The sequence below is a fragment of the Streptomyces sp. WMMB 322 genome, from assembly GCF_900090145.1.
GTDB lineage: Bacteria > Actinomycetota > Actinomycetes > Streptomycetales > Streptomycetaceae > Streptomyces.
The window spans coordinates 1-54,706 of sequence record NZ_FMHI01000012.1 but is presented as its reverse complement, the minus strand read 5'-3'; the positions used below and the strand labels follow the sequence as shown (position 1 = coordinate 54,706).

Sequence of the window (54,706 nt, the reverse complement as noted above, 5' to 3'; positions counted from 1 at the left end):
AGCGGAAGGTGCAGGCGCTGCTGTCCCGGGCACCGGAACCGGTCCTCTACGGCCGGGTCAGGCTGACGCGCACGGCGAACCCCGCCACGCGGCGCCCGGTGACCGCCCAGGCCAGCCTGGACGTCAACGGACGCGTCGCACGCGCCCAGGTTGCCGGCAGGACGGCGACGGAGGCGGCGGACCTCCTGCACGACAGGCTCGGGGAACGGCTGGACCGGCTGGCCCGGAACTGGGAGGCCCGGCGCGGCGGGATGCCCGTGTCCGCCCCGAACGAGTGGCGGCATCTCAGCGAGCCGACCCATCATCCCGACTACTTCCCCCGGCCGCCCGAAGAGCGGCAGGTCGTCCGGCACAAGTCGTTCACCCTGGACCGGGAGACCCCGGACGAGGCGGCCTTCGAGCTGGAGATGATGGACTACGGCTTTCAGCTGTTCACCGACATCGGCACCGGGGAGGACAGCGTGCTCTACCGGGCCGGCCCCACGGGATACCGGCTCGCCCAGCTGCACCCCCGCCCCCTCGGGACGGAGACCTCTGCTGTGCCGCTGACCGTCAGCGACCTCCCCGCCCCGCGGCTGACGGTCGACGAGGCGAGGGAGAGGCTCGATCTGGCCGGGTTCCCGTTCGTGTTCTTCGCCGATGCGGCCACCGGCCGCGGAAGCGTGCTGTACCACCGCTACGACGGCCACTACGGCCTGGTCACCCCCGCCGAGTAGGCCCACCGTCCGGGCCGGCCGGGCACGTCCGTGTGCACCATCCGTGCCCACCCGGCGGGGGCATGGCATCGAAGCACTGCTCCGGCGGGCTGCCGCGGTTCCGGACGTGAAGAACCGTTCGTCTGGCCGAGGAGGCCCGTATGAAAACGGTCACTGACATCAGCGACGGCGTCCTGACGAACCTGCTGGCCGGCCACGCGCCGGTGATATCGGTGTACTACGCCCTGGACGCCCGCCCCGAGCAGGAGGAAGACGCCGAGCTGCGCTGGAAGGCCCTCGTCCAGCAGCTGGCCGAGCAGACCACCGACGGCAGGGAGGCCATGCAGGCCGTTGCCCGGCAGGCGCTTGCGGCGCTGCCCGGTTCCGGCACGCTTGCCGCCTTCGCCTCGGACGGCGAGCTGGTCCACGTCACCGAGATGCCGGGGGGCCGGCAGACCGACCTCGTCATGTACGGACCGCTGCCGCACCTGCTGCCCGTGCTGGAGTGGCGGCAGGACCACCCCGCGTACGTGCTGGCCGTGTGCGACCGCACCGGTGCAGACCTGGAGATCTGCCCGGAGGCCGGCACCAGGCCGGTCCGGGAGACCGTCGACGGCCCCGACGACGAGATCGTACGGAACGCGCCCGGCGGCTGGTCCCAGATGCGCTATCAGCACCGCGCGGAGGATTCCTGGGAACACAACGCCGCACACGTCGCCGACGCCCTCAGCCGGGCCGTGGCCCGCGTCTCGGCGCGTGTGGTGCTGCTCGCCGGAGACGTGCGCGCCGTGCAGTACGTGACCAAGCACCTGCCCAAGGCCGTGCGGCATCAGGTGCGCATTCGTGGGGTGAGCGGGAGCCGCAGCCACGACGGGGCCTTCGACGGCCGCAGGGCACAGGTCGAAGCGGAGCGGCGCGGCGAGGGCGAGCGGCAGACGCGGGAGCTGCTGCAGGAGATGGCCGAGGAGCGCGGCCCCCGGGGCCGCACCGTGGAGGGGGTGCGGGAGACCACGGAAGCCCTCGCCCGCGGGCAGGTCCGCACCCTCGTGCTCACGCACGATCCGAGTGACACCCGCACCGCGTGGTTCGGCCCCGGGCCCACCGACATCGCGGACCGCGAGATGCCCGACCGCGGCGGCCCCCGCCTGTCGCCCGGCTCTCTGGCGGACGTGGCGGCACGGGCCGCGCTTCTCACCGACGCCGACGTGCGTGTCGTCCCGCCCGGCACGGAGGGGGCGCCTGCCCACGGGGTGGGGGCGCTGCTCCGGTACACATGAGCTGCACGGCCCGCCTGCCGTCCGTGCGGGGACGCAATTCACCGCCGCGAGGCGAATGACCGCCGCGGCGCAAGGCGAGCGGCGGGCGGCGCAAGGCACCTCGCCGCGGCCTCGAGCTCTCGGGCCGCGGCCCGCGGGCCGGCGGACGCGATGCGTCCGGGGCTCGGTGCACGCTGTCCGTGGCTCCGAGCGGCGGAAACGAGCGTCTGCGACGGCGCGGCCGCCACGCACTCGCCGGTCCGGCCGGATGGCGCCCGCCGGCCGGCCGGTCACCCCTTGGTGACACCGAGCGGCGTCAGCCGCACCACCAGCCGGGCCAGCCCGGCGCCTTCGGTCGCCGCGGCCACCGCGTCCACGTCCTTGTAGGCCCCCGGCGCCTCCTCTGCGAGCCCCCGCCAGGAGGACGGCCGTACGGCGATGCCGCGGGACTCCAGCTCTTCGCGCAACTCCTCGCCGCGCACCCGGCGCAGCGCCTGGTGGCGGCTCCACACCCTCCCCGCTCCGTGGCACGCGGACCCGAACGCCTCGTTGCCGGGCATGCCCACCATCACGTACGAGGACGTCCCGAGCGTGCCCGGGACCAGCACGGGCTGGCCCACCGCGGCGAGATCCGCGGGAAGGTCCCCGGCACCGTGCGGGAGAGCCGGCGTCGCGCCCTTGCGGTGGACGCACAGCCGGCGGGGCACGCCGTCCACGTCGTGGGTCTCCGTCTTCGCCATGTTGTGCGAGACGTCGTAGACGAGGTCGAGGCCCGTCCCCGCAGCGCTCTCGAACGCGCGGCGGGCCGCCTCGGTGAGCAACTGCCGGTTCGCCCGCGCGTAGTTCGCGGCGGCCGCCATCGCGCCCAGGTAGTCCCGGCCCGGTGGTGAGACGACGGGAGCGCAGGCCAGCTGACGGTCCGGCAGTTCGATGCCGTAGGTGTGCAGGGCACCCTCCATGGCGCGCACATGGTCGGTGCACACCTGGTGGCCCAGGCCGCGGGAGCCGCAGTGGATCATCACGCACACCTGACCCGCATGCAGTCCGAAGACGGCGGCGGCGTTCTCGTCGTAGACCTGGTCGACGGCCTGCACCTCGAGGAAGTGGTTCCCGGAGCCCAGGCTGCCCACCTGCTGCAGCCCCCGGTCCACGGCCCGCTGCCCGACCTGTGCCGGATCGGCGTCCGGCAGGGCCCCCCGGTCCTCGCAGCGCGCCAGGTCGTGCGCCACGCCGTGACCGCTCTCGACGGCGTACTGCGCCCCTTCGACCAGCAGCTTCTCCAGCTCGGCACGCCCCTGAAGCCGCCAGAGGCCACCGCGTCCCATGCCGCGCGGAATCGTCTCGCCGAGCACGTCCATCACTTTGGTCAGCCGGGGATCGGACCGGTCGAACCCGCTGTCGGCAGCGAGCAGCCGGACCCCGCAGGAGATGTCGAACCCCACGCCGCCGGGCGAGACGACACCGCCGTCATCGACGGCGGTCGCGGCGACCCCGCCGATCGGGAAGCCGTACCCCCAGTGCACGTCGGGCATGGCGAACGAGGCGCGAACGATGCCCGGCAGCGTCGCCACGTTCACGACCTGCTCCAGCGCCCTGTCCCCGGCGGCCTCCGGCAGCAGGTCCCTGGTGGCGTGCACGACACCCGGGACGCGCATGGGTCCTCGCCGGTCGATGCGGAAGCGGAACGGACCGTCTTCCACCAGCGTGATGTCCATGCCGTCACCCTCCGTCGGTTCGGACGTGCGCCGACTGCGAGGTGGGCGAGCCCGGGACGGGGCCCCGGCCGGGCCCGTCGGCCCGTCAGGAGGCGGGCTGGAGGAGCAGAGCACGCACGTCGTGCGGGAGCTGCTCCAGCACCGTCTCCAGCAGCCCGGGTGAGACGTGCCGCCGCACGACGCCCGTGACGGCGGGAGCCATGTGCGGCACGTCGTCGGTGCCGACCTTGGCCTCCCGCACGAAGCGGTCCACGTAGGCCGCGCGGTCGTACTTGACCGGTACGACGCTCGGGTCCCAGCCGTCGTAGTAGACGCCGCGCAGCAGCTCGGGGAGCTGCGCCGCGAAGTGGGCGGCGCCGTCGACGGTGAGCCGGTCGCGGAGCGTGTGCAGCCAGGTACGCAGGACGCGGTGGGCGAGGTGGCGGTCCTCGGTCCCCAGGGCGTCCGAAACGTCCTTCAGCCAGATGTTGGCCGAGTGGATGGCGTGTTCGAAGTCGAGAGAGCGTGTGGCAGACAAGGATTCTCCCCTTCCGGTCTGTTCCCGGCATCCGTCCCTGCACGTCGTCGCGGACGGAGTTCGGCGCGATGCCGGAGTTGTCAGGAGATTCAGAAGGATTCACCCTGCATGGAGACAGCGAAGACTGACCGCAAAGGCAAAGGCCGTCTGCCGCTCGGAGCCGGGTGCCACGGCCCATGCCGCGGATTCGGTTTTCACGTCCCCACCTCGGCCTCCATCGTATTGCGGATGCCGCCGGTCGGCAGCCGCGGACGCCGGCGCACCCGAGCCGCGGTGCTTAGGGGGTTCTTCGGGCGTGCTTCGGGGGGTGCAGCAGCTCAGGGTGCGGTGCTCGACGGCGCGGCCCCCCGAAACCGCGGTGCTCCACCGGGGCGGGGCGGGCGCCTCGCCCCGTCCGGTCGGCCGCGCGTCACGCTCAGCCGCATGCCGGTCGGTTCGCCGTCCGTCGACGGCGAACCTCTTCGGGGGCAGATGCGCCTCGAGTGGCACGCCGAACGCGTCCTCCTAGAATTTTCAGTGTGGCCAGGCCGAACGACGAGGTCGAGACACTCCTCCAGGAGTACGCCGACCTCATCGCGATCACTGGCGGGGACGCCTTCAAGGCACGTGCCTACGAGAAGGCCGCCCGCGCGATCGGCGGACACCCCGCCGACGTCTCCCGGCTGGACGCCGAGGGCCTGCGCGAGATTCCGGGAGTCGGCAGATCCATCGCCGACAAGGTGCTCGAGTACCTGAGCACCGGCCGGGTCGCGGCAGTCGAGGAGACCCGGGCGCAGATCCCGGCCGGGGTGCGGGAACTCATCGCCATCCCCACTCTCGGCCCGAAGAAGGCCATGACCCTCTATCAGCGTCTGCACATCTCCTCCGTGGACGAGCTGGCCGAGGCCGTCAAGGAGGAGAGACTGGCCGACCTGAAGGGCTTCGGCAGGAAGACCGAGGAGAACATCCTGCACGGCATCGCCCTCATGCGGCAGGCGGGCGGCCGAATCCCGCTCGACGTCGCCACGGGTCCCGCAGAGGACATCGTCGCCGAACTCTCCAGCATGACCGGATGCCGGCGCTGCGCCTACGCGGGCTCCCTGCGCCGCATGAAGGAGACGGTGGGCGACATCGACCTCCTCGTGGCGGCGGAGGAGTCCGAGCGGTTCATGACGGCGCTGAGCGAGCTGCCTTCCACGGCCGAGGTCGTCGCCCACGGCGAGAAGAAGACCACGATCCGCACCCTGAAGGGCCTCCAGGTGGACCTGCGCGTCCTGCCGCCGGACTCCTGGGGCGCGGGCCTGCAGTACTTCACCGGTTCGAAGGCACACAACGTCCGCACCCGCACCATCGCCGTCCGGCAGGGGCTCAAGCTCTCCGAGTACGGACTGTCCGAGGTGGAGAGCGGGCGGACGGTCGCCTCGCGGACCGAGGAGGAGGTGTACGCGAGGCTGGGCCTGCCGTGGATCCCGCCCACCCTGCGCGAGGACCGCGGGGAGATCGAGGCGGGCCTGCGCGGCGAACTGCCCGAGGTGATCACGGAGGGAGACGTCAGGGGCGACCTGCACACCCACACCGACCTCACCGACGGCCTCGCGCCGCTGGAGGAGATGGTGACCGCCGCCGCCGGCCGCGGCTACGCGTACTACGCCGTCACCGACCACGCGCCCAACCTGTACATGCAGCGCATGACCGAGGAGAAGATCCTCGCCCAGCGCGAACAGGTCCGCGCGATGGACGGCAGGCACCGCAGGATGCGGCTGCTGCACGGCGTCGAACTCAACATCGGACCGGACGGCGAGCTCGACTGGCCCGACGACTTCCTCGCCGGCTTCGACATCTGCGTCGCCTCCGTGCACTCCCACACCGCGCTGGACCGCGCCGCGATGACCCGGAGGCTTCTGCGGGCCTGCGAGAACCCGCACGTCAACGTCATCGGCCATCCGACCACTCGCCTGATCGGCAAGCGGCCGGGGATCGACGTGGATCTGGACGAGGTCTTCGCCGCCTGCGCCCGCAGCGGTACCGCGCTGGAGGTCAATTCCCAGCCCGACCGCCTCGACCTGTGCGACGAGGACATCCTCCGCGCCAAGGAGTACGGCGCGAAGTTCGCGGTGAACACCGACGCCCACTCCGTGCTCCAACTCGCGAACCTGCGCTACGGGGTGGGCACTGCGCAGCGCGGGTGGCTGACGAGCGAGGACGTGATCAACACCTGGCCGCTGCGGCGGCTGCGCCGGTTCCTGCGCAAGAGCCGGACCGGATAGCAGCGGGGCCCACGGCCCGGCGCGGGGCGACCGTGCATCCCCGCCCGGCAGCCTCGCCGAGCACTGGCTCAGACGTGATACCCGTACCGGCCGCGCAGGGGCACGAAGCAGGCCCCCGCCAGCACCTCCCGGAATTCCAGCCCTGCCCCGGTCCGGCGGAAGGCCGTCACCTGCTCCCGTCCCCCCGGCCCGATGGGCTGGACGAGGGCGCCGCCCACGCGCAGTTGCCGGATGAGCGGCTCCGGCACCTCCGCGAACGCGGCGGACACCACCACCGCGTCGTACGGGGCCCGCTCCGGCACGCCGCGGCTGCCGTCGCCGACCACGACCTCGACGTTCCCGACACCACGGCGGTCCAGATTGCGCCGGGCCCTCTCGGCGATGTCCTGCCACATCTCGACGCTCACCACGTCGGCGGCCAGGCGGGCGAGCAGCGCGGTCTGGAAGCCGAGGCCGGTACCCACTTCCAGGACGTGCTCGTCCCCGTCCAGACCGAGCCCCTCGATCATCATCCCGGACAGTGAAGGCTGCGTGGTCACCTGTCCGTGCCCGATGGGCAGGGGCACGTCCTGGTACGCGGACGGGACGAGCTCCGGAGGGACGAAGTGCTCCCGGGGAGTCTCCCGTACTGCGCGCAGCAGCCGGCCGTCCGTGACACCGGCCAGCCCGAAGGCCCGGGCCAGGTCCTCCGGGGCACGGGCCGACGGCGGGGTCACGGTCCCGCCCCGTCAAGCGGACCATGACCGCCACAGCCGTTCAGGACGGTCCCGCCGGCCGCGCGCCGGGGGCGCTCTCCGCCTCGGCCGGATCGACGTGGACGCGCGCATCCTGGACGCATGCTTCCAGACTAGATCGGCGGGATGCGCGGTCGCCCGGCGTCACGGCGCGAGGACGCAGCCCCCCTGAACCCGGAGTCCTGAGCCCGCCCTGAGTCCCGAGTCCTGAGTCCTGAGTCCTGAGGAGTCTCCGGACCGCCGTGCGAGCGACGGGAGGACGCCGACGGGGTGCAGTGCCGCGAGGCAGCCGGCACCGCTTCTGTCGTGACGGGGGCCGGGCCCCACCATCGCCTGAGCCGTGCCGATGCAGCGCTGCACGGTGCTGCACTGCTCGCGCTGAGGGCCCCCGGTCCGGTGGCGGCAGTGTCCAATCCGCCTCCGCTGCACGCCAGTTGACGACACGCCCCCACCAACGAGCACGTGGTCCGCGGGAATCGCCCGAGGGCCATGGCCCTGGTCCTGGCCCTAGTCCTGCCAGGCATCGGCCAGCATCGCGCGCGTCTCGCCGAGCAGTTGCGGCAGCACCCGTGTGTGGCCGACGACCGGCATGAAGTTGGTGTCGCCTCCCCACCGCGGCACGACGTGCTGGTGCAGATGCGCGGCGATTCCGGCGCCGGCGACCGAGCCCTGGTTCATGCCGATGTTGAAGCCCTGCGCCGCGGCGGCCACCCGCAGCGTCTTCATCGCCCGCTTGGTGAACCGGGCGAGTTCGGCGGTCTCCTCGTCCGTCAGAGCGGGATAGTCCGCAACGTGCCGGTAGGGGATGGTCATGAGATGCCCGCCGTTGTACGGGTAGAGGTTGAGGACCGCGTAGACGTGCTCGCCACGGGCGAGGATCAGCCCGTCCTCGTCGCTCTTGGCCGGAATCGCGCAGAAGGGGCAGCCGTCCTCCTCCTCGGGGCCGGCGGGCTTGTTCTCACCCTGGATGTACGCCATGCGGTGCGGTGTCCACAGTCGCTGGAACGCGTCCGGTGTCCCGACCCCGATCTGCTCTTCCGGCTCGCTCGTCATGCGGGCCAGCATAGGACTTCGCCGGTACGGGGCAGGGCTCCAGGGTGCTGCCCGGAGCCCCGCCCCGGCACGGCCGCGCTCCCCCGTGCCGTAGCGAGCCGCCGCGGCTCTACGAGCTGGGGCGGGCGGACTCCAGCAACTCCGCCACGGCCTCGTTCTGCGGGACGCCGTTCTTCTGCGTGCCGTCGCGGTAGCGGAAGGAGACCGCGCCCGCGGAGACGTCCTCGTCCCCCGCGATGATCATGAAGGGGACCTTGGACTTCTGCGCATTGCGGATCTTCTTCTGCATCCTGTCCGAGGACGAGTCGACCTCGATGCGCAGGCCCTTCTTCCCGGCCTCCGCGGCGAATTCCTCCAGATACGGAACGTGTGTGTCCCCGATCGGGATGCACACGGCCTGCACCGGGGCCAGCCACGCCGGGAACGCGCCCGCGTAGTGCTCCAGCAGCACGGCGAAGAACCGCTCGATCGACCCGAAGAGCGCGCGGTGGATCATCACCGGCTGCTGCCGCGAGCCGTCCGCCGCGGTGTACTCCAGCTCGAACCGCTTGGGCTGCTGGAAGTCGACCTGGATCGTGGACATCTGCCAGGTGCGCCCGATGGCGTCCTTGGCCTGCACGGAGATCTTCGGCCCGTAGTAGGCGGCGCCGCCCGGGTCCATCACCAGCTCCAGGCCCTGCTTGCCGGCGGCCAGGCGCAGCTCCTCGGTGGCCTCCTCCCACTCCTCGGGCTCACCGATGAACTTGGGGTTGCCCTCCTCGCGGGTGGACAGCTCCAGGTAGAAGTCGCTCAGCCCGTAGTCGCGCAGCAGGTTCAGGACGAAGGTGAGCAGGCTGTCCAGCTCGTCCGCCATCTGCTCCTTGGTGCAGTAGATGTGCGAGTCGTCCTGGGTGAAGCCGCGGGCGCGGGTGAGGCCGTGCACGACGCCCGACTTCTCGTAGCGGTAGACCGTGCCGAACTCGAAGAGCCGCAGGGGCAGTTCGCGGTAGGAGCGGCCACGCGCCTTGAAGATCAGGTTGTGCATGGGGCAGTTCATCGCCTTGAGCCGGTAGTTCTGCCCCTCGAACTCCAGGGGCGGGAACATCGACTCCGCGTAGTTCGGCAGGTGCCCCGAGGTCTCGAACAGCTGCTCCTTGGAGATGTGCGGGGTGTTGACGAACTCGTAGTCCGCCTCCTCGTGCCGCCGCCGCGAGTAGTCCTCCATCACCTTGCGCACGACGCCGCCCTTGGGGTGGAAGACGGCCAGCCCCGAACCCAGCTCCTCCGGGATGGAGAACAGGTCGAGTTCGGCGCCGAGCTTCCGGTGGTCACGCTTCTCGGCCTCGGCCAGGAACTCCAGATACGCCTTCAGCTCGTCCTTGGTCGGCCACGCGGTGCCGTAGATGCGCTGCAGCTGCTTGTTCTTCTCGCTGCCCCGCCAGTACGCGGCCGCACTGCGCATCAGCTTGAACGCAGGGATCGCTTTGGTGGTGGGAAGGTGCGGCCCGCGGCAGAGGTCCTTCCAGCACAGCTCGCCGGACTTCGCGTCCACGTTGTCGTAGATGGTCAGTTCGCCGGCGCCGACCTCCGCCGAGGCACCTTCCGCCGCCTCCGCCGCCGAACCCTTCAGCCCGATCAGCTCCAGCTTGTAGGGCTCGTCCGCCAGTTCCTCGCGGGCGTCCTCGTCGGTGGTGACGCGTCGTGAGAAGCGCTGCCCCTGCTTCTGGATCTGCTGCATCTTCTTCTCGATGAGCTTCAGATCGTCGGGGGTGAACGGCTCCGGGACGTCGAAGTCGTAGTAGAAGCCGTCGCGGACGGGCGGTCCGATGCCCAGCTTGGCCTGCGGGAAGAGCTCCTGCACCGCCTGCGCCATGACGTGCGCGGTGGAGTGGCGGAGGATGTCGAGCCCGTCCTGGCTGGTCAGCTGCACGGGCTCGACCTCGTCGCCGTCGGCGACCTCGTACGCCAGATCCTTCAGCTGCCCCGCCACGCGGGCGGCCACGACGGAGCGCTCCCCCTCGAAGAGAGCGCCGGCCGTAGTGCCCGTGTTCACCACGCGCTCTTCCCGCTCGGAATCGCGTTGGATGATCACACGGACATCGGTCACCGGTCTCTCCTGACTCTCATTCCACGGAGCGCCGACGTGTGCCGGGCGCCGCTCGAATCGTACCGAGAGCGGTCCCCTTCCCGCGAAACGGTTATCTGCCCCCCGCCCTCGCTTCGCCGCTCCCCCGGGGCTGCTCCCGCCAGGGCAACCGCGATCGGTGCGGCCGCGATTGACGTGTCCCGGAATGCGGTATCAGCAGCTCGGTGCCCTTACGGACGGGAGTGCTGCCATGACCCAGTGGTACGAGGGGCCCCTCGCGGCACTCGCCCTGCGGGCCCGCCGCCCCGGGACCGCACCGGAGCCGGACACCACGGCGGACGCCGACCCCGAACTGGACCGGCTGTGCGCCGCCGCGGTGGCCGTCCAGCAGGCGCCGCAGGCACCGGCGGAACTGCACCTGCCGCCCGGCACCCCGGCCCTCGCGGCAGGGCCGGCGGCCGACTGCGTGGCGCGGTTCCTGGCGACCCATGCGACCGGCAGGCCACTCGTCGTGCTGAACGCGCCGTACGATCTGACGCTGCTCGACCGCGAGTTGAGGCGCCACACGAACGTGCCGCTCGCGAACCGCCTCGGCGGCCGCGGCATGTGCGTACTCGATCCCGTGCTTCTCGACCGGCGTCTCAACCGCACACCGGGAGCCACGAGCCCGCACCGCGGGCTGGACCGGCTCTGCGACAACTACGGCGTTGCTGTGCCCGCCGAAACCGTTCAGGACGAGGCCGTCGCGGCGTTGGCGCTGGCGAGGGCGCTCGGCCGCCGCTTCGCCTCACAGCTCGCCGGGCTCACACCCGCCACGCTGCACACCCTCCAGGCGGTCTGGTTCGCCGCCGAAGCATCAGGCACCGCGGCCTGGTTCACCAGCGGAACACGGCGGGCGGCGGACCACATCTGGCCGCTGCGGCCGATGACGACTGCCCGGTTCCGGTCCCCCGCCGCCAACGCACGCGAGGAGGCCGGTCCGTCGGGGTGACGGACCGGCCTCCTCAACACGTGGGCGATACTGGGTTCGAACCAGTGACCTCTTCGGTGTGAACGAAGCGCTCTCCCGCTGAGCTAATCGCCCGCTCGCGGCACGTGCAGAACCATACAGTGCGCTTCAGTCATCATCCAAACGCCCTTGGAGCCACCGCTCCAGGCCCCGCCGCCCCGCCCGCATCATCAGAGCATGGTTGGCACGGAAGAGGGGGCGTGCGGGCACCGCGAACCGCCTCAGCAGCCGCTTGCGCACCTCGACTTGCTGTTCGTACACGGCGACCGCACCACCGGAGTGCGGGGCTGCGCCCCCGGCCACCGTCCAGCGCGCCCAGCCCTCCACGTCCCCGGTGATCTCCATCTCCAGGACGCCGGCGGCAGGCTCGTGCCGCCTCGCCCGGCCCGTGATCAACAGATCGAAGGGGAGGACGGAACGGATGCGCGCGGTGCCCGACGTCCCGTCCAGCGCCCGCACCTCCCGCACTTGGGGCCACCACAGCGGGTACTCACCGCCGCGCTCCAGCGCCGCGTAGACCGCTTCGGGGGCCGCGCGGAGCCGCCAGACGCTGCGGAACGCGAAGCGGTGTCGTCTGGCCGTCATCGGCACGCTCCTCACCCTCTCCCCCGCGGAAGGCCGTTGCCGCCCGCGGACCGTGAACTCTCCCGGGATCCTGTCACCACGGTCACCGCCGTACACCGAAGCCCGTTCCCCGAATTCGTCTGTTCCTGCGGGAGTTCACACACCCGAACCGCGGAATGCATCCGTCCGTAATTACCGATGAAGTGAATTCCCGTTGCTTCTCCGCTTCGACGAGAATCACGGTGCGGGACCGGAGAGAAGACCGGAAGACGCCGCGTGCCCGATGCACGAGAACGGGGCCCGGCCATTCAGCCGGACCCCGCTCGAAGCGGTGGGCGATACTGGGTTCGAACCAGTGGCCTCTTCGGTGTGAACGAAGCGCTCTCCCGCTGAGCTAATCGCCCGCTGCGCGCATCAGATTACCGCATGTGAAGCCGTCCTCCGGACTCCGCGGACACCCTCGGCCCCTACCGCACGTACTGCTTCTCCGTGGCCTCCTTGCGTCGTCGGCGCGCCTGCCGCCGGGCCTTCAGCCAGTGCGTCCACTCCAGGACCTGCCGCTTCGTCCAGCGCAGCACCCGCTGTGCCCAGGGGAATTCCGTCGCCCACAGTCCAATGCCCGCGAAGATGATCAGCCAGCCGGGACCCGGCAGCGGGAGCAGCACCACTCCCCCGGCCACGACCGCCAGACCGAGAAGGAAGATCAACACCTGCCAGGTCCGGTGCAGGGGCTTCGATGACTTGATGAACCGCGGGGCCCGAGACCCCAGCGGTCGCTGGTCACTCTCTGCGTACATATCCCCAACGTAACCGAAGCCGGCGCCGTCACCGGAATAGCCCTACGCCAAAAAAACGACACAGGCCATATCAAGGGCTGCATTACTCGCAAAACGGTCAGAGGGGTTTACAACCGACGAGTACGTGGCATGTCGATTTCGCCGACGTGCGAACCCCCGAGCGCACACTGAGCGAAAGGCCCTGGCGCTTATGAACACCACGGTCAGCTGCGAGCTGCACCTGCGCCTCGTTGTTTCGAGCGAGTCATCACTGCCGGTACCCGCGGGGCTGCGGTACGACACGGCCGATCCCTATGCCGTCCACGCCACCTTCCACACCGGCGCCGAGGAGACCGTCGAATGGGTCTTCGCGCGCGACCTCCTCGCCGAGGGGCTGCACAGGCCCACCGGCACCGGTGACGTTCGTGTATGGCCCTCCCGTAGCCACGGTCAGGGCGTCGTCTGCATCGCCCTGAGCTCCCCTGAGGGCGAGGCTCTTCTCGAGGCCCCGGCGCGGGCCCTGGAGTCCTTCCTCAAGCGAACCGACGCTGCTGTGCCGCCCGGCACCGAGCACCGACACTTCGACCTCGACACAGAGCTCTCGCACATCCTCGCCGAGAGCTGAACCACCGGTCCCGCGCAGCCGTCCGACTCGGGGCGACGGCTGCGCCTCCCTCGGCCCAGCAGGGCACGCACGGCGACGCCGTCGCCCTCGGAACCGGCTTCACCGGGCTCCGTCGGTGGCGGCGTCGCCAAGCGTGTCAGGCGTTAGTCTCTGCGCACCGGACACCGCTGGGCTGACCCGAGGAGCGACCCGTGCAGATCAACCACGACACCCGGTGCGCGCTCGACGACGTCGTGGACCTGCTCAACACAGCGGCCGACGGCGCACGGCCCGACCTGCTGGTCTCGGTGAACGACCTCAGGGCGTACGTGGAGCGCAACAGCCTCAGCGACGTCGGCACGCTCACCCAGGAGGACCTGGACGCGGTGCGGTCGGTGCGGGAGCGCCTGACCGAGGTCTTCGGCGCGGACGACGTCCGTACCGCCGCGGAGCTGGTCAACGCCCTGGTGGCCGAGGCGGGGACCACTCCGCAGCTGACCGACCACGACGGCTACGACTGGCACGTGCACTACTTCGCGCCGGGCGCCTCGGTGGCCCACCACCTGGCCGCCGACGGCGGCATGGCGCTGGCCTTCATCATCGTCTCCGGGGAGCTGGACCGGCTGCGCAGATGTGCCGCCCCCGACTGCCGGCGGGCCTTCGTGGACCTCTCACGGAACCGCTCGCGGCGCTACTGCGACAGCCGTACCTGCGGAAACCGGCTCCACGTCGCGGCGTACCGGGCACGGCAGCGGGAGTCCGCGGAGACCGCGCGGGGCTGAGCGCCGGCGGGGCGTCCTGCCCGTCCGCGCCGCTCATTCCAGGAAGAGATCATGGGCGCCGGTGATGGCGAGCAGCACCGCGATGAACGCGAGGAAGAACATCAGCGGGGGCTGGGAGAGGGCGTAGAGGCAGCCCTTCTGCTCTGTCAGCGGCACCTCGGGGAGGGCCGGAACGTGGAGGGGCTGGGCGGTCGCGGCAGGCGCGGCGGGCGGCTCGGCGAGCTCGGCCGGGGGATTCGGCGTCATGTCCATCTCGCGGTGATGATGACGCAGCCCGCACTTCGGCGATGGTCAACACGCCCACGGAACGGTGGAGTTCATGGGGATGCCGGTGCCGTGGCGGAGAACCTGGTAAAGAGCGCCGAAGGTGCGGCTGCGACGGGTGTGCGCTGGGGTGCGTCAGATGCCGTGCTTCTTGAGGATGGCCTCGATGTCGGAGAAGTCGTCGGCGTCGCCGCCGGAGGCTTGCCCCTGCTTGCCGGCGGACGGTTTTCGCTCCGGGCCGGCGGGGGTCGCCGCGGCCGCGGAGCCGAGGGCGGGCGCGCTCGCCGTTCCGGAGGCGACGGCGCGGCCCGGGGGCGTCGCTGCGCCGCGGGGTGCTTCGCGGGCCTTGCGGCGCGAGTGCCGGCCCGCGACCCGGCCGACGACGTACAGCACGAACGCCACGGCGAGGACCGCGAACCCCGCCCAGACGGTGGGCTTGAGTACGAGATCCGCGGCCCAGGAGCCGACCGCTGTTCCGATCCTGCCGCCGAGGCCGATCAGGCCGGACATGGCCAGCCCGACGGGGACGAGCGAGAACGCCGCAATGCGAAGGGCGGCGGCGAAGCGCCGCCGGAAGGCCGTCAGGAAGGCGACGGCCAGGCCGGCTGCGGAGAGAGCGGCGCACACGGTCGTGGTCAGCATGTGTTCCATTTTGCAACGCCCGCACGTCACAGGCCATGGCCGTCCCTCCGATTCAGGGGAGATCTCCGGGTCATGGGCGTTCCGCGCGGCTGAGAGACTGTCCGCATGGACGTCTCCTCCCGCCCCGTGCTCGACTACTGGTGCGAGCTTCAGTGCCCCGACTGTCACCGCGCTCAGGGCGACCTGGACGCGCTGCGCGAACGGTACGGGGAGCGGCTGGAGATCCGGCTGCGGCACTTCCCCCTGGAGAAGCACAAGCACGCCTACGCCGCCGCGCAGGCGGCCGAGGAGGCCTTCGCCCAGGGCAAGGGCGATGCCTATGCGGCGGCCGTCCTTGCGCGCAGCGGCGAACTCGCCCGCCGCGGTGAGGAGTTGCTGCTGGAGGTGGCGCGCGGGCTCGGGCTGGACGACGCCGAGTTCGAGGGTGCACTGATCGACGGACGGCACCTGCTGATCGTCGACGCGGACCAGGCGGAGGGCAGGGCGATCGGGGTGAAGGGCACACCGACGTACGTCATCGGCGGGCAGCGGCTGGACGGCGGGAAGAGCCAGGAAGGGCTGAGGGCCCGCATCGAGGAGATCGCGGACGGCCTGCTCGGCGACCGCGCCTGAGGGTCGGGCCCCTGTCCGTCAGCGGAGTGACGGGGCCGTCCCGGAAGTCAGAGCAGCTGCTTGCGGAAGTGGTGTTCGGCCACGTGGTAGCCCAGTGACGAATACAGGTTCACCGCCGGGGTGTTGGCGGTGAGAACGTGCAGCCCGAGGGTGCGTGCACCGGCCGCGAGGGCCACGCGCTCCGCCACGAGCATCAGGGCGCGGCCGTGCCCGTGGCCGCGCAGGGCCTCGTCGACCTCCACCTCGTAGACGTAGGCGTCGCAGTCGGGGCGCGGGCTGCGTTCGAGTTCGACCCAGAGCCGCCCGACGTCGGCGCCGTCGTGGACGAGGACTCGCATTGCCGCGCCCGCCGTCGACGCCCCGCCGGGCAGCAGCTCCTCGAACGCCGCCGCGGCCCTTCGTCCGGCCTCGTCGGCAGAGAGGCCTCGTTCCGTCATCGTCTCCACCAGCCGGAGCAGCCCGCTCTCGCGCCATGCGGGAAACTCCGCGTCGCTCATGGGCCGCGCCGCGCTGCCGAAGGGAAGCGGCGGCTCCTCCCCCAGCTCCTTGAGCATGCTGCGGCTGCGCTCACGGTAGCCGAGGCCCGCGGCGAGTTCCCGTGCCGCATCCGCCTTCGCCGGGACGGTGATCTCGACTCCCCGGCAGCCCCAGTCGCGCAGCACCTCCTCGGCGGCGAGCGCCGCCACGGCGCCCCGCCCGCGGCGCCGTTCGCGCTCCTCGACGACGAGCTGCGTCACACGGCCGGTGAGCGGACCGTGCTTCGGGTCGACGGTCAGCCGGAGGATGCCCACGGGGCGGCTGTTGACGCAGATGTCGTACGAGCGGGAGCGGATGCCGTCGGCGTCGTACTGGTCGGGTCCGGTCGGGCGCAGCGTCGTGGTCACGCTCGTGTTCTACCCGGCCCGGCAGCTTCCCGTCACGCGTGCTGCGGACCGCGGTGGCAGGGAAGCGTGCCCGGCGGTCACGGATCGATGTCGGCCGCGGAGCGCTCGGAGAAGATCTTCATCGCCTCGCGGGTGACCGGGCCGGGGGCGCCGGGCAGTTCGCGGTCGTCGACGCGGTGCACGGCCTGGACGTCGCGCAGGGAGGAGGTGAGGAAGACCTCCTCGGCCTGTTCCAGCGCGTCGAGCGGCAGATCGGTCTCCCGCGCGCCCGACCACTCGGCGACCAGGGCCCGCGTGATCCCCGCGAGACAGCCGGACTCCAGCGGCGGCGTGTGGAGTTGACCGTCGAGGACGACGAAGACGTTCGTGCCGGTGCCCTCGCACAGACGGCCCCGCGTGTTGGCGAAGAGGGCCTCTCCGGCGCCGTGCCGGTGCGCGCGGGCGAGCGCGAGGACGTTCTCTCCGTACGACGTCGTCTTCAGTCCGGCGAGCGCGCCCCGCTCGTTGCGGGTCCACGGGACGGTGATCACGGCGGTGCTGTCGGGGCGCCGGTGGAACTCGCTGTGGACGGCGACGAGAGTCGGCCGGACCTCGCCCCGGTCGGAGCCGAGCGGTGAGGGACCCCCGGTGTAGGTGACGCGGAGCCTGCCCAGCGGCACGGGTTCTGCCTCGGTGACGGCCAGGCAGGCGCGGCGCACCTCCCCGGCGTCGGGCTCGGGCAGACCCAGGCCGCGGGCGGACCTGGCGAGGCGCTCGACGTGCCGGGTGAGGGCGAACGGCGTGCCGTCGGTCGTCTTGACCGTCTCGAAGACCCCGTCTCCCACTGTCAGTCCGTGGTCGAGAACGGAGACATGCGCGTCGTCGATGTCCCGGAGTCCGCCGTCGAGCCAGATCCTCACAGGGCTCCCCTTCCGTTCGTCGCCGTGGAGCCGGGCACCTCGGGGTGCCGCACGTCCGACGCTACCTTGAGCAGTCCGGATGCCTTGAGTTCCGTCTCCGCCCACTCCTTCTCCGGGTCGGATCCCCAGGTGATCCCCGCGCCCGTTCCGAAACGCAGCACCGCGCCGCCGCAGGTCCGGGGCCCCGTTGCGCCGCCGGCGGGGCCGGCCCGTTCGATCCAGAAGGTCCGTATGCCCACCGCGAGCTCGCCTGTCCCGCGGTCCGCGTCGACCCAGCCGATGCCTCCGCAGTACGGGCCGCGCGGAGCGGTTTCGAGCTCAGCGATGATCTTCAGGGCGCTGAGCTTCGGGGCGCCAGTGACGGAGCCCGGCGGAAAGGTGTGCCGCAGCAGATCCGGCCAGCCGGCGCCCGCAGCCAGTTCGCCGCGAACGGTGGAGACGAGGTGGACCAGCCCCGGGTGCTGCTCGACTTCGCACAGGCCCGGCACCGTGACCGAGCCGGGAGCGCAGACGCGGCCCAGGTCGTTGCGCACGAGGTCCACGATCATCACGTTCTCGGCGTGGTCCTTCTCCAGCATCTCCTCCGCCGTGCGGGCCGTGCCCTTGATGGGGCCCGAGGTGACGGTGCTGCCCCCGCGGCGCAGAAAAAGCTCGGGGGACGCCGTGGCCACCTCCACCCCGTGGGCGGGGAGTCGGACGGCGCCCGCGTACGGGGCGGGATTGCCGCTCGCCAGCAGGGCCGAGAGCCCTGCGATGTCGGAGGTCTCCGGCGAGGGATCGGGCAAAGGTGCGCTCAGCACGCGGCAGAGGTTCGCCTGGTAGACCTCACCCGCGGCTATGTGCTCTCGTATGCGGCGGACCCCGGCGGTGTAGGCGGCACGGTCCGCGGAGCTGGTCCAGGCACCGGGGGCCGGGCCGTGCCATCGCGAGGCCGCGGTGGCGGCCCCCCGCGGCGCACCGGGGGCCGGTGTCCGCCGTACGTCGCCGAAGCGTGCACACAGCAGCCGCCCTTCGAAGTCGGCCACCACAGCCCACCACCCCGCCGATTCCAGGGCAGAGGGGTCGCTCGTGACGTCACGCAGATCGGTGGCGAGGAGAGCGCCGAAGCGGGCGAAGGGGGACGGAGCATGCACATGGCCGAGTCTATGGTGCGGGTGACGGAGCCCCGTCCGGGTCCGGGCGGGCACCCAGGGCTCCCTGCGAGGGGGCACGGAGGGGACGTGGCGCTGCTCGGCGGGGCCGGACGGACGGTCACGCAGGGCAAACAGAATTTGAGCTGGCAGCGATATCCGCTAGAGTTCAACCCGTCGCCGGGACGCGCAAGCCGACCGGGACAGCAACACCTGCGGACGTGGCTCAGTTGGTAGAGCATCACCTTGCCAAGGTGAGGGTCGCGAGTTCGAATCTCGTCGTCCGCTCTGAGTGGGGGTTCGTGCAGCTCCCGCCTCGGTGGAGTGGCCGAGAGGCGAGGCAACGGCCTGCAAAGCCGTCTACACGGGTTCAAATCCCGTCTCCACCTCCAAGGACGATTAGCTCAGCGGGAGAGCGCTTCCCTGACACGGAAGAGGTCACTGGTTCAATCCCAGTATCGTCCACACAGGCCAGGGGCCGTTTCCCGAAGAGGGAAGCGGCCCCTGGTGCGTTGTGAGTGACCAACTGCGTGACTATGGGTTGGAGTTGGGTTCCACGGCGGACGTGTCGGATGGGCCGGCGACCCGGTCGTTCTCGAAGACCCGGTCCATGACGACCGCTCCCGTCTGGATCACGGGACGGATCTGCTTCCGGTAGACCTTCTCCGTCACGGCCGTGCTGGAGTGGCCGACCAGGCGGGAGATCTCCTCCAACGGGACGCCGCTGTCGGACAGTAGCGACACGAAGCTGTGTCGCAGTTCCCGAGGCGTCCACTCCGCGGGGTCGAGCCCGTCAACGGCCTTGAGCACTCGCCGGAATGCACGGCGTACGTTGGCTGCGTCCAGCTCGGTGCCGGCCTCCGAGGCGAAGACGAGACCGCGCTCGCTCCACTCCTCCCCCGCTTTCGCACGCCGTCGCTCCTGTGCCTGCCTGTGCTCGGTCAGTACCTCCACGCAGCGACCGGGAAGGGCGAGGGTGCGGCGCGACTTCCGCGTCTTGGTGTCTCCGCCCGCACGGACGGACCGCCACACGGCGAGGTACGGCGGTACCGGCGGGTTCGCGTCCGGCATCCCGACGAGGTCCACGTGCTCCCACGCGAGCGGGCGCAGCTCCTCCGTCCGGGCGCCGGTGAGCAAGGAGACCACGATGTACGCGTGCATCGAGGTGTCCGCCGCGGCGTCGAGTACGGCCTCGGCCTGGGCGAGAGTGAGCGCCTTCGAGGGCCGGCCCGCCTGTCCAGTGGGGATGGAGCAGAGTTCCACGACGTTGCGCTTCACCTTGTCGCGCACCATGGCCCGCTTGACCGCACGGTTGAGGCAGGAGCGGATGACGCGCAGGGTGTCGGTGCTGAGAGTCCTGGCCTTGTCTGCGAGCCACTTGTCCACGTCGTCGGCGCTCAAGTCCCGGAGTTTCCGTGCGCCGAGCGCCGGGATGACGTGCCTCTGGCAGAGGATCGTGTACTTCTCGACGGTCACTGGAGCGACTCGCGTGAGGCCGTAGGCGAGCCAGTCCTCCACCGCGTTCTTGACCGTGAAGGACGCGGGCGCGATGGCGAGACCGTCCTCATAGTCGCGAATCACCTGCCGCAGCTTGGCCTTCGCCTCGGTCTTCGTACGACCGCTGCCACGCTTGACGATTCGTTTGCCCCTGCCGTCATGACCCAGGCTGACGGTCGCGACCCAGCGTTCCCGCCTGTCGTCCCAGTGGAGCCCGCCGTCACCTCTGCTACGCCGCTTGGTCATTGACTCCCCCGGCTTCGCGTTCGAGGAGCGCGACGTATTCGCGGATCGCCGAGTCAGGAATCCGGCGTGAACGGCCCTGCTTCACGGTGCGAAGCCGACCGGCACGGATCTGCTCGTAGATCACGGACCGGCTGAGGTTGAGCAGCCTCATTGCGTCCTCAACGCGATGGAGGACGGGACCACCAATTTCATTTCCCACTGCCCTTACTGCCATCGTCACCACTCCCCCTCGTTAGTCAGATCCGTCAGGGCTTCGCGTGCGGCCTCGCGGTTGAGGTGGAGATCGCGGGCGATGGTGCTTGCAAGCAGTGATTCACCTGGGCTGTGGCCGTGGCCGGCGAACTGCCAGTCGGCTAGGACGAGCACGGTGTCCGGCTCCAGGTCGTCCAGCCCGAGTGCTTCGGCTTGCTGGGCTGCCCGATAGTCGGCTCTGGTCTGGCGGAGGGCGCCGAGGGTGACGGAGTAACGGCGGGACTTCGTCGAGAAGTGGCCGCGGAAACCGAGCATGTGCGCCCAGGCCCACAGCCGCCGGTCCGGGTAGAGCACTTCCAGGTCGCGGCAGGCGCGGATGAGCCGTCGTGTGTGGTCGGGTACGTCATAGCGGTCCAGTTCGGCGAGTTCGCCGATGCGGCGGTCCAACGTGCCGGTGGTCTCGGCCGCCTTGGTGGCGTACTTGGCCACGTAGGCGGCGACGGCTTGTTCGGTCAGCTCGGAACCGTCGCTGAAGGCCCGCACAGGTCGAATGTCGAGCTGGGTGCCCCACCGAAGGGCTCGGCTCGGTTGGTGACCGGCCGCCGGGACAGTGACCGTGGTGTAGGCGTGAGCGGCGGCGGCTCGGATCGCGTCGTCCAGGAGCCGGGTTCGGGCCCAGGACGGCGGCGGATCTTCCGGTCCCTCGGCGCCGTCGAGGCGTACGACAGCGTGGAAGTGGATCGCTCCGCGGCGCTGAAACTCGGCGACCTTGCCGTAGGAGATCCGGCAGACCTCGCGCAATTCGCGTTGTGTGAGTCCGGCGCGGGCGGCGATCTCGCGGCGCAGTCGCACGGTGAAGCGCTGCCAGAGCTGTCCGGCGTGGTTGTTGAAGAGGACGGCCCCGGCGTAGTCGTACGAGTCAGGGTCGAGCGGTGTGCCCAGGGCCGGGTCATCGTCGCTGTGACGGGCGCCGCAGCGGCAGCGGCCAGTGTCGGGACGGTTGTGCACGGGCCCGAAGCTCGGCGCGGTGAGGGTGGCGAAGACGCGCGGGTGTTCGCGCACCGTGGCGGGGATGTCGCGTCGGTCGTCGCCGGCGAGTCCGGCGCGGATGAGGTGGTAGGTGTCCCCGGCGTATGTGCGTGCGCAGGAGGGGCACCGGGACGCGCGGCGGTTACCGCAGGCGATGCGGAGCCCCGCCGGGCTCCTTGTCGGTGCTGTAGCGGTGCAGGGTCTCGCCGGTGGTGCGGTCCTTAGTCAGGGTCCAGCCGGTGAGGTGGACGGGATTGGAGCAGCCGCCGGTTCGGCGGATCTGGTCTTCCCAGCGGGCGAAGTCGGCGGACCCGGCCACCCTCAGCGCGTCGCCAAGGGTGATCGGGTCCAGGCCCGCAGAGGTCGCGGGCTCGGTCATGCGCGTCCCCCAACAGCAGCGGGGGCGTTTCGCCGGGGCCGGGTCTTGCCGGTACCTCGGCAGGCAGGGCAGGTGATTCGGAGCGTGACGCGGCTGCCGTCATCGTGCAGTTGACCAGTGGTGACCGCCACGACGGGGAAGCCGTAGCAGCAGCGGCAGAGCCGCCCCGGAGCGTTAGCCCGGTGGGTCATGATGGGTGTCTCCTTTTCGATCTCGGTCGGGAAGGGGCAGGGCTCTCGGGGCGGCTGATGCTTGGCGGTATCGGGGCCGCCCCGAGGGCCGGTCAGTAGCGCTTGTGCTGCGAGTTGAGGAGTGAGCGGAGGACCACCGCGAACACGGCCACTGAGACCGCGGTGACCGCGACGGCCAGGAGCAGCGAGACAAGGACCGCACCGACGACGAGTGCGACGGCTCCGCCACCACCGACGACGGCGGCAAGTGCGCCGGGCGTGAGCTGCACGGTGCCGCGAGGAGCGGCCAGCGGGGAGACCGGTACGGCCTCGTGAGCGGGGTGAACGACGGTCGGCGTCACGACAGTTGGCGAGGCCGAAGCTGTCGGCGCGGGGGTGGTCGGGTACTTGGGCCGGAGCATGGGTCCTCTCTTCGGTCAGTCGTTGGTTCCGTTGACGACCTCGGTCCCGGTGCGGGTGCCGGAGTCGATGGCGGGTGCGAGGAAGGTGTCTGCCAGCAGGAAGCCGCCCAGCAGCAGGACGACGACCAGCCATATCGGCGGCCGGAAGAGGCGGATGCCGAAGTAGCCGACAAGGGCGAGCACCAGGACGAGCGGCAATTGGACGGTCATGGCGTGGTCCCCTTTCAGCGGACGGCGCAGCGGTGGGTACGAGCGGCGAGTTGTGCGGCGGAACGAGTGCCGTAGTCGGCGGACCAGCCGCAGCGTTCGGCGGTGCATACAGCCGCGTGCAGGGTCTGGCCGGTGCGGCGGTTGCGGTGGGTGCCGATCTGTACGGGGCCGATGCGTTGGACGGAGTGGAAGAAGTCGCGTGCGGGCAAGGGTGGTTCTCCTTTCAGGTGAGGTGTGCGGCGATCGCGTCAGCCATCGGCGCAGGCACGGCAAGTTGGGCCCGTAGCGCGTCTGTGCCGATGGGCGAGCCGGTGCGGGCCTGGTGTGCGTAGGCGAGCTTTCGCGCGTGGTCGACCAGCGCCGGCGGGACGGACTGCAGCGGAGGCGAAGGCGGCGCGGTCGGCTCGCTGGGTTGAGGAGCGGGTTGCGGCAGCTCGGGAGCATCGCGTTCCACGGCCGTCACGGGGTCGGGTGCCTGCTGAGCGGCAGTCGCGGGAGCGGTATCCGCCGACGCTTCCGGTTGGGACTCCCCCACCGGCGAATGGGCCAGCAGCGTTCCGCCGAAGAAGGCGAGTGCGGGCCACCCGGCGACGAGGATGCGCAGCCAGGCGGGCACCGCCTCCAGGTCGAGGAGCCCCGCCGTGGCGATGTTCGCGCCGAGGGACGCCGCGAGCGCGATGACGAACCAGCACCAGGGCAGTCGCGCCGAGTCCCCGGTCTCTTGCAGGGCCCGGATGCGTCGCCATGCCGCCACGAGCAGCAGGTCCACGCTGATGGGGTAGGCCCAGGCTTTCCAGCCGTCCTGCCCGGCTGCACGCGCGATGTCATGCAGGTGTGCGAAGGACAGGGCGCCTGCGATCACAGCCTGGATCAGTACGGCGTCCACGCGCGGCAGCCGGGTCATGATCGATTCACCTCCTGTTTCGGGCATGGGTCGGGTAGGGACGTGGCGCGAAGCGGTCGCGCCGACCGTGTCGGGGGAAGGGGTCAGGCTGCCTTGTGGATCGGCTCGACGGCCGACAGATCAGCCTTGGCTGTTGCCAGTTCGAGGTTGGGCCGGTAGGCGGCCAGTTCGGGCAGCTCCGGAGTGCGTCCGGCTTCCGCGTTGCAGGTGTTCACGGCCTGCCGGAGCGACGTGTACGGCGTACGAGTCGTGACCCAGCCGCCGGAAGAGTCACCCGCAACGGCCGTGCCTGGACGGTCGGTTGGAATCTGCGTGGTAGCGAGCACGGCGTCCGGCGAGATGTCCGCGAAGGCCATGTTCGCCGAGGCTTCGTCGTTGACCCGGTGAGCGACGCGTCCGGTGAGCTGGGCGCGGAGCATCGTGATGCCCTTGCCGAGTTCCGAGCCGAAACGCTGCCCGCAGATCTCGACGTAGATGCCGGCGGCCCGGCCGAGCTGGACGAGCCGCACCAGCGCCGTGACGATCCGGTCGCGTCGCTTCTCCTCTTCCTTGCTGGCGAAGAGGGCGAGTTCGGCGACCTCGTCGATCAGCAAAACCACAGGCAGGGGCCGCAGGTGGTCGGGCAGTCCCCAGATGTCGGCAGTGATCTCCGCATCGGGGACGTCCGCGCTGATGCGCTGTTCGGCGCGGATCAACTCGTAGTTCGCCTCCATACGCTCGATGAGCGCTTCCAGCAGGCCGAGCACGTCATCCTGGTTGGCCGCCAGAGCGGAGAACCGGCGGGCGAGCGGCGCGAGTTCCACACCGTTCTTGCAGTCGATGCCGACCAGGGCGACCGGTTGTCCGGCGAGAGCCGTGACGAGTCGCCGCTGGTAGACGGACTTCCCCGACTGAGTCGCACCCAGGTTGAGCGCGTGCGGCACCTCCCGGTAGTCCCGGTAGTGCACGGCACCGTCTTCACGCAGGGAGACCGGAACCCGAAGAACATCGGACTGCACCCGAGCAGGCATCTGCACCCGTTTGAGCACGTCGTAACCGGTCATCCGCAGCTCGACCACACCCGCTTTGATCTCCCGGCAGGAGACTCCCTGCATCGTGAAGGAGTGCCGCAACCGGTCGGTCGAGGCGATGAAGTCGTAGGCGTCCTGTCCGGGCCGGAGCTTGATGCGCAGCACCAAGCCGGTACGGGTCGGACGCATCCGCAGGATGTGCGGCACCCGCGATGACGGCGCCTCGGTACGGGTCGCCCGAGCCAGCGCCAGCCGCATGCGGGAGGGAGGAACGGTGAGCCCGCAGGCCTCCATCACCGATCCGTACCGGACAAGGACCCGGATGCCGGCGACGAAGACGCCGATGCCGAGCCAGTACCAGGCGGGGCGACGCCACCGAAGCAGCACCGCCAGCCCACCGGCGATCATCGAAGTGATCAGTGCGGCCGTCATGTTCAGGCCGCCTGGTTCTGTCCGGCCTCGGCGAGGGAGGTGACGGCCACGGCGCGGAAGGCGATCCCATGTCGCTTCTGGCCGTTGAACTCGTTCTCCCACGTACGAGCCCGAAGGTTGGTCACCGCGACAGGCGTTCCAGGCGTAAGGCCCTCCGGAATGCCGGTCTCGGGCACCGAGACGTTGTAGACCTCGGCTTCTCCGTCGTCGGTGACCATCAGGCCGACGGTCATCATATGCGCACCGGTCTCCCGGTCCACGGCGATCTCACCGGTCTGCCGGTTGGCCAGCTTCTTGGCCGGCGGCACGGCGACGAAGACGACGGCGGTGTTTGTGTCGATCTTGAAGGACGGCACAGTGAAGCAACTCCCTTGCACAGCGCGCCATAAAGGCACGCATAGCTGACAAATCGCTACGCAACGGGAGGTTGACCGCATACGGGCAGGGCGCGATACGCTGCTTGCGCGTTGACTCCAACAACGCACCCGGCCTGAGTGGGCTGCCTCCCGCTCAGGCCACATCCATGTCTGTGGCCTTGTTACTCACGCGCCGGTTCAGGTCTGCCTACCTGTCCGGCGCGTTCGCAATGTCCGCTCAGCAACTCCGTTGGCAACGAAGGGCGTTGCGAACAGTCACCACAGTAACCCGTACTCTAAGTATTGTCTAGTACTTCAAGTACCAATCCGTACTCCAGGTACGCCTAGCTCCGTGACCAGCGACCGGAGGTCGTCAGACGGCGGCTGGCTCATGGTCGCGAGGTCCGCGACGAGCTGCTTGACGGCAGGCATCGCTCCGACGATCTCGGGCGAGAGGCGCTGTGCGGCGCGGATTGAGGACACGGATTCGCCGATCTGCCGACGTTGCGCGTGAGCCCGCGCGACATCGAGGTGGAAGCGCGTCTGACGCTCGGAGGAGAGCCCGGAGGCGTCCACTCGCTCGGCGGCGCGCAGCGCGACTCCTGCGTCTCCCAAGTCGACGGCAACGGCGACTTCGTACAGGTCGACGTTCGCCGGCCCGAACTCGGTGTTGTAGTCGTTCCGTCCGGGCCCGACCGTCTTGGCCATCTCTCGCGCCGCGCGGATGAACTCGTAGGCCGCATCGGCTTGGTTGTTCTTGCCGGCCGCTACCGCTCTTTGCAGGGTGAGCGCGCCCCGCAGCGCGGTCGCTTCGACATCACCCGACGCCGCAAGCGGCTCCAGTGCGTCAGCAGCACTGCCCGATGCCTGGGCGGCTTGCTCGTAGTGCCGTGCCCCCAGAAAGACAATCGACAGCCGGAACTCGCCCGCTGCCATCAACAACGGATCGTTCGCGCGCTCGGCGGCGACGACGGAGCGGTCCACGGCGATCCATGCCGCCTCGGGCTCGCCCATGTTCGTCAACGCGGCGCTGCACGTGTGGTAAACGGTCGCCAGCAGACGGAACAGCGATGGGCGGTCAGCCTCGGGCGCCGACCGTGCCGCAGTCTCCGCCTGGGGCACCAGGCTCTCCAACAGCTCCGCCAGATCAGCGTAGTTGCCCTCGTGCGTCAGCTCCCACGCCCGGTCGACATCCTCACGCAGCTTGTCGAGATCCGGGGGCTCATGCTCCCCGAGAATCGCCCTCAGCGAATGAGCGGCGCTCAGCGCGAGGCGCAGACGGCTCGCACCCGGCGGCTCCGCGGTGGTCGACGCGACAACGGGCGCCTCGGCCGCCAACTCGGCAACCGGGAGGTCCAGGACCTCCGCCACCTTCTCCAAGACTGTCATCCGGTCGATGCGGCGGACGCCGCGCTCCACCTGGGAGAACCAGGCTTCGGAGCGATCCAGCAGCGCGGCGAACTCCTTCTGCGACAGCCCGCGGCGCTTTCGGTTGAACGCGATCTTCCGGCCAAGTGCCTTCTCGTAGTCAGGGCTCACCCTTCCACGCCCTTGCCGGACACCATGTCCAACTTGTCGACCTCGGTCGACGAGAGGTACTGCTCACGAGCAGCAAGGAACTCCATGACGTAACCCTGCGACTCGTGCACGTCGAAGGCGTCCCTGTCCGCGTACAGCTCGTAGAAGATCCGCTCCAGCGGACGCCCCTCCACGCGGTGCACGGTGTAGATCAGCGTCCCCGGTTCGTTCGCCTTGATCTGTTCGCCGGTCCGCGAGACCAACTCGTCGAATGCGGCTGCCGCTTCCTCGTCCTTGCAGGTGAAGCGGACCATCAATCCGAACATGCAGTGATCTCCTTCCTGGTCGTCTCGGGCACCCCCTCCCACGTGTGAACACCTGTCCATGAATGACCCGCACCAAAAGTACGGTCTAGCATTCAAAGTACTCACACACCGAGTACGGTGCTAGTACTTATTGTACGGCTCTCCAGGGTTCCGGTCAGCCACTCGGGACAACAGGACTGGAAAGCCGCTGGTCAGTGCCATGGAGGAACACCATGCCCACCTACAGCCGCACCTTCCCCGGTCTCATGGAGCAGGTCGGCCACGCACGCCGATGGACACGCGACATCCTCAGCGACAACGCTCACGCCGACGACGCCGCCTTAATCGTCACCGAGCTGGGCACCAACGCCCTCCTCCACAGCGCCAGCGGCAACGAAGGCGCGGTCTTCTACCTGACCATCACGCGTACCCCCGAGACAGTATGGATCTCGGTCACCGATGCCGGCGGCACCCGCACAACTCCCCACGTCGAGCACCCCGATGAGAACGAGACGCACGGCCGCGGGCTCGCCCTGGTCTCCGCTCTTACCCAGCGTCTCCACGTCCACGGCAACGACGAGTACGGCCACACCGTCACCGCCGAACTCCATGCCGCCTCGGCCAACACCGGCCTGCTGCATGGCTACTGGTGCGAGTGCACCGTCAACGGCGGCAAGCTCGGCTCCTTCGACGCCACCGACCCGGAACAGGCCCTCCGATGGGTCCGCACCAGCCTGATGATGATCGCCACGTCGCTCGACGAAGACGCCTACCGGCAGGCGCAGAACTGGACGAGCGACGGGCAGTTGCCAGCACTCCGGGCACTACATGACGGCAACTCCGAGACAGTCACCATCAAGCACGAGACCACTGAGATCACTTGGACCACGAGGCCCGTCAGCTTCCTGCCCCTGGCGAACCGTCAGGGCGCCATACTCCCGACCTGTGCCGAGCAGCACTCGACCACCCAGCTCGACGGGCTCAGCCGTCAAGCATCAGGTGAGACCGGCCTGTAAAGCATCTCCCGAGACCGGACAACGCCCCAGGTCAACACTGCGATAAGACTTTCCCTACTTCATCAAGGGCTCGCTCCGCTCGCCGCGCGGCCCGGCTTGCCGCCGGGCCGACGCTCATGTCTCCGCCCCGCTCCGGCCCGGCCGCCGGCCCGCGCGCGGCGCGAGCCACAAGAAGAGGGCGCCATTGTGGCTGGGACGGCCGGCTACACGGCTTTACGGAGCCAGTTTGGAGCGAGCCTCGACGATCATGGCCCAGATCGGGCTATTGCGGGCAGGCGAGGAGCCAGCCCGATTCGCGGAAGCGTAAGGGCCATGATCTCTCGCTCCAAACCAGCTCCACCCCAAAGCCGCTACACCGGCCTTTCACCTTCGGAACACACGACCAATCATCCGGGGGTACTCACCCCGAAAATGCCATGAGGCAGCGCGACATCGGCACGGGCATCCCGCACCGGTTCACTGACACTCGTGATACGCAAATACCCTCCGACAGCATGCAGAGCATCCTGAAGGCCGGCAATCCCGTGCAGCGAGCTCCCATCGCACCAAGTGACGTCATTCATGTCCAATCGGATACGGCGACGACCCCGGCGAAGACAGTACGCAATGTAGCTACGGAGCGTGTACATGCTCTGCACATTGAGTTCTTCGCTGATCACCAGCACTTCCTCGTCACCGTGCATCCCGGTCAATACAGCAACGGTGAGTTCCGAACGCGAGGGCTCAGCTGGCTCCACTGTGCTCGGCCTCCCCCTGGGACATCAAAGGGCGCGATCCAACGAAGACTCCTGTAACTCAGGGTACGCGTTACGCCGAGCCCCCGGAAGCTCCCCGCGAATGGGCGCGTTTACATCCGGATCGGCGTGCTGAAATTCATCGGTTACGCCTCGATCGGCAGCCTACTGAGCGCACTCACATGCCCCGAACAGCCCACGGACTACTCGTCACTCCCCTGTCAGAAGGTCGTCTCAGTCTAGAGTGACGTAGTTCAGCGATGTGGTCCTTAAACAAACTTCTCATTCCTGTGAGCGCTCCTGTGCCGATGAGAACGCGCGACGACGGCAACCTTGTTCTGTTCCTGCTGCCGTACATCGCCATAGCGCTCGCTACAGCCGCGGATCTGGCCGCTGGCCGCCCCCTCGGCCTACTGCCGCTGCTCGCGCTCGGCCCCGCGTTCGCCACCTTGACCGGCGGGATGCTCCACGTAGCGACTGTGGGACTGCTGTCGTTGGCCCTCTGCATGCTGCTCAGCGTGTACGACAATCTGTTCGGAACCGCCCGCGGGGTGACCGCCTTGATCGCAGTGTTGGGTACCAGCATGGCGGGGCTGCTGGCCACGCGTCTGCGGCAACGACAGGAGGAGCGGCTGGCCCGCATCCGTGCGGTGGCGCAGGTGGCACATCGGATCTTGCTGCGGGAACTGCCCGAGACGCCGGACGGCCTTCAGCTCGCTGTGTCCTACAGCTCGGCAACGCGGGATGTTCAGATCGGGGGGGACTTCTACGAAGCGATCGAGAGTCGTGCCGGGGTGCGAGCCGTGGTGGGCGACGTTCAAGGCAAAGGACTGAACGCGGTTCAGAGGGCCTCCGTAGTGCTCGGCGCGCACCAGGTCGCCGCCTACGACGAAGACACGCTGCCCGAAGTGGGCATGTGCCTCGAACGTGCTGCGCTACGGCACTTTCCGGAGGCTGCTTTCGCGACAGTGATCCTCGCCGAAGTGAATGCGGACGGAACCGTGACTCTTCTAAACTACGGCCATCCGCCACCGCTGATCGTCCGCAGGGACGGTACGTCGTATTTCGCGGAACCGGCGGAGCCCGCTCTCCCGCTCGGCCTCACCGACATCGGAGGCGGCCACCCCACGCCGTACCGCGTCGAACTCGATCCCGGCGACCAGATGCTGCTCTACACCGACGGCACTACAGAGGCACGCAATGCCGCCGGTCAGTTCTACCCGCTCGGGGAGCGAGCCTCACTGCTGCGGACGCCCGATCCCACCAGCGCGCTGGAGGCCCTGCGCAGTGACGTCGTCGCACACACCGGCGGCCCACTTGTCGACGATGCCGCCATGCTCCTGCTCCGCCGCTGAGTCGCAGCCCGGGAGGCCCTCTTGGGCACAGCGAGCGCCTCCTTACACCCCGGAGCAGGGAGCGCACAGCGTGCGCGCCGGCACCCTCAACCGTGCTCTGCTGAGTGACCAACTGCGTGACCATCTGAGTGACTACCGCCCCGGACCCCGGCGGACGCCCCCGCACCCCTGCGGATTTGTCTTGCAGGTCAGGGCGTGACAATATCTCTGACGCAACAGCCCGCGCGGTTAGCTCAGCGGGAGAGCGCTTCCCTGACACGGAAGAGGTCACTGGTTCAATCCCAGTACCGCGCACAATGTGAGTGCCCCGGCCGGAGAACGGCCGGGGCACTTCTGCGTCTCACCCGACGGCTCCGTGCCCGGGTCGACCCTGCGGTGCGCGGATCAACCCCGCCGCGGGGCGGGGCTCATGACGAGAAGAGCATGTGGCCGAAGCCGCGCTTGTGCTTGCGGTGACCGTGGTGTCCGTGGTGGCCGTGCTGCGCGGCGCCCCAGGCGGGAGCGGCCGGGTAGGCCTGCGGGGCGTGACCCGGCTGACCGTACGGGGCGGACGGAGGCGGGCCCGACGGCTGCGACCACTGGGATTCGAGCCGCGTGAGCGCCTCGAGTTCGCCGTAGTCGAGGAAGATCCCCCGGCAGCCACCGCACTGTTCGATCTGGACTCCGTTGCGGTTGAACGTCTGCATCGGGGCACCGCACTTGGGACACTGCATGGTCAACTTCCTTTCCACGTCGGCGTATTCACCGCTCGGCTGCTGCGGCTAAAGACTAGAACCCGGTTCGCCGGGTTGCCCGGCGGCGGCCGCGGCGATGCGGTCGCAGGCATCGGCGCACGCCGTCTCGGCCTCGTCCAGCGGACGCCGGGCCGCGTGTGCCTTGGTCACGGCGAGTGCCGCCGTCTGGACGGTCAGGGCCCGCGCCGGTGCGTCGAGGACGGGCCAGGGATCGACGCCTTCCGTGCCGGACTCGGCCTGGTAGGCGTGCAGGAAGGCGGTCCAGAACGTGGGGTGCAGCACTCCCGTGGCGTACCAGGCGGCAGGTCTGGCGAGGTCCCACGCCGGATCGCCGAGGCCGAGATCGTCGATGTCGATGAGCTGCCAGGAGCCGTCCCACGGGTGTCTGATCAACTGGCCCAGGTGGAAGTCGCCGTGGCAGAGGGTGCCGGCGCGTGACGGCTCCGGGAGCTTCTCGTTCCTGCACCAGGCGGGCAGCGTCTCCCAGGCGGCCTCGGCCGCCGCGGCCGCGTCGGTGAGGGCGGGGGCGGCGGCGCCGTCGGCGAGTGCGGTCCGCATCCTCTCGACCGCGCGTGCCGCCTTCTCGGGACCTCTCATCACCGGGACCGGGCCCGGGAGTTGTGCGGCCAGCGCGTCTGCCGGTACGGCGTGCAGGCGAGCGAGGAGCGTGCCCGCCGCCCTCCAGGGTGCGGCGTCGGGCGCGTTCGGGTCGACGGGCTCGCCGCGGGGCCAGAGGGTCGCCGGACGATCCCCGTCCAGGAGGAGCGGGGGCATGGCCGTGCCGGGTTCCACCGGGCTTCCTCCGGGGCCGAGCGGGGCCGGCATGATCCCGGTGAGGCGGGGGTGGGCGGCGATGCTCAGACGCACGGTCAGTTCTCGCATTCCGGCTTCCGAGGTGGCCGGGTGTGCCTTGGCGACGACGGCGCCGCATCCGACGACCGTGCCGTCGGGACGGTCGGCGACCAGGTCTGGAGCCGGAGCCGGGACGCCGGTCCGGTGCAGCGGTGAGGCCGCGCCCTGTGCGAGTTCGCACAGCAGGGCGGTGAGCGAGAGCGTGGTGGACACGGTCCTCCCAGGGCCGAGGCGGTCCGGCGTGGGGAGCCGGAACGTCGACGAACGGAACGTCAGCGAGGGGACGTCAAGGCAACGCAACCGCCCCGTCGCTCGTACGAATGACCGGTGCCCCCTTCGTGGGATCGTACGCGCGCCCACGCCCGGGCACCCCGGGGCCGCACATACCTGAGGTCCGGGCAGCTCCCCAGCTGCCCGGACCTCAATGCCGTCCGTCGCACCCCCGTCCCCACGGGGCTGATGGCCGGGTCATCCCCGACTCGGGCCGCTCTCCCGAGGCCGGGGCACGGATCAGTGCCCCAGCATCCCGGCCACGGACGACGCCTGTGCGACCACCGCCTGCGCCGCACCGAAGGCGATGGCGAGAACGATGGCCAGGGGCAGCACCATCGCGGCCGCCACCAGCGGATGGCGCCGGCCGCTTCCACGGGTGCCGATGCCGGCGACGGCCGTCAACCGCTCCCGGGCTCTCCCGGCCGCGCGCTCTGCTGTGTGCGCCATGGTCCGCTCCTGTCGTCTTCCTGGGGCGGCGGGCGACTGACCTCGGGGGACGAGTGCTTCGCCCGCCGCTTGCGAAAAGACTAGGCGGGCGGGCACCCGCGAGGCGTCATGCCCGCGTATCGACTGCGGGGCCTCCCGCAGGATGACGGCCGCGTCCGCCGGATACTCCCCAGGGTGGAGGCGGACCCCGCCTGTCCGGGGGTCTTCCCGGAGGGGTGCGGGCGCGCCGGGGCGCAACGGCGCCCCGTGTGCCGCGTCCGGGCAGGTCCCGCCACAGACCCTCTCCCGGGGGCAGGTGCGGCAGAGGCCTGTCGCGGGGCAGGACACCTGCGTGGGGCGGAGATCCGGTCGCGTGAACAGGTGACATCGCTCACCAGCCCTTGCGCGGCCGACGCCGCTTCAGGCCGGTCAAGTCCCGTCGCGGTGCGTTCAGTAGACCGGCCGCGGCCCGGCGGCCGCACATTCCGACGTCTGCTCGCCGGGTGATTCACGCCCCGTCAATTCGTGTGCTCCGACGGGACGTTGGGTACGCCAGTGGGATCCCGCGAAGGCTCCGTCCGCACGGTGCGGGCCAGTTGAGCCGGTGAGCTCGGCGGAGCTCCCGGCGCGGCAAGACGCGGGGCGCCGCGTGCGCGGCCTGTCGTCGCGGCGTGGCAGCAGTCCGTAAGCTGTGCCCCGTCAGACGGACGCGCCGGGAGACGGCCAGGGGGCCTACCCGTGACCGCTCGGGGTAGCCCGTCCGGGACGGAAGACCTCACCACCGCAGGCAGGGGAACACATGGCGATGATGCGGCTCCGACGCGAGGATCCGCGAGTCGTCGGCTCGTTCAGGCTTCACCGGCGGCTGGGGGCCGGCGGGATGGGCGTCGTCTACCTCGGCTCCGACCGCCGGGGGCAGCGGGTCGCTCTGAAGGTGATCCGCCCGGACCTCGCCGAGGACAAGGAATTCCGCTCGCGCTTCGCCCGCGAAGTGTCGGCCGCCAGGCGGATCCGCGGAGGCTGCACCGCACGGCTGGTGGCCGCCGACCTGGATGCGGACAGGCCCTGGTTCGCCACGCAGTACGTGCCCGGCCCGTCGCTGCACGACAAGGTCACCGAGGCCGGGCCTCTCCCCGCCAGCCAAGTCGCCTCGATCGGGGCGTCGTTGGCTGAGGGACTGGTCGCCGTGCACGAGGCGGGCGTCGTGCACCGGGACCTCAAGCCGTCGAACATCCTGCTCTCGCCCAAGGGCCCCCGCATCATCGACTTCGGCATCGCATGGGCCACGGGCGCCAGCACTCTCACGCATGTGGGCACGGCTGTCGGCTCGCCCGGCTTCCTCGCGCCCGAGCAGGTCCGGGGCGCGCTGGTGACGCCCGCGACCGACGTGTTCGCGCTGGGGGCCACGCTGGCGTACGCGGCGACCGCCGACTCCCCCTTCGGGCAGGGAAGTTCCGAGGTGATGCTCTACCGCGTGGTGCACGAGGAGCCGCAGTTGGAGAGTGTGCACGCCTCGCTCGCTCCGCTCATCCATGCGTGCCTGGTGAAGTCTCCGGAGGAGCGTCCCAGCCCCCTCCAGCTCTCGCTCCGGCTGAAGGAGATCGCGACACGTGAGGCGCGCGGCCTGCCGGAGCAGACGGGCGGTGCGACGGGTCCGGGCACGGCCGGCAGGGGCGGCGCCCCGCACGGCTCGTACGGGTCTCACGGGTCGTACGGCTCCGACAGGTCCGGCGGCAGGGGCACCGCCGGGAGCGGGCAGGGTTCCGGCGGCGGTCAGGGCGGCGGAGCACGTCCACCGGCCACCAGGGCCACGGGCGTGAACACGAACGCCAACAGGCCGGGCCCGTCCGCCGGTTCGGCCGGACCCGGGTCACGTGGCGGGACCGTGCCCCGGTCCCGGCCGCCCGGCGACCGCCCCCGCCTGCGGCGGTCCGACAAGCGCGGGGGGCAGCGTGCCTACGGTCCCCGCAAGGACGGGCACCGCGAGCACCACCGTGATCCCGGCACCCCTGACGGCCCGCCGCCCGGTGCCGGGGGGCATGTGGGCTCGCCGCATGCCTCCACGCCCCGCAACGGCGAACGTTCCGCGGCGGCCGGCACCGGAAGACGTCCCGCTTCGAGGACGTCGACGCGGGCGGGCGACTCCGGCGCCGGGCTCGCCGGTCAGGCGCGGCGGCAGGGCGCGGAAGGACGCGAGCACGGTCCGGGGCAGGCGCGGCGCGTGGCCGACCGGAGGCTGCTGCGGCAGCGGCTGGTGGTGTTCGTGACGGTGACGCTGCTCGTGGCGCTGGGCATCGCGGCAGCGCAGGGCTGCCAGGGCCCCACACGCGGCCTCGGGAAGGAGCACGGGCCCGTCCGTCCGGCACCGGCGGCCCCCGCCGTCGCGGGCCACGGCTCGGGCGGGACGCAGGCCGTCCTCGACCTGCCGTCCCCCGGCGGGCAGCCGGCGCAGCCCACGGAGGCCGCGGAGGCCGGGCCGCACCACTTGTGATCCGCCGCGCGGCCGGCCGTCAGACCTCGTGCCGTACGTGCCTACGGTCGGGCTCACGTCCTCGTCACGGCGTAGAACGCGACGGCCGCGGCGGCACCGACGTTGAGCGAGTCCACTCCGTGTGCCATCGGGATACGCACACGTGTGTCGGCGGCGCGCATCGCCCGTTCGGAGAGCCCTTCGCCCTCGGCACCCAGGAGCAGCGCCACACGGGGCAGCCGGTGCGCCCCGGCGTCGTCGAGCGGGACGGCCCCGGCGCCGGGGGTGAGCGCCAGCAGCCGGAATCCGGCTTCGCGGGCCGATGCGAGGCCGTGGGGCCAGCTGTCGAGACGCGCGTACGGGACGGAGAAGACCGCGCCCATCGACACCTTCACGGAGCGCCGGTAGAGCGGGTCCGCGCAGGACGGCGAGAGCAGCACGCCGTCCATCCCGAGCGCCGCGGCGCTGCGGAATATCGCGCCGATGTTGGTGTGGTCGTTGACCGCCTCCATGATCACCACACGCCGCGCCGCCGCCAGCAGGGTCTCCGGTCCGGGCAGCGGAGTGCGTCCCATGGAGGCGAGCGCGCCGCGGTGGACGTGATATCCGGTGACCCGCTCCGCCAGTGCGGGGCTCACGACGTACGCCGGTGCCCGCACGTCGTCGATGACGTCGCGCATGACGGGGACCCACTTCTCGGACAGAAGCATCGAGCGCATCGGGTAACCGGCGTGCGCGGCACGGCGGATGACCTTCTCGCCCTCCGCGATGAACAGGCCCTCGGCGGGCTCGCGCCTGCGGCGCAGCTCGACGTCGGTGAGGGCGGTGAAGTCGCTCAGCCGGGGGTCGGCCGGATCGTCGACGGGAATGATGTCAGCCAAGGTTGACCCCGGTTCAGCTTCCGGTCCCCGGATTCGTCCCGGCCCCCGGATCGGCTCCGGTGCGCGGACCTGTGCCCGGCTCCGAATCCGTTCCGGCTCCGCTTCCGCTTCGGTCTTCGCTGCCGGCCGCACCGTCCGGCGCCGCACCCGGCGCCCGGCCGGGCTCCGTCGCACGTGACACCGCGGCGCCGACGGATACCACGTCCCCGACGACGACGACAGCCGGCGGCCGGACCTCCGCTGCTGCGGCACGTTCCGCGACGGTCGCCAGGGTCGCGTCCACGCGGCGCTCCGTCGCCGTCGTCCCCTCCTGCACGACGGCGACCGGCGTCTCCGCGTCCCTGCCGTGCCGCATCAGCGCCTCGGCGATGGAGCCGAGGCGCTCCACGGCCATCAGCAGAACGAGCGTCCCGCGAAGCCTCGCCAGCGCGGGCCAGTCGACGAGGGAACGCGGATCGTCGGGGGCGACATGACCGCTGACCACCGTGAACTCGTGCGCGACACCGCGATGCGTGACGGGGATGCCGACGGCGGCCGGGACGCTCACCGCGCTGCTGATCCCCGGCACGACGGTCACCGGAACGCCTGCCTCCGCCAGTTGATGCGCCTCCTCCATGCCGCGGCCGAAGACGAAAGGGTCACCGCCCTTGAGGCGCACGACGGACCTGCCTGCCTTGGCATGCTCGATGAGGACGTCGTTGATGGCCTCCTGCGCCATGGCGCGGCCGTAGGGGATCTTCGCTGCGTCGATCACCTCGACGTGCGGGGGGAGTTCGGCCAGCAGGTCGCGCGGCCCGAGCCTGTCGGCGACGACCACGTCCGCCTCTGCGAGCAGGCGGCGTCCGCGCACCGTGATCAGCTCCGGGTCGCCGGGACCGCCGCCGACCAGCGCCACTCCCCCGGTCCGGTCCCGGTGCCGGGGCGCACCGAGGGTGCCGGTGTGCAGTCCTTCGACGACGGCGTCCCGTACGGCCGCCGAGCGGCGCGGGTCGCGTCCGGTGAGGACGGCGACGGTCACGCCCTCGCTCTGTCCCGTGGCCGGGGTCCACGCGGTGGCGGCTGATGCGTCGTCGCTGCGTACGCACCACACCCGTCGCGATTCCGCTTCCGCCGATGCGGCGGAGTTGGTCGCCGGATCGTCGGTGGCGATCAGTACGTACCAGGCCCCGTCCAGATCGCCGTCCGCGTACGGGCGGCGCTGCCAGGTCAGTTCGCCCGCGTCGGCCATCGCTTCGACGGACGGGGTCGCTGACGGGGAGATCAGCACCACGTCCGCACCCGCGGCCAGCAGTGCGGGCAGCCGCCGCTGGGCGACGCTTCCGCCGCCGATGACCACGACCCGGCGGCCCGCCAGACGGAGACCGACGGGATAGGCGGGGTGGTCGGTCCGGGCCTCGGGCTGGTGACGTGTCCCGGTGACGGACTCGGACTCGGGCATGCGGCTGCGGCTCCTTGCTTGCGGAACGGGCCGCTACGGCACTGGAGCGGCGGATGACGTGCGCGGGGACGTCGCGTACGGACTCGCGTACAGCCTATGGCTCGCGACGTGCGGCCGCTGTTCCGCGGATCACTGCGGGACGTTAAGGACCGGACGGCACGGAAGCGGACGGCACTGTAGCGGAGGGCCCATGACGGCGGGCCCATGACGGAAGGCTCGGAACCGCGCGCCGTCGCGCGGCATACCCCGTCCCGTCCCGCCCGGCCCCGCCGCACAGTCGGGCGACGCCCTCCACGCGGCCTTCCACGTGTTCCGGGCGCCGCGCACACGGGGACCGGTCCCCGTGTGCGTGTGCGTGTGCACGGCGCATGCCTCAGAGGGCCGGGCCGGGGCCGGTCAGCCCTTGCCCGTGACGCCGGCGGAGTCGAACGTCGCAACGTCGTGCATGGCGCGTGCGGCGCTCTGCACCATGGGCAGCGACAGCAGCGCACCCGTGCCCTCGCCGAGTCGCAGATCCAGGTCCACCAGTGGACGCAGTCCGAGCTTGGTGAGCGCCGCGACGTGGCCCGGTTCGGAGCTGCGGTGCCCCGCGATGCACGCGGCGAGCGCCTCGGGTGCCACGCAGCGCGCGACGAGCGCGGCGGCGCCCGCGCTGACACCGTCGAGGATCACCGGCGTACGCAGGGAGGCACCGCCGAGGATCAGGCCGACCAGCGCCGCGTGTTCGAGACCGCCGACGGCGGCCAGCATCCCCAGCGGGTCCTCGGGATCCGGCTGGTGCACCTCGAGCGCACGGCGCACGACTTCGACCTTGCGGGCGTGCGTCTCGTCGTTGATGCCCGTGCCGCGGCCGGTGACCTCGGAGGGGTCGGCGCCGGTGCAGGCGGAGATGAGCACCGCTGAAGCGGTCGTGTTCGCGATCCCCATCTCACCCGTGAGCAGCGCCCTGTTGCCGGCGGCGACCAGGTCACGCGCGGTCTCGATGCCCACCTCGACGGCCCGCAGCGCCTCCTCGCGGGTCATCGCCGGGCCCTGCGTCATGTCGTCCGTGCCCGCACGGACCTTGCGGGGCAACAGCCCGGGCGTGGACGGGAGTTCACCTGCCACGCCGACGTCGACGACGCACACCTCGGCCCCGACCTGGTTGGCGAAGGCGTTGCAGACGGCGCCGCCACCGAGGAAGTTGGCGACCATCTGGCCCGTCACCTCCTGCGGCCACGGGGTGACGCCCTGGGCATGCACACCGTGGTCGCCCGCGAAGACGGCGACGGCGGCGGGCTCCGGCAGCGGCGGCGGGCACTTGCGGGAGAGCCCGCACAGCTGCGCGGAGATGATCTCCAGCATGCCCAGGGCACCGGCCGGCTTGGTCATCCGCTTCTGCCGCTCCCACGCCTCGCCGAGCGCCTTGGCGTCGAGGGGGCGGATGGCTGCGACGGTGTCGGAGAGCAGGTCCTGCGGCTCGGAGCCGGGCAGGACGCGGCGCCCGTACGACTCCTCGTGCACGACCCACGACAGCGGACGGCGCTTGGACCAGCCCGCCTGCGCCAGCTCCGGCTCCGGAGGGAACTCGTCGACGTAGCCGACGCACAGGTAGGCCACGACCTCCAGGTGCTCGGGCAGCTCCAGGGCGCGGACCATCTCGCGCTCGTCGAAGAAGCTGACCCAGCCGACGCCCAGCCCCTCGGCGCGGGCCGCCAGCCACAGGTTCTCCACGGCGAGCGCAGAGGAGTACGGCGCCATCTGCGGCTGGGTGTGCCGGCCGAGCGTGTGGCGGCCGCCGCGCGTCGGGTCGGCGGTGACGACGATGTTGACGGGAGTGTCGAGGATCGCCTCGATCTTCAGTTCCTTGAACTGCTTCGCGCGGCCCTTCGGCAGCGACTGGGCGTATGCCATGCGCTGGCGCTCGGCCAGCTCATGCATGGCACGCCGCGTCTCCTCGGAGCGGATGACGACGAAGTCCCAGGGCTGGGAGTGTCCGACGCTGGGTGCGGTGTGCGCCGCCTCAAGCACGCGAAGCAGCACCTCGTGCGGGATGGGGTCGGGCCGGAAACCGTTGCGGATGTCGCGGCGCTCGCGCATCAGGCGGTGCACGGCTTCGCGCTCGTCGTCGGCGAAGCCGGGGGCGGGCGGGCCGGCCGGAACGGGAGCCTCGGCAGGTGCCTCGGCTTCCTGAGCCTCCTGGCCCGGCTCCGGCTCGGCGGCGGCCAGGGGCCCGGCGTCGGCCCGGGGCCCGGCGTCGTCCGGGGATTCGGCTGCGGCCCGGGGCTCGGCCGCAGCCTCGCCAACGGAATCCGCTCGGCCGTCCGGCTTCGGCTCCGTCCCGGACTCCGTCTGCTGCCCGGCGGGCGCCCCGGGGGCCACTTCCTGTCCGGCGTCTTGTGCTGCCGGTTCCTGTCCGGCATCCGGTGCCGGTGCCTGTGCCGGCCCGGACGCGGTCCCCCGGACGTCGTCCGGCACGGGCGACGGCTGCGGTGCGTCCACGGCTCCTCCTGGGGTCTCGCCGCCGGTCGGCGCGGCTGCGGCCGCCTGCAGGGCGTCTTCGCTTGCGCCCGCGGCGGGTTGAGGCACTGTAGCGGAGTCCGCGCTGTCGTCCACCGGGTCCGCGGTGGCCCCGTCCGCGATGACCTGGCCCGCGGTGGCCGGGTCCGCTGCCGGGGCCGGGCCCTGCGCCCGGGCGGGAACGGGGACCGGGACGGGGGCCTGGGCCTCCGGCACCTCGGGGGTCTGCGGCCCGGCCTCCACTGCCGGGGGCGCACTGTGCTGCCCGTGGCCGGGGCCGGCGGCATCGGCCACGGGCGCCTCCTCAGGACCGGGTGCGGCGACCGCTTCACCGGCGGCGCTCTCGTCGGCGGCGGTCCCGCCCGTACCGGAGTCGGCGGTGCCGTTCTCGTCGGTGCCGTTCCCGTCGGTGCCCGTACCGGAGTCGCCGGGGGCGGTCTCGCCCGCCGCAGTTTCGTGGGTGCTGTTCTCACCGATGATCTGTTCACCGGTGATCTGTTCACCGGTGCCTCCGGCGACGGCGGCTTCCTGGCCCCCGTTCTCCTGCCGGTCCTGCTGGTTCGGCTGCTCCTGCGCGACGGGTGGGTCGGTGTGCCGGGTCTGCTGGGCGGGGATGTCCGCGACCGTGCCTGCGACCGGCGTGCCGTGGCCGGGAACGTCCTGCGCGGGCTCCTGTGCAGCCTCCTGGGCGGGCACGGCTTCAGCAGGCAGCTCCCCCGCCTGCTGCGCTGGGATCTTCGCTCCCTCCGCAGCGGCGCCGGCGCTCTGCGTGTCCGGCGAGCCCTCCGGGAGGCCCTTGGCAGCGTCGTCGCCCTCGACAACCGTGGCCGTGGCCTGCTGCGGCTCGAAGGCCTCCACAGCGGTCGAACCCGGCGACGAGACCCAGGTGTTGCCGGTGCCGGTGGTCTCGTCGGTGCTCTCGCTCTTGGCGCGGCGACCTCGCCGCCTCCTGCCGCCCTTGGCGCGCGGCGCCTGCTCCTGTTCCTGCGGCACCGGGTCCGCGGAGCCCTGCCCCGGGCCGGACGCCGCAAGTGCTTCCGCCTCCTGCGCGGTGCCCTCGGGAACGCCGGCCGGTGCATCCGCGACTTCCGACGGCGCTTCGGCAACGGCGAACTGCGCCTCGGAAAGCGCCGGTTGCACCTCGGGGAGGGCCGCTTGCGCCTCGGGGACGGACTCCGTCCGGGGAATCGCAGACGGTGCCGACACTGCGGACGCGGCAGTCGCGGCAGTCGCGGCGGACGGTGCGGTCGCGGCGGAGAGACCGGCCTGCTCGGAGGCCGCAGCCGGCTGGGGAACCCCCTCCGGGGCGGCGGCCTGCCGGTGGTCCGCATGCGCCGTGTCCGTGTCCGTGTCCGCCTGAGCGGGTGCCTCGCCCGCACCGGGCTGCTGCGCGGGCGGCGTCGCCCACGTCTCGTTCTCCGGCGGAAGCGCTCCGAGCTGAGGGCCCGGCAGCGATTCGGCCTCGGCCTGGGCGAAGTCGAGGTACTCGGGGCCCCCGGACGTCGCACCGCCGTCCTGCGGCGCCTGTGCCGGGGTGTCGTACGGAGCCGTGAACTCGCCCTGCTGCGGGGCGGGTTCGGTCTGCGGCTCGGGCTGCGGTTCGGGCTGCGAGAGGACCGCCGCCTGCCGGTGCGTCGCCTCCGGCTGGGGCGCCTCCGACTGGGGCCGGGGCTCGGGCTGCGGCTGGGGACCCGGCTGCGGCCCCGGCTGGGGTTGCGCCTGCGCCGGGGCGTCCGGGGCGGCGGTGCCCGCTGCACCGGCGCCCTTCTGCGCCGTCCCGCGCCCCCGGCTGCTCAGCCCGCGGTCCGAGAGAGGGCGTACCGCCCCGGACTGTTCGGGCACGGGCGGGCCGAGGTGGAGCGGCCGGCGCGGCGGGGTCTGCCCACGCCGGGTGCCCTTGGCGGGGGTCTCCTGGCGTTCGGGGTTCGCGGCACGTACGGCGCCGATGTCGATGGCGCCCGAGTCGCGCCCGTCGGTCTCGTGCGGTTCCGGCACGTGCGCGGGCTGCTCCTGCGGAGGCGCGAACTGCTCCTGGGGCACTGGCTGTTGCTCTTGGGCCTGTTGCCCGCCGTACGGGTCCGCCGCCGCGTGGTCATTGTGCTGTGGGTACGGATCCTGCTGAGCGTACGGATCCTGCTGGGCGTACGCGTCCTGCTGGGCGTAGGGCTCCTGCGGGGCGTACCCGTCCTGCCGGGCGTACGGCTCGTGCTGGGCGTACGGATCGTGCTGGGCGTACCCGTCCTGTTGGGCGTAGGGCTCGTGCTGGGCGTAGGCAGCCTGCTGCGCGTAAGGGTCCTGCCCGCCGTACACCTCCTGCTGGAGGGCGGCCTGCGGGTGGACCTGTGCGGCTGCGGCGGCGTGAGGATCGTTCCAGGCACCGTGCGAACCCGGCAGCAGCAACTCAGGGTCCATGGCGGCGACTCCGGGAACCTGAGCGTCACCGAAGGCCTCACCCGGGCCCGCGTAGGGGTGGGAACCGTTCACCGGAAATCCCGGCTGCTGGCCGTCCGGCTGCCCGCCTGAATTCTCCGGCTGCCCCTCACCCGGGATCTGGCCGGTGTCAGTCATGCGTACCCCTCGCCCCATCGGTAGTGCTTGTTCCAGCCCTGCGACCAGCCGCGGGCCCCGTGGATGAAGAACGAGCATGCACTCGGTGCGGCACGTTCCCCGGCCACGCGCCATCCGGACATTGACGGATGAACCGTCAACACCGCATGGCGGCACATCGATCGGTCAGCCTACCCGGGGCTGAGCCGGCCTCCGTCCACGGAGGGGTGAGAAACCGCACTTCGTCGTGCTTCGTCACGCACTGGCCACAGAGGTTCAGATCCGGACACCGGAAAGCAGGAAAACGACAGCTCGTTCACTTTCCACCCACTCCGAGGTGTCCAGTTCCACGGACTGGAGCAGGGCGCACTCCACGGCGTAACCCCCCTCGCCGAGCGCCCTCCCGATCGCCTCGGCCTCGTCCCTCGTCGCGGCATGCGTGACGATGCGTCCCGGGCGCCTGTCGACGACGGCCGTGACGGTGGGGATGCCTCCGCCGCCCACGCGCACCACGTCCGGTTCCGGAAGATCCTCGAGGACCTGCGGCGCGGTGCCGTGCACAGTGTCAAGCTGCACGCCGAACCGGCGGGCCGCCGCTGCGATTCGGGCACAGGTGTCCATGTCGTGGTCGACGGCGATGACGGCCGCGCCGAAACGTGCCGACTCGATCGCAAGGGCCCCGCTGCCGGCGCCGATGTCCCACACGAGGTCCCCGATGCGCGGACCCAGCCTGGCGAGCTGCCCGGCGCGCAGCTGCTGCGACTCGCTTCCACGTGCCGGCGCCGCAGGGCCCTGTTCGCCTCCGGGGGGCACGTCGTCGGTGTAGTGCGACAGCGGGAGCGCCCAACCGCGCACGGCGGGAGGGTAGTCCGGACCGTGGGCGGCGAGCCAGGCGCCGCCGGGGCCGCCTTGTGCGCCTCCGGGGCCGGGGCCCGGCCCGCTCGGGTGGCCTGCGGGACCGTGATGCGGCGCCGGGCCCGTCGAACCGCCCGAGACGATCACGACGTTCGGATCCCGCCAGGAGTGGTCTGCGACCTTGTCGGAGGTGAGGACGGTGACCTGCTCCTGCGAGGTGCCCAGCGCCTCGCAGATGACGAACGTGCGGTGCACCGGGCCGAGCAGCAGCGCCAGTTCGGCGGGGCCGGCCCCCGGGGACGTCAGCACGCCGACCTTCGTGTGGGCGCGGCAGACGTTGACCGCGTGGCGCAGCGTACGGGAGTTGGCGACCACCAACTGCGCGTCGTCCCATGGCATTCCGGCCCGCGCGAAGGCGGCGGCCATCGAGGAGACCGCCGGAACGACCTCGACCTCCATGCCGTGTTCGGGCGCACGCAGAGTACGCACGACGCCGAAGAAGCCGGGGTCGCCGTCGGCGAAGACGACGGCGGTGCCGCGGTGACGGGCGATGCGCTGTGCCGCGAGCGACACGCTGCCGAGCCTGACCTGCTCGGCACGGGAGGGCACTTCGGGCAGCTGGAGGTGGTGCGCGGCCCCCGCAACGAGCGTGGCTGCTCCAATGGCGGAGCGGGCGGCTCCCGACAGGGGCGAACCGTCCCACCCGATAACGGTGACGCGGTCGGCCATCGGTCGGTCTCTCCTGGGCTCGTCGCAGGTGGGGGTTCCTTGAGCCTACCTCTGCGGCGACCGGGCCCCGAGCCTGGGTACCGACGGTTCCGGACATGCGGGCCTACGAGGGGATTTGCGCATCTGAGGCACCACGCGCCGTCGGCCCGGACGGGCCTGACGCCGACCCGACGCCCGCGCCCCGACACCAACCTCACGCGAACCCGGCGCTAACCCGGCGCGAAGAGGTCCGCCTCCCGGCGGTGAATCCCCGGGTTCGCAGGCATGGCCTCAGTGGCCACACCGACGGCAACGGCCGCACAGTCAACAACGCTCGTGACCAATACATCTAACGCGGCGAGTGCAGCCAGTCCGGGTACGGTGCGTAGCCACCCGCGTCGGCGAGCTGTTCCGGCATGCCGTCGAGGTCCTCCGGCAGCAGACTCCACACGAGCAGATCGGTGCGGATCTCCGCCCAGCCGCCGTCCTCGGTGCGGGTACGCGCTATCCACGCGTTGCGCAGCACCCCTTCGCTGATGCAGCCGAGTTTCTGCGCGACCTGTTGCGCGGCGGTGTTGTCCGCGGCGGTGCGCAGCTCCATCCGCTCGAACTTCTGGTCCTGGAAGAGCCATTGGGCCAGTGCCAGCACCGATTCGGAGGCGTACCCCTCGCCCCGTGCCCAGGGCGCGGTGACGTAGCGGACCTCGGTCGCGAGGATGCGCCAGTCCGTGTGGTCGAGTTGCAGCAGTCCGACCAGTCGCTGGGTGAGGAACTCGACGACGGCGAAGACGATGCCCTCACCTTCGGTGCGCACGGCCGGCGCGTGACGCAGGACGAACTCGCGTGCGTCGGCCTCCCGGTAGGGCACCGGCACCGTCGTCCAGGCGGCCACCAGTTCGTCGCGCATCATCTCCGTGAGCGAGTGCACGTCCGCTTCCTCGAACGGGCGCAGCACGAGACGGTCCGTGCTGATCGAGACGTCCGGAAAGGTCGAAGTCATGCGCCGCTCCATACGGATCGAGGGGCTGGTGGTGTCGCTCCCCGGAGGACCACCGCGGGGTCTGCCGGCCGCTGCGGGAGCGACGCCGGCACGGGTCCTGGGTGCACCAGACGATTGCCGCAGTGCACAGCATGCAGCATCGGACGGTGTGTGCGCAGTGTCAGAGGCCCCTTCGCAGGCGGGACGCGGCGCCGCATACCGACTTGTCGATACGGGCACCTTTGCCGGGTCCTCCGAAGGCGCCCGGTGTCTCACGGGCGGCTGCCGGGGAGACGGCGAGCCTCGGCGCCCCCGACTCACTCCGGGTCCCTTTCCTCACGCGGGTGGACCGGGCTGCGGTGCGGTTCGCGCACGCGGGGGTCGTCCGGCGTCCGGGCCTTGACGACGTGGCCCCCGGCCGTGGCGCTTCCGCCGGGCGGAGGGTGTGCCCGGCCCGGCCCCGCCCGGCTCCACGTGGCGGGCGGGACCGCGGCGGCAGGCTCCCGTGGGGCGTACGGGCCGCCTCATGTCTGAACGCCCGGGCCGCGCGAGTGGCGCCGGTTACCCCTCGTGCCCCCGGGCCCACGGGCCCACGGGCAGGAGGCTGCCCGGGATGCACCGGCTCGGCGGACTGCCCCGGCCGGAGCACGGACTTCTGCCGGCCGGCAGGCCCGGGCCCCGTCCCGGGGGCCTGCCCGGCGCTGGGTGCAAGGCATCCGGTGCGTATGTCTTCCGACGCCCCTCCTAGACTGCGCACCGTGTTCACGCCGCTCACCGTCGCCCTCGCCGTGGCCGCGCTCGCCCTGGCCGCCTGGTGCGGCTGGGCTGCCTACCGGGACCAGCCCACGAAGGACTGGCATTTCATCGGCATGGCCGTGGTCTCGCTGCTCGCGCTCGTGCAGCTCGTCGTCGGCATCGTGAAACTGGCCGGCGGAGGCGAGGCCGCCGAGGGGACGGTCATCTTCCTGGCGTATCTGGCCGCCGTGGCCGCCTGCGTCCCCGTGGTGGGGCTCATCTCGCTCACCGAGCGGACCAAGTGGGGTTCGCTCACCGTCGCGGCCGGGGCGCTGGTGCTGGCGGTACTCCAGGCGCGGCTGCACGAGATCTGGGGAGGCGGACATGGCGGCTGACCCGTCGCCGCGGGGGTCACACCGTCCTGAGAGAGTCCCCGGCTCCGCGGATACCCGGAAGAGCGACGCGGACGCGCCGGCCCCGGAGGACCCGAAGGCCCAGGAGGCCCCGGCGGTGCCTTCGCGGCGGCCCCCCATCGGCAAGGGCCCGGGCACGCTGCTCGTCACCCTCTACGGGATCTTCACCGTCGGTGCGGCTTCCCGGTCGATCGTCCAGCTGACGACCCGGTTCGGCGAGGCACCGCTTGCCTACCTCCTGTCGGCCGTGGCCGCCCTCGTCTACGCCTTCATCACGCTCTCGCTCGTGCGGGGCGGGGAACGCGCGCGCAGAGCGGCGTTCGGCTGCTGCTGCGTGGAGCTGCTCGGCGTCCTCGCGGTGGGGACCTGGACCCTCGTGGAACCGTCGGCCTTCCCCGACGCGACCGTGTGGTCCGACTACGGCATGGGCTATCTCTTCATCCCGGTGATCCTGCCGGTGACGGGGCTGGTGTGGCTGCGCCGGTCCCGCGCCGGCTCCGCCTGAGGCACCGTCAGGCGCTCACGCCGACCGCCGCGGAGCCGCCGCCCGAGGCGCCCGAGACGTCCTTCGTCATCGACGTCAGCTTCACCTTCCGGTCCCACTCGGGGGCGCCGGAGGCGGTGTAGCCGGACTTGCGGTAGAGCCGCAGATTCCCCTCGCTGCGGTGCCCCGTGACCAGGTGGTAGCGCTTGGCGTCGCGCTCGGCCGCGAGCCGGTCCTCGATGGCGGCGAGGAGACGCCCGCCGAGACCGTGCCGCTGCAGGCGCGGGTGGACGCAGAGCCTGTCGATGCGTGCGGTGCCGTCGGAGTCGACCGCGCCGCGTACGGAGCCGACCACCTCGTCACCGAGACGGGCCACCATCATGCAGCCGGCGGCCATTTCGGCGCGCAGCCCTTCCAGGGTCTGGGTGAGCGGAGCGATGGCGTAGTCGCCGTAGGCTTCCGCCTCGCTCTGGAAGCACAGGTACTGGAGCTTGAGGATCTGCTCCGCGTCGCCGTCGGCCGCCGCGGCGATCGTCACGCTCATGCCCATGTCCGCCTGCCTCCCCTAGTCATGATGCGTCCCGGGCACGGGCCGGTGTCGAGGGGGCCGTGCCCGGGCTGTCCGCCCTGGTGACGCCGATTTCTCCCCGCAGCATTCCCCCAAGTTCACCCGCCGCAATCCGACGCGGCGAGCATTGTGCGCAGGCAACCCAGACATCGGGAACGAACCGGGCCGAGGCTTCCCTGTGAGATACCCAACTCACCTGCGATTTCCGGGTAGGTGAGGTCCCTGCCGGAGAACAGGGCGCGCATCACCTCCGGGCACGGTCCGGGAAGCCGTGCGACCGCCGCGGCGAGCAGACGCCGCTGCTCGGCGGCGAGGACCGGGGCGTCCGCTCCGGCGGAGTCCGCGAGGCCGCCGTCGGGCAGCGGGATCTCGCGCCGCACGCGCCGGCGTGCCCGCCGCGCCTCCGCTCGTACGGCACCGCGCAGCCATCTCGCCGAGGGCTGGACGGCGGGGCGGGCACCGGTGCCCGCCGCGCCGCCGGAAGCCGCGGTCCCGGCAGGCCGGCCGGCCTCGAGCCAGCGCAGCCACACGGCCTGTTGCAGCTCCTCGGGGTCCTCGCCCGCGGCCGGGGCCTCGGCCGCACATTCGGCGGCGACGAGCCTGTGCAGCGGGTCGGGCGGAGAGCCGGCAGCCGAAGACGGTTCCGGGGGGCCGCCGCCGGCCCGGGCGCCTGTGTCGGCGCAGCGGTGGTTCATGCAGGCCGGGACGCCGCCGGGCGCCCTCCGGTTGCCGGCCGGCGGCGATGCCACCCCTGCGGGTGACACCGCCGCCGGCCGGTCGTCCGGACCGTCGGCCCGTCGGCCCGTTCAGCCCCGGCGGAAGTCCTCGGCGGCAAGCAGCGCCGTGTCGGGGTTGTCGGAGAAGATGCCGTCGATGCCCGTGGCGAAGTAGGCGCTGAACGCGCCGAAGGCGTCGCCGTAGGCGTTAGGGTCCTCTCCCCTCCGGAACTCGGTGGGCAGGAAGGTGTTCTCGTTGCGCATCGTGTAGGGGTGGAGGACCAGCCCCTCCGCGTGCGCGTCGCGCACCAGGGTCGTCGGCTCGCCGAGGCTGCCGTCGGGCTTCTTCGGGATGACGAGATTCACCACCGGCCCGATGCCGTCGGCGAACCGTGCGATCCACTTCAGCCCCTCGGGCTTGACCAGGTCGGCGACGGTCCGCGGGTCGCCCGCCTCCACGAAGTCCCAGGGCCGCGACGTGGGCGCGTCCAGCAGACACACACCGGGGCAGTCCACCAGCTTCTTCAGCTTCTGGATGCTGCTCGGCTCGAAGGACTGCACGAAGTTGGGCGAATCCGCCCGGTGGCGCCCGTACTTGCGCAGCAGCTTCGCCAGGCGCGGCTCCAGTTCGAGGCCGAGCTTGCGGAAGTAGCTGGGGTGCTTGGTCTCGACGTGCAGCCAGACGGGGCGGCCGCGCCGACTTCCCTGCTTCTGCGCCCACTTGAGGACGTCCTCGAAAAGGGGAACCTCCCAGCGTCCGTCGTAGAGGGTGTTGTGCTGGCGGGTCTGCGGGATGCGCTCCTTCGCGCGCAGCGTGCGCAGTTCGGCGATGGTGAAGTCCTCGGTGAACCAGCCCGTCAGGGACTTCCCGTCGACGGTCTTGGTCGTCCTGCGGGCGGCGAACTCGGGGTGGTCCGCGACGTTCGTCGTGGCCGAGATGTCGTTCTCGTGACGGCAGACGAGGTGCCCGTCCTTCGTGGGCACAAGGTCCTGCTCGATCACGTCCGCCCCCATGTCGAGGGCGAGTTGGTAGGAGCCGAAGGTGTGCTCGGGGCGGTACCCGCTGGCACCGCGGTGAGCGATGGCGGCGGGCACGGGCAGCTTTCCGCCCGGCCGGTCCTTCCCGCGTCCCCCGTTCTTTTCCTCCGCGAGCGCACTCCCGCCCGTGCCGACCGCGGCGGCGCCCGCGGCGCCCAGCACGGCCGCTCCGAGCACGAGTCTCCGACCCGGCTGCTGCTCCTGTCCCATGGCTCTCCTCAGCTCGTCTGCGTCGGTTCCGTCTGCCTGAACGCAAGGGTCCGGGCGGACGACTGGCCGATCGTAGGTCGGCCGCCGGTACGAGAGGGAGGCTTACGGCCGAACATGCGGGAAACACGGCCAACATGACACTCTGACGCACTCCGGCACGACGCACGGGAGACGGTAAAGGGACGCTATCCCCTGTCAATTCCGTGTATCGGTCTCATGACCCCGGTGTGCGGGCCGCCTCAGGCGGCGAGTATCGTCCTCACCTGCGCGGGTCCGCGCGCAGCCGTCACCGACCGGAGGAACCGTTGTCCCGTTTCCGTCTGATCAAGGCAATGCTCGGCCCGCTCCTGCGGGCGCTGTTGCGCCCCCAGGTGGAAGGGGCGGAGCGAATTCCCGGCTCCGGTCCGGTGATTCTCGCCGGCAACCACCTCACCTTCATCGACTCGATGGTGCTGCCCCTGGTCACCGAACGTCAGGTCTTCTTCATCGGCAAGGACGAGTACGTGAAGGGGCGCAGCCTCAAGGGCCGCCTCATGGCGTGGTTCTTCACCGGTGTCGGCATGATCCCCGTCGACCGCGACGGAGGGCGGGGAGGCGTCGCGGCGCTCATGACGGGCCGCCGCATCCTGGAGGAGGGCAGGGTCTTCGGCATCTACCCGGAGGGCACCCGCTCCCCCGACGGCCGCCTGTACCGCGGCCGGACGGGGATCGCCCGTCTGGCGCTGATGACCGGCGCGCCCGTCGTGCCGTTCGCGATGATCGGGACCGACGCGTTCCAGCCCGGCGGCAAGGGCGTGCCGCGTCCTGCCCCGGGCCGGCGCATCGATGTGCGTTTCGGCGAACCGCTCGACTTCACCCGCTACGAGGGCATGGACCGCGACCGCTATGTGCTGCGTGCCGTGACGGACGAGGTCATGAGCGAGGTCATGCGCCTTTCCGGCCAGGAGTACGTGGACGTCTACGCCACGAAGGCCAAAGCCGCCTGACTCCGGGCGGCCTGGGCACCTACCGCTTGCCCCGTCGCCGCTCCGGCGGGCCCGAGCTCACCGTGGACGGCAGGAGCATCCGCCGGCCCGGACCCCCGGCCGGATGAAACTCGTCCCGGCGCCGATTGGCCCGTCCCCGTGGGGCAACCCCGGAGGTCATGTCAGGCAGCGAGCCGCACGGCGACAGGCAACCCAACGCCGGCCCCGATGCCGGTACGGAGAGGGCCGCGGCGGACAAGCCCACCCAGCTCGGCGGCGGGGGGTGGAAGGCCGTCCTGCGCCGCACCGCCAAGGAGTTCAAGGACGACGAGCTGAGCGACCGGGCGGCGGCGCTGACCTATTTCGCAGTGCTGTCGATCTTCCCCGCGCTGCTGGTGCTCGTCTCCGTTCTCGGCATCCTCGGCAAGGACTCCATCGACCCGCTCCTCGACAACGTCTCGAAGTTCGCGCCCGGCCCGGTGCGCGACGTCCTCACCAACGCGATCGGGCAGCTCCGGAACAGCACGAGCACCGGCAGTGTCCTGGCGGTCGTGGGCCTGCTGGGCGCGGTGTGGTCGGCCTCCAACTATGTCGCCGCCTTCATCCGCACCTCCAACGCGGTCTACGACCTGCCCGAGGGCCGTCCCGCCTGGAAGATCACGCCACTCCGTGTGGGACTGACCGTTCTGCTGATGGTGCTGCTCGCCGTCAGCACCCTGCTCGTCGTCTTCACCGGGCCCCTCGCCCGGCGGGCGAGCGACGCACTCGGTCTGGGCAGTACCGCGCTGACCGTCTGGGACTACGCGAAGTGGCCGGTCCTGGTGCTGCTCGTCGCGCTGATGATCGCGGTGCTCTACTGGGGGACGCCCAACGTCAAGGGGCGCGGTCTGCGATGGGTGACGCCCGGCAGCGTGCTGGCCGTACTCATCTGGCTCGCCGCCTCCGCCGGATTCGCCGTGTACGTGGCCAACTTCGGCTCGTACAACAAGACGTACGGGACGCTGGCAGGGATCATCATCTTCCTGGTCTGGCTGTGGATCACGAACCTGGCGATCCTGCTGGGACTCGAGTTCGACGCGGAGCTGGCCAGGCAGCGGGCCATCAGCGGGGGGCATCCCCCGCAGGAGGAGCCGTATGTCACCCCGCGGGACACGCGCAAATGGCCCGCCTCCGGTGTCCGCCGTCCCGAGGGCGGTCCCGAGCCCGGACCGGAGGACCGGGGAACGCCGCAGCGCGGCGCCGGGGGTGCCGGAGAGGACGCGGGCGGCGGGCACGGAGCCCGCGAGGCCGGACCCGGGGAACTGCGTCCCGAACGCGGCGGTCACCGCCCCGGGGAAGGCGGCCCCCACGAAGGCGGCCCCGAGGAGGGCGGGCCCCGCAGGGCGGCCTGAGCGCGCGGGCACTCGAGAAACCCGGAGACCGGCGGCAGCCGAGGGGGCCGAAGCCGAGCGTCTCGCCGGCGCGATGCGCCGGGCCGGAACTGAACGCTCCTCGACGCACGGCGGTGCGCCACCGCGTCCGCGCGCAGCGGCGCTCCTCCTGCGCGGCGGTCTCTCACCGTCTGTACGGGGCCGGACGGACCGCGGACCGCCGGACGGGGACACCATGTGGAGAACACCGCGGGGCACAAGGCGGGGAACAGGGGGAGCACGGGGACAGGCAGGGCAGGCGGACACGAGAAGGGGGCGCGCCGGGCTCGCGCCCGGTGCGCCCCTCCCCTCCGGTGGAATCCGGGCCGGGACCGGCCGGTCAGGCCGGCCAGGTTCCCGTCAGTCCGCGCACCCCTTTCGCGCCGCCCCGCTGGACCACCGCCCTCGTCACTCCCGCGATCGCGCCCTTGAGCGCCACGGCGGGGAGGATCTCCTTCAGGCCGCGCTCCTCGTCGGAGGCGTCCGGCGCGTCGTCCTCGTGCGCGACGGCCTTCCAGACCTTGCTGAAGACCGCGTTGGCGATGATGCCTGCCAGCAGCACGGACAGGATCGAGATGGGCTTGTAGAGAAGCTTGACCACGCCCGTGTCACCCCTTCCAGTGCTTCAGGCACATCCAGTGATGCTCGTGCTTCGCACGCTGCCGGTGCACGACCAGGTAGACGGCCAAGGCGGCGGCGCCGATGGCGCCCACGGCACCGACGGCGGCCCCGGGCTTGGTGAAGCCGCGGTTCGCCGCCTCCTCCGCGCCGTGCTGCATCCTGATCTTCGCCTCGTTGACTTCGAAGAGAGCCTTCGACTTGGCGTGGGAAGCCATCTCGCGGGCGTGGGCCTTGACGTCCGCCTTGCCCGCCAGCTCGGCGACCGTGCCGGCCAGCTGTTCGCGGGCCTCTTCGACCTCCGCCCGCAGCTGTCGGCTGTCGCTTGCGGTGCCGGACTTGCGCGTCATCGATGGGCTCCTTCCCTGATCGCATCGACGTCCGCCTTGACGCTGTCGATGGTCTTCTCGGGTTTCGGTGATCCGGCGGAGCCGAACTCGTGCTTCCCCGCCAGCGCCAGTACCCCGGCCACCAGCAGCAGCCCGCCGGCGACGATCAGGGCCGAGGCCCATACGGGCAGCGCCACCGCTATGCCCGCGATCGCGGCGAAGACCAGCGCCCACAGGGCCAGCAGCCCCATGATCGCGGCCATGCCGAACATGCCGCCGCCGAAGCCGGCGCGCTTGCCCTTCTCCTTCATCTCGGCCTGCGCAAGACGCATCTCACTGCGCACGACATCGCTGAGCTGCTCGGATGCACGCTTCGTCAGCTCGGCGACGGTCTTGTGATTCGTCTCCTCGGGCCGGTGACGCACAGATCCGATCATCGCGTTCGCCTCGCTTCGTTATCGGGGGGCCATCCGGGTGCCCTCCCGCGGCGCGGCTACGCCTGAGCAGCGTCACCGCTGGTCAGCGACCCATTCCCGCTGCCGGGCAAGATCGTCGCGCACCTCGGCGAGCTGGACGGCCACCGCCGAGGGCGCGGTGCCGCCGCGGCCGTCACGTGCGGCCAGGGCGCCGGGGACGGTGAGGACCTCACGGACCTGCGGATCCAGATGCGGGGAGATCACCGCGAACTGCTCGTCGGTGAGTTCGTCGAGCTCGATGCCCTCCCGCTCGCAGACCTTCACGCACTCCCCCGCGACCTCGTGCGCCACCCGGAACGGGATTCCACACCGCACGAGCCACTCCGCGATGTCGGTGGCCAGCGAGAAGCCTGCGGGCGCCAGCTCGGCGAGGCGCTCACGGTGAACGGTCAGGGTGGCGAGCATGCCGGTGAAGGCGGGCAGCAGCATCTCCAGCTGGTCGCACGAATCGAAGACGGGCTCCTTGTCCTCCTGGAGGTCCCGGTTGTACGCGAGGGGCAGCGCCTTGAGCGTGGCGAGCAGCCCGGTCAGGTTGCCGATCAGGCGGCCGGACTTGCCGCGGGCCAGCTCGGCGATGTCCGGGTTCTTCTTCTGCGGCATGATCGACGAGCCGGTGGAGAAGGCGTCGTCCAGCGTGACGAAGGAGAACTCCTTGGTGTTCCAGAGGATGATCTCCTCCGCGATCTTCGAGATGTCGACGCCGGTCATCGCCGTGATGAAGGCGAACTCGGCGACGAAGTCCCGGGAGGCCGTCCCGTCGATCGAGTTGCCGGACGAGCCGTGTTCGAAGCCGAGATCGGCGGCGACGGCCTGCGGGTCGAGCCCGAGCGACGACCCGGCGAGGGCGCCCGAACCGTACGGGGAGACCGCGGTGCGCGCGTCCCACTGACGCAGCCGCTCCGCGTCCCGCGAGAGGGCCTGCGCATGAGCCAGCACGTGGTGGGCGAAGAGGACGGGCTGGGCGTGCTGGAGGTGGGTGCGGCCGGGCATGGCCACGTCGGGGTGCGCCTCGGCGAGGCCGACGAGCGCTTCCTGGAGGTCGGCGAGGAGTCCGCCGATGATGCGGGCGTGATCGCGCAGATACATGCGGAAGAGCGTGGCGACCTGGTCGTTGCGTGAACGGCCCGCGCGCAGCTTGCCCCCGAGGTCGGGTCCGAGCCTCTCCAGCAGGCCGCGTTCCAGGGCGGTGTGGACGTCCTCGTCCGCGATGGTGCCGGTGAACGTGCCGTCGGCGACGTCCTGTTCGAGGCGGTCGAGCCCGTCCGTCATCTTCCGCAGCTCGTCGGCGGTGAGCAGCCCGGCCTTGTGCAGTACGCGTGCGTGGGCGCGGGAGCCGGCGATGTCGTAGGGCGCGAGGCGCCAGTCGAAGTGCACGGAGGCGGAGAGCTTCTCCAGCGCTTCGGAGGGCCCGTCGGCGAAGCGCCCGCCCCACAGCCTCACGTCCTGGTCGGCGGCTGCGGCTGCGGGTCCGGTCCGCGGCGCTTCGTTCCCGGTCATGGGGTGTTCCCTAAGAATGTCGGCCGGTCCGGGAGGACCGGGTGTGGCTGATGGGTTGTTGCCGCTGATGGCTCCAGGAGAATGGCCGCCCGGTCCTCCGGGACGCTCCGACCACTGATTGAGAACTGCGGTCATCGCTGGTTAGGGACCTGTCGGCGGAGTGCTCCTCGGGCCGTGAAACGGTGATCACGGAGGAACGGAGTGACGGGCTTGAACACGTCTCACCCGCGTATATGGGTCGGCATCGATGCGGGCAAAGGGCATCACTGGGCGGTGGCTGTTGATGCCAACGGTGAGCCGCTGTTCTCGACGAAAGTGATCAACGACGAGGCCCAGATCCTCACCCTCATCGCCACAGCCCGCG

General features: G+C 71.2%; 54 protein-coding genes, 6 tRNA genes and 1 pseudogene (1 of these 61 cut by a window edge). 19 read left to right on the top strand and 42 right to left on the bottom strand.

The genetic code is table 11. The annotated features are described in order from the left end of the window. Positions 1–716, top strand: the 3' portion of a protein-coding gene (locus tag H180DRAFT_RS19090) for a sigma 54 modulation/S30EA ribosomal C-terminal domain-containing protein (protein ID WP_055487309.1). 85 nt of this gene lie to the left of the window's left edge; only the last 716 of its 801 coding nucleotides appear in the window; the start codon falls outside the window, past its left edge; the stop codon is at positions 714–716. A gap of 140 nt (positions 717–856) precedes the next feature. Continuing rightward, positions 857–1,972 carry a baeRF2 domain-containing protein gene (locus H180DRAFT_RS19085; protein WP_055487308.1) on the top strand — a complete coding sequence of 372 codons (1,116 nt, stop codon included), beginning with the start codon at positions 857–859 and terminating at the stop codon, positions 1,970–1,972. Between the two features lie 269 nt (positions 1,973–2,241). Here the strand turns inward: H180DRAFT_RS19085 and H180DRAFT_RS19080 are convergent, their stop codons facing one another. Together H180DRAFT_RS19080 and H180DRAFT_RS19075 are read right to left on the bottom strand one after the other, a co-directional pair. Further along, positions 2,242–3,666 (bottom strand): RtcB family protein, encoded by a 1,425-nt coding sequence (locus H180DRAFT_RS19080; RefSeq protein WP_055487307.1) that lies wholly within the window; start codon positions 3,664–3,666, stop codon positions 2,242–2,244. A gap of 85 nt (positions 3,667–3,751) precedes the next feature. After that, positions 3,752–4,183, bottom strand: a complete 432-nt coding sequence (locus tag H180DRAFT_RS19075; RefSeq protein ID WP_055487306.1) for a DUF2267 domain-containing protein — start codon at positions 4,181–4,183, stop codon at positions 3,752–3,754. A gap of 518 nt (positions 4,184–4,701) precedes the next feature. Here H180DRAFT_RS19075 and polX point away from each other — a divergent pair. Then, positions 4,702–6,429 carry a DNA polymerase/3'-5' exonuclease PolX gene (gene polX, locus H180DRAFT_RS19070; protein ID WP_055487305.1) on the top strand — a complete coding sequence of 576 codons (1,728 nt, stop codon included), beginning with the start codon at positions 4,702–4,704 and terminating at the stop codon, positions 6,427–6,429. 68 nt (positions 6,430–6,497) lie between these two features. Here polX and H180DRAFT_RS19065 read toward each other — a convergent pair whose 3' ends face one another. From H180DRAFT_RS19065 to thrS, 3 genes are all read right to left on the bottom strand, one after another. After that, positions 6,498–7,145 carry a protein-L-isoaspartate(D-aspartate) O-methyltransferase gene (locus H180DRAFT_RS19065; protein ID WP_055487304.1) on the bottom strand — a complete coding sequence of 216 codons (648 nt, stop codon included), beginning with the start codon at positions 7,143–7,145 and terminating at the stop codon, positions 6,498–6,500. A 525-nt stretch (positions 7,146–7,670) separates the two neighbouring features. Continuing rightward, positions 7,671–8,228 carry an HIT family protein gene (locus tag H180DRAFT_RS19060; RefSeq protein WP_055487303.1) on the bottom strand — a complete coding sequence of 186 codons (558 nt, stop codon included), beginning with the start codon at positions 8,226–8,228 and terminating at the stop codon, positions 7,671–7,673. A 97-nt stretch (positions 8,229–8,325) separates the two neighbouring features. After that, on the bottom strand, positions 8,326–10,302 hold the full coding sequence (gene thrS, locus H180DRAFT_RS19055; protein ID WP_055487302.1) for a threonine--tRNA ligase: 1,977 nt from the start codon (positions 10,300–10,302) through the stop codon (positions 8,326–8,328). A gap of 229 nt (positions 10,303–10,531) precedes the next feature. Here thrS and H180DRAFT_RS19050 point away from each other — a divergent pair, with 229 nt between their 5' ends. Beyond that, positions 10,532–11,272: a 3'-5' exonuclease family protein gene (locus H180DRAFT_RS19050; RefSeq protein ID WP_055487301.1), complete on the top strand. Its 741-nt coding sequence runs from the start codon at positions 10,532–10,534 to the stop codon at positions 11,270–11,272. 21 nt (positions 11,273–11,293) lie between these two features. On the opposite strand, the gene H180DRAFT_RS19045 is transcribed toward H180DRAFT_RS19050, so the two are convergent. The 4 genes from H180DRAFT_RS19045 to H180DRAFT_RS19030 form a co-directional block, all read right to left on the bottom strand. Then, positions 11,294–11,365 (bottom strand) — tRNA-Val (locus H180DRAFT_RS19045). A gap of 33 nt (positions 11,366–11,398) precedes the next feature. Continuing rightward, on the bottom strand, positions 11,399–11,875 hold the full coding sequence (locus H180DRAFT_RS19040) for an SRPBCC family protein (RefSeq protein ID WP_055487300.1): 477 nt from the start codon (positions 11,873–11,875) through the stop codon (positions 11,399–11,401). A gap of 311 nt (positions 11,876–12,186) precedes the next feature. Next, a tRNA-Val gene (locus tag H180DRAFT_RS19035) sits at positions 12,187–12,258 on the bottom strand. Positions 12,259–12,321: 63 nt separating this feature from the next. Next, a complete protein-coding gene (locus H180DRAFT_RS19030) occupies positions 12,322–12,651 on the bottom strand; it encodes a TIGR02611 family protein (RefSeq protein ID WP_055487299.1) in 330 nt (109 codons plus the stop codon). Positions 12,652–12,841: 190 nt separating this feature from the next. Between H180DRAFT_RS19030 and H180DRAFT_RS19025 the strand changes: the two genes are divergently transcribed. Together H180DRAFT_RS19025 and H180DRAFT_RS19020 are read left to right on the top strand one after the other, a co-directional pair. After that, positions 12,842–13,255: an SsgA family sporulation/cell division regulator gene (locus tag H180DRAFT_RS19025; protein ID WP_003959770.1), complete on the top strand. Its 414-nt coding sequence runs from the start codon at positions 12,842–12,844 to the stop codon at positions 13,253–13,255. Positions 13,256–13,446: 191 nt separating this feature from the next. Continuing rightward, on the top strand, positions 13,447–14,016 hold the full coding sequence (locus H180DRAFT_RS19020) for a CGNR zinc finger domain-containing protein (protein WP_055487298.1): 570 nt from the start codon (positions 13,447–13,449) through the stop codon (positions 14,014–14,016). A 33-nt stretch (positions 14,017–14,049) separates the two neighbouring features. Here the strand turns inward: H180DRAFT_RS19020 and H180DRAFT_RS19015 are convergent, their stop codons facing one another. Together H180DRAFT_RS19015 and H180DRAFT_RS19010 are read right to left on the bottom strand one after the other, a co-directional pair. Next, the gene (locus tag H180DRAFT_RS19015) at positions 14,050–14,268 is read right to left on the bottom strand and encodes a hypothetical protein (protein ID WP_055487297.1); all 219 of its coding nucleotides are present in this window, start codon (positions 14,266–14,268) and stop codon (positions 14,050–14,052) included. Positions 14,269–14,415: 147 nt separating this feature from the next. Further along, positions 14,416–14,922 (bottom strand): hypothetical protein, encoded by a 507-nt coding sequence (locus H180DRAFT_RS19010; protein ID WP_055487423.1) that lies wholly within the window; start codon positions 14,920–14,922, stop codon positions 14,416–14,418. 105 nt (positions 14,923–15,027) lie between these two features. Here H180DRAFT_RS19010 and H180DRAFT_RS19005 point away from each other — a divergent pair, with 105 nt between their 5' ends. Next, positions 15,028–15,534 carry a DsbA family protein gene (locus tag H180DRAFT_RS19005; RefSeq protein ID WP_055487296.1) on the top strand — a complete coding sequence of 169 codons (507 nt, stop codon included), beginning with the start codon at positions 15,028–15,030 and terminating at the stop codon, positions 15,532–15,534. Between the two features lie 47 nt (positions 15,535–15,581). Here H180DRAFT_RS19005 and H180DRAFT_RS19000 read toward each other — a convergent pair whose 3' ends face one another. The 3 genes from H180DRAFT_RS19000 to H180DRAFT_RS18990 all read right to left on the bottom strand — a co-directional run bounded on the left by H180DRAFT_RS19000 (position 15,582) and on the right by H180DRAFT_RS18990 (position 18,450). Continuing rightward, positions 15,582–16,418 carry a GNAT family N-acetyltransferase gene (locus H180DRAFT_RS19000; protein WP_055487295.1) on the bottom strand — a complete coding sequence of 279 codons (837 nt, stop codon included), beginning with the start codon at positions 16,416–16,418 and terminating at the stop codon, positions 15,582–15,584. Between the two features lie 77 nt (positions 16,419–16,495). Then, positions 16,496–17,317: an aminotransferase class IV gene (locus H180DRAFT_RS18995; protein ID WP_055487294.1), complete on the bottom strand. Its 822-nt coding sequence runs from the start codon at positions 17,315–17,317 to the stop codon at positions 16,496–16,498. Next, entirely contained in the window at positions 17,314–18,450 is a 1,137-nt protein-coding gene (locus H180DRAFT_RS18990) for a chorismate-binding protein (RefSeq protein WP_055487293.1), read from the bottom strand. Before H180DRAFT_RS18990 ends, H180DRAFT_RS18995 begins: the two co-directional genes overlap by 4 nt. A gap of 212 nt (positions 18,451–18,662) precedes the next feature. On the opposite strand from H180DRAFT_RS18990, the gene H180DRAFT_RS18985 reads away from it, so the two are divergent. The 3 genes from H180DRAFT_RS18985 (at position 18,663) to H180DRAFT_RS18975 (ending at position 18,912) form a co-directional block, all read left to right on the top strand. Next, positions 18,663–18,735: transfer RNA gene (locus tag H180DRAFT_RS18985), tRNA-Gly, on the top strand. Positions 18,736–18,765: 30 nt separating this feature from the next. Beyond that, positions 18,766–18,839, top strand: a tRNA-Cys gene (locus H180DRAFT_RS18980). Between the two features lies 1 nt (position 18,840). Further along, positions 18,841–18,912: transfer RNA gene (locus H180DRAFT_RS18975), tRNA-Val, on the top strand. Positions 18,913–18,981: 69 nt separating this feature from the next. Here the strand turns inward: H180DRAFT_RS18975 and H180DRAFT_RS18970 are convergent. The 12 genes and pseudogenes from H180DRAFT_RS18970 to H180DRAFT_RS18915 all read right to left on the bottom strand — a co-directional run bounded on the left by H180DRAFT_RS18970 (position 18,982) and on the right by H180DRAFT_RS18915 (position 27,138). Then, the gene (locus H180DRAFT_RS18970) at positions 18,982–20,190 is read right to left on the bottom strand and encodes a tyrosine-type recombinase/integrase (protein WP_055487292.1); all 1,209 of its coding nucleotides are present in this window, start codon (positions 20,188–20,190) and stop codon (positions 18,982–18,984) included. After that, complete coding sequence (locus H180DRAFT_RS18965) at positions 20,174–20,341, bottom strand: helix-turn-helix domain-containing protein (protein ID WP_254666082.1); 168 nt, start codon at positions 20,339–20,341, stop codon at positions 20,174–20,176. The genes H180DRAFT_RS18970 and H180DRAFT_RS18965 overlap by 17 nt, the downstream gene beginning before the upstream one ends. Before the next feature lie 65 nt (positions 20,342–20,406). Continuing rightward, positions 20,407–21,790: pseudogene (gene repSA / locus H180DRAFT_RS18960) on the bottom strand (replication initiator protein RepSA). Then, the gene (locus H180DRAFT_RS30515) at positions 21,787–21,981 is read right to left on the bottom strand and encodes a hypothetical protein (protein WP_074466874.1); all 195 of its coding nucleotides are present in this window, start codon (positions 21,979–21,981) and stop codon (positions 21,787–21,789) included. The pseudogene repSA and the gene H180DRAFT_RS30515 overlap by 4 nt, the downstream one beginning before the upstream one ends. Before the next feature lie 92 nt (positions 21,982–22,073). Further along, positions 22,074–22,382 carry a hypothetical protein gene (locus H180DRAFT_RS18950; protein ID WP_055487290.1) on the bottom strand — a complete coding sequence of 103 codons (309 nt, stop codon included), beginning with the start codon at positions 22,380–22,382 and terminating at the stop codon, positions 22,074–22,076. Between the two features lie 15 nt (positions 22,383–22,397). Next, positions 22,398–22,592: a hypothetical protein gene (locus H180DRAFT_RS18945; RefSeq protein ID WP_055487289.1), complete on the bottom strand. Its 195-nt coding sequence runs from the start codon at positions 22,590–22,592 to the stop codon at positions 22,398–22,400. Between the two features lie 14 nt (positions 22,593–22,606). Next, a complete protein-coding gene (locus H180DRAFT_RS18940) occupies positions 22,607–22,801 on the bottom strand; it encodes a mobile element transfer protein (RefSeq protein ID WP_055487288.1) in 195 nt (64 codons plus the stop codon). 14 nt (positions 22,802–22,815) lie between these two features. Continuing rightward, positions 22,816–23,496, bottom strand: coding sequence for a DUF2637 domain-containing protein (locus tag H180DRAFT_RS18935; RefSeq protein ID WP_055487287.1), 681 nt, complete (start codon positions 23,494–23,496; stop codon positions 22,816–22,818). An 83-nt stretch (positions 23,497–23,579) separates the two neighbouring features. After that, entirely contained in the window at positions 23,580–24,938 is a 1,359-nt protein-coding gene (locus tag H180DRAFT_RS18930; protein ID WP_055487286.1) for an FtsK/SpoIIIE domain-containing protein, read from the bottom strand. A 2-nt stretch (positions 24,939–24,940) separates the two neighbouring features. Further along, the gene (locus tag H180DRAFT_RS18925) at positions 24,941–25,294 is read right to left on the bottom strand and encodes an SCO3933 family regulatory protein (RefSeq protein WP_055487285.1); all 354 of its coding nucleotides are present in this window, start codon (positions 25,292–25,294) and stop codon (positions 24,941–24,943) included. Positions 25,295–25,609: 315 nt separating this feature from the next. After that, a complete protein-coding gene (locus H180DRAFT_RS18920; RefSeq protein ID WP_055487284.1) occupies positions 25,610–26,833 on the bottom strand; it encodes a helix-turn-helix domain-containing protein in 1,224 nt (407 codons plus the stop codon). After that, entirely contained in the window at positions 26,830–27,138 is a 309-nt protein-coding gene (locus tag H180DRAFT_RS18915) for a putative quinol monooxygenase (RefSeq protein ID WP_055487283.1), read from the bottom strand. Before H180DRAFT_RS18915 ends, H180DRAFT_RS18920 begins: the two co-directional genes overlap by 4 nt. A gap of 212 nt (positions 27,139–27,350) precedes the next feature. Here H180DRAFT_RS18915 and H180DRAFT_RS30970 point away from each other — a divergent pair, with 212 nt between their 5' ends. Next, positions 27,351–28,133, top strand: a complete 783-nt coding sequence (locus tag H180DRAFT_RS30970) for an ATP-binding protein (protein ID WP_074466873.1) — start codon at positions 27,351–27,353, stop codon at positions 28,131–28,133. Between the two features lie 386 nt (positions 28,134–28,519). Here H180DRAFT_RS30970 and H180DRAFT_RS30965 read toward each other — a convergent pair whose 3' ends face one another. Further along, positions 28,520–28,816: an STAS domain-containing protein gene (locus H180DRAFT_RS30965; RefSeq protein ID WP_368073135.1), complete on the bottom strand. Its 297-nt coding sequence runs from the start codon at positions 28,814–28,816 to the stop codon at positions 28,520–28,522. 359 nt (positions 28,817–29,175) lie between these two features. Between H180DRAFT_RS30965 and H180DRAFT_RS18905 the strand changes: the two genes are divergently transcribed. Both H180DRAFT_RS18905 and H180DRAFT_RS18900 read left to right on the top strand, forming a co-directional pair. Then, positions 29,176–30,222 (top strand): PP2C family protein-serine/threonine phosphatase, encoded by a 1,047-nt coding sequence (locus tag H180DRAFT_RS18905; protein WP_055487282.1) that lies wholly within the window; start codon positions 29,176–29,178, stop codon positions 30,220–30,222. A gap of 222 nt (positions 30,223–30,444) precedes the next feature. After that, positions 30,445–30,516: transfer RNA gene (locus H180DRAFT_RS18900), tRNA-Val, on the top strand. A gap of 113 nt (positions 30,517–30,629) precedes the next feature. Here the strand turns inward: H180DRAFT_RS18900 and H180DRAFT_RS18895 are convergent. The 3 genes from H180DRAFT_RS18895 to H180DRAFT_RS18885 form a co-directional block, all read right to left on the bottom strand. Further along, a complete protein-coding gene (locus H180DRAFT_RS18895) occupies positions 30,630–30,935 on the bottom strand; it encodes a TFIIB-type zinc ribbon-containing protein (RefSeq protein ID WP_055487281.1) in 306 nt (101 codons plus the stop codon). 48 nt (positions 30,936–30,983) lie between these two features. Next, on the bottom strand, positions 30,984–31,958 hold the full coding sequence (locus tag H180DRAFT_RS18890) for a phosphotransferase family protein (protein WP_254666086.1): 975 nt from the start codon (positions 31,956–31,958) through the stop codon (positions 30,984–30,986). Between the two features lie 360 nt (positions 31,959–32,318). Beyond that, a complete protein-coding gene (locus H180DRAFT_RS18885) occupies positions 32,319–32,528 on the bottom strand; it encodes a hypothetical protein (RefSeq protein WP_055487280.1) in 210 nt (69 codons plus the stop codon). Positions 32,529–33,306: 778 nt separating this feature from the next. On the opposite strand from H180DRAFT_RS18885, the gene H180DRAFT_RS30510 reads away from it, so the two are divergent. Further along, positions 33,307–34,998, top strand: coding sequence for a serine/threonine-protein kinase (locus H180DRAFT_RS30510; RefSeq protein ID WP_254666081.1), 1,692 nt, complete (start codon positions 33,307–33,309; stop codon positions 34,996–34,998). Positions 34,999–35,051: 53 nt separating this feature from the next. On the opposite strand, the gene H180DRAFT_RS18875 is transcribed toward H180DRAFT_RS30510, so the two are convergent. The 5 genes from H180DRAFT_RS18875 to H180DRAFT_RS18855 all read right to left on the bottom strand — a co-directional run bounded on the left by H180DRAFT_RS18875 (position 35,052) and on the right by H180DRAFT_RS18855 (position 44,905). Beyond that, on the bottom strand, positions 35,052–35,858 hold the full coding sequence (locus tag H180DRAFT_RS18875) for a TrmH family RNA methyltransferase (RefSeq protein ID WP_055487279.1): 807 nt from the start codon (positions 35,856–35,858) through the stop codon (positions 35,052–35,054). 13 nt (positions 35,859–35,871) lie between these two features. Further along, a complete protein-coding gene (gene cobA / locus H180DRAFT_RS18870; RefSeq protein WP_079100227.1) occupies positions 35,872–37,296 on the bottom strand; it encodes a uroporphyrinogen-III C-methyltransferase in 1,425 nt (474 codons plus the stop codon). 396 nt (positions 37,297–37,692) lie between these two features. Further along, on the bottom strand, positions 37,693–42,363 hold the full coding sequence (cobT, locus tag H180DRAFT_RS18865; protein WP_055487278.1) for a nicotinate-nucleotide--dimethylbenzimidazole phosphoribosyltransferase: 4,671 nt from the start codon (positions 42,361–42,363) through the stop codon (positions 37,693–37,695). Between the two features lie 255 nt (positions 42,364–42,618). Next, the gene (gene cbiE / locus H180DRAFT_RS18860) at positions 42,619–43,926 is read right to left on the bottom strand and encodes a precorrin-6y C5,15-methyltransferase (decarboxylating) subunit CbiE (RefSeq protein WP_055487277.1); all 1,308 of its coding nucleotides are present in this window, start codon (positions 43,924–43,926) and stop codon (positions 42,619–42,621) included. Positions 43,927–44,254: 328 nt separating this feature from the next. After that, the gene (locus tag H180DRAFT_RS18855; RefSeq protein ID WP_055487421.1) at positions 44,255–44,905 is read right to left on the bottom strand and encodes a GNAT family N-acetyltransferase; all 651 of its coding nucleotides are present in this window, start codon (positions 44,903–44,905) and stop codon (positions 44,255–44,257) included. Positions 44,906–45,642: 737 nt separating this feature from the next. On the opposite strand from H180DRAFT_RS18855, the gene H180DRAFT_RS18850 reads away from it, so the two are divergent. Both H180DRAFT_RS18850 and H180DRAFT_RS18845 read left to right on the top strand, forming a co-directional pair. Next, positions 45,643–46,014 carry a hypothetical protein gene (locus H180DRAFT_RS18850; RefSeq protein ID WP_107097696.1) on the top strand — a complete coding sequence of 124 codons (372 nt, stop codon included), beginning with the start codon at positions 45,643–45,645 and terminating at the stop codon, positions 46,012–46,014. Between the two features lie 115 nt (positions 46,015–46,129). Further along, the gene (locus tag H180DRAFT_RS18845; RefSeq protein WP_107097701.1) at positions 46,130–46,537 is read left to right on the top strand and encodes a hypothetical protein; all 408 of its coding nucleotides are present in this window, start codon (positions 46,130–46,132) and stop codon (positions 46,535–46,537) included. Positions 46,538–46,544: 7 nt separating this feature from the next. Here H180DRAFT_RS18845 and H180DRAFT_RS18840 read toward each other — a convergent pair whose 3' ends face one another. From H180DRAFT_RS18840 to H180DRAFT_RS18830, 3 genes are all read right to left on the bottom strand, one after another. After that, a complete protein-coding gene (locus tag H180DRAFT_RS18840) occupies positions 46,545–47,066 on the bottom strand; it encodes a GNAT family N-acetyltransferase (RefSeq protein ID WP_055487274.1) in 522 nt (173 codons plus the stop codon). Between the two features lie 116 nt (positions 47,067–47,182). Next, positions 47,183–47,779, bottom strand: a complete 597-nt coding sequence (locus tag H180DRAFT_RS18835; protein WP_254666080.1) for a sigma-70 family RNA polymerase sigma factor — start codon at positions 47,777–47,779, stop codon at positions 47,183–47,185. A 111-nt stretch (positions 47,780–47,890) separates the two neighbouring features. Then, the gene (locus H180DRAFT_RS18830; protein WP_055487273.1) at positions 47,891–49,048 is read right to left on the bottom strand and encodes a glycerophosphodiester phosphodiesterase; all 1,158 of its coding nucleotides are present in this window, start codon (positions 49,046–49,048) and stop codon (positions 47,891–47,893) included. Positions 49,049–49,353: 305 nt separating this feature from the next. Here H180DRAFT_RS18830 and H180DRAFT_RS18825 point away from each other — a divergent pair, with 305 nt between their 5' ends. Together H180DRAFT_RS18825 and H180DRAFT_RS18820 are read left to right on the top strand one after the other, a co-directional pair. Further along, entirely contained in the window at positions 49,354–50,034 is a 681-nt protein-coding gene (locus tag H180DRAFT_RS18825; RefSeq protein ID WP_055487272.1) for a lysophospholipid acyltransferase family protein, read from the top strand. 158 nt (positions 50,035–50,192) lie between these two features. Further along, positions 50,193–51,404 carry a YihY/virulence factor BrkB family protein gene (locus H180DRAFT_RS18820; RefSeq protein ID WP_079100226.1) on the top strand — a complete coding sequence of 404 codons (1,212 nt, stop codon included), beginning with the start codon at positions 50,193–50,195 and terminating at the stop codon, positions 51,402–51,404. 358 nt (positions 51,405–51,762) lie between these two features. Here the strand turns inward: H180DRAFT_RS18820 and H180DRAFT_RS18815 are convergent, their stop codons facing one another. From H180DRAFT_RS18815 to argH, 4 genes are all read right to left on the bottom strand, one after another. Then, entirely contained in the window at positions 51,763–52,023 is a 261-nt protein-coding gene (locus tag H180DRAFT_RS18815) for a DUF4235 domain-containing protein (RefSeq protein WP_055487271.1), read from the bottom strand. Between the two features lie 7 nt (positions 52,024–52,030). Continuing rightward, on the bottom strand, positions 52,031–52,390 hold the full coding sequence (locus H180DRAFT_RS18810; RefSeq protein ID WP_055487270.1) for a DUF3618 domain-containing protein: 360 nt from the start codon (positions 52,388–52,390) through the stop codon (positions 52,031–52,033). Next, entirely contained in the window at positions 52,387–52,806 is a 420-nt protein-coding gene (locus H180DRAFT_RS18805; RefSeq protein ID WP_107097695.1) for a phage holin family protein, read from the bottom strand. The genes H180DRAFT_RS18810 and H180DRAFT_RS18805 overlap by 4 nt, the downstream gene beginning before the upstream one ends. A 72-nt stretch (positions 52,807–52,878) precedes the next feature. Further along, positions 52,879–54,342: an argininosuccinate lyase gene (gene argH / locus H180DRAFT_RS18800; RefSeq protein WP_055487269.1), complete on the bottom strand. Its 1,464-nt coding sequence runs from the start codon at positions 54,340–54,342 to the stop codon at positions 52,879–52,881. Positions 54,343–54,552: 210 nt separating this feature from the next. Between argH and H180DRAFT_RS18795 the strand changes: the two genes are divergently transcribed. Beyond that, on the top strand, positions 54,553–54,706 hold a 154-nt coding region (locus H180DRAFT_RS18795), incomplete at its 3' end, for an IS110 family transposase (RefSeq protein WP_139151409.1).

Coding starts and splice junctions, on each gene's coding strand:
- H180DRAFT_RS30970 (WP_074466873.1), top strand. CDS start 27,351: ATGCCCACCTACAGCCGCACCTTCCCCGGTCTCATGGAGCAGGTCGGC.
- H180DRAFT_RS18915 (WP_055487283.1), bottom strand. CDS start 27,138: ATGTTCGGATTGATGGTCCGCTTCACCTGCAAGGACGAGGAAGCGGCA.
- H180DRAFT_RS18810 (WP_055487270.1), bottom strand. CDS start 52,390: ATGACGCGCAAGTCCGGCACCGCAAGCGACAGCCGACAGCTGCGGGCG.
- H180DRAFT_RS18805 (WP_107097695.1), bottom strand. CDS start 52,806: ATGATCGGATCTGTGCGTCACCGGCCCGAGGAGACGAATCACAAGACC.
- H180DRAFT_RS19010 (WP_055487423.1), bottom strand. CDS start 14,922: ATGCTGACCACGACCGTGTGCGCCGCTCTCTCCGCAGCCGGCCTGGCC.
- H180DRAFT_RS30515 (WP_074466874.1), bottom strand. CDS start 21,981: ATGACCCACCGGGCTAACGCTCCGGGGCGGCTCTGCCGCTGCTGCTAC.
- H180DRAFT_RS18830 (WP_055487273.1), bottom strand. CDS start 49,048: ATGGGACAGGAGCAGCAGCCGGGTCGGAGACTCGTGCTCGGAGCGGCC.
- H180DRAFT_RS18970 (WP_055487292.1), bottom strand. CDS start 20,190: ATGACCAAGCGGCGTAGCAGAGGTGACGGCGGGCTCCACTGGGACGAC.
- H180DRAFT_RS19025 (WP_003959770.1), top strand. CDS start 12,842: ATGAACACCACGGTCAGCTGCGAGCTGCACCTGCGCCTCGTTGTTTCG.
- H180DRAFT_RS18935 (WP_055487287.1), bottom strand. CDS start 23,496: ATGACCCGGCTGCCGCGCGTGGACGCCGTACTGATCCAGGCTGTGATC.
- H180DRAFT_RS18885 (WP_055487280.1), bottom strand. CDS start 32,528: ATGGCGCACACAGCAGAGCGCGCGGCCGGGAGAGCCCGGGAGCGGTTG.
- H180DRAFT_RS19060 (WP_055487303.1), bottom strand. CDS start 8,228: ATGCTGGCCCGCATGACGAGCGAGCCGGAAGAGCAGATCGGGGTCGGG.
- argH (WP_055487269.1), bottom strand. CDS start 54,342: ATGACCGGGAACGAAGCGCCGCGGACCGGACCCGCAGCCGCAGCCGCC.
- H180DRAFT_RS30965 (WP_368073135.1), bottom strand. CDS start 28,816: ATGCACGGTGACGAGGAAGTGCTGGTGATCAGCGAAGAACTCAATGTG.
- H180DRAFT_RS18905 (WP_055487282.1), top strand. CDS start 29,176: ATGAGAACGCGCGACGACGGCAACCTTGTTCTGTTCCTGCTGCCGTAC.
- H180DRAFT_RS19030 (WP_055487299.1), bottom strand. CDS start 12,651: ATGTACGCAGAGAGTGACCAGCGACCGCTGGGGTCTCGGGCCCCGCGG.
- H180DRAFT_RS18855 (WP_055487421.1), bottom strand. CDS start 44,905: ATGACTTCGACCTTTCCGGACGTCTCGATCAGCACGGACCGTCTCGTG.
- cobT (WP_055487278.1), bottom strand. CDS start 42,363: ATGACTGACACCGGCCAGATCCCGGGTGAGGGGCAGCCGGAGAATTCA.
- H180DRAFT_RS18820 (WP_079100226.1), top strand. CDS start 50,193: ATGTCAGGCAGCGAGCCGCACGGCGACAGGCAACCCAACGCCGGCCCC.
- H180DRAFT_RS19005 (WP_055487296.1), top strand. CDS start 15,028: ATGGACGTCTCCTCCCGCCCCGTGCTCGACTACTGGTGCGAGCTTCAG.
- H180DRAFT_RS30510 (WP_254666081.1), top strand. CDS start 33,307: ATGGCGATGATGCGGCTCCGACGCGAGGATCCGCGAGTCGTCGGCTCG.
- H180DRAFT_RS19015 (WP_055487297.1), bottom strand. CDS start 14,268: ATGGACATGACGCCGAATCCCCCGGCCGAGCTCGCCGAGCCGCCCGCC.
- H180DRAFT_RS19040 (WP_055487300.1), bottom strand. CDS start 11,875: ATGACGGCCAGACGACACCGCTTCGCGTTCCGCAGCGTCTGGCGGCTC.
- cobA (WP_079100227.1), bottom strand. CDS start 37,296: ATGCCCGAGTCCGAGTCCGTCACCGGGACACGTCACCAGCCCGAGGCC.
- H180DRAFT_RS18930 (WP_055487286.1), bottom strand. CDS start 24,938: ATGACGGCCGCACTGATCACTTCGATGATCGCCGGTGGGCTGGCGGTG.
- H180DRAFT_RS18950 (WP_055487290.1), bottom strand. CDS start 22,382: ATGCTCCGGCCCAAGTACCCGACCACCCCCGCGCCGACAGCTTCGGCC.
- H180DRAFT_RS19085 (WP_055487308.1), top strand. CDS start 857: ATGAAAACGGTCACTGACATCAGCGACGGCGTCCTGACGAACCTGCTG.
- H180DRAFT_RS18835 (WP_254666080.1), bottom strand. CDS start 47,779: ATGAACCACCGCTGCGCCGACACAGGCGCCCGGGCCGGCGGCGGCCCC.
- H180DRAFT_RS19050 (WP_055487301.1), top strand. CDS start 10,532: ATGACCCAGTGGTACGAGGGGCCCCTCGCGGCACTCGCCCTGCGGGCC.
- H180DRAFT_RS18965 (WP_254666082.1), bottom strand. CDS start 20,341: ATGAGGCTGCTCAACCTCAGCCGGTCCGTGATCTACGAGCAGATCCGT.
- cbiE (WP_055487277.1), bottom strand. CDS start 43,926: ATGGCCGACCGCGTCACCGTTATCGGGTGGGACGGTTCGCCCCTGTCG.
- H180DRAFT_RS18840 (WP_055487274.1), bottom strand. CDS start 47,066: ATGGGCATGAGCGTGACGATCGCCGCGGCGGCCGACGGCGACGCGGAG.
- H180DRAFT_RS18895 (WP_055487281.1), bottom strand. CDS start 30,935: ATGCAGTGTCCCAAGTGCGGTGCCCCGATGCAGACGTTCAACCGCAAC.
- H180DRAFT_RS18945 (WP_055487289.1), bottom strand. CDS start 22,592: ATGACCGTCCAATTGCCGCTCGTCCTGGTGCTCGCCCTTGTCGGCTAC.
- H180DRAFT_RS19080 (WP_055487307.1), bottom strand. CDS start 3,666: ATGGACATCACGCTGGTGGAAGACGGTCCGTTCCGCTTCCGCATCGAC.